The following is a 57,671-nucleotide window of genomic DNA, read 5'->3' on the forward strand; positions in this document are numbered from 1 at the left end:
ACTATGGTTAAGGAACTCGGCAAAATGCCCCCGTAACTTCGGGAGAAGGGGGCCATCACCGGTGATTGAATTTACTTCATGAGCTGGGGGTGGCCGCAGAGACCAGCGAGAAGCGACTGTTTACTAAAAACACAGGTCCGTGCGAAGCCGTAAGGCGATGTATACGGACTGACGCCTGCCCGGTGCTGGAACGTTAAGGGGACCGGTTAGTGCACTTTCGGGTGTGCGAAGCTGAGAACTTAAGCGCCAGTAAACGGCGGTGGTAACTATAACCATCCTAAGGTAGCGAAATTCCTTGTCGGGTAAGTTCCGACCTGCACGAATGGCGTAACGACTTCTCGACTGTCTCAACCATAGGCCCGGTGAAATTGCACTACGAGTAAAGATGCTCGTTTCGCGCAGCAGGACGGAAAGACCCCGGACCTTTACTACAGTTTGATATTGGTGTTCGGTTCGGCTTGTGTAGGATAGGTGGGAGACTTTGAACTCTGGACGCCAGTTCAGGGGGAGTCGTCGTTGAAATACCACTCTGGTCGTGCTGGATGTCTAACCTGGGTCCGTGATCCGGATCAGGGACAGTGTCTGATGGGTAGTTTAACTGGGGCGGTTGCCTCCTAAAGAGTAACGGAGGCGCCCAAAGGTTCCCTCAGCCTGGTTGGTAATCAGGTGTTGAGTGTAAGTGCACAAGGGAGCTTGACTGTGAGACCGACGGGTCGAGCAGGGACGAAAGTCGGGACTAGTGATCCGGCGGTGGCTTGTGGAAGCGCCGTCGCTCAACGGATAAAAGGTACCCCGGGGATAACAGGCTGATCTTCCCCAAGAGTCCATATCGACGGGATGGTTTGGCACCTCGATGTCGGCTCGTCGCATCCTGGGGCTGGAGTCGGTCCCAAGGGTTGGGCTGTTCGCCCATTAAAGCGGTACGCGAGCTGGGTTTAGAACGTCGTGAGACAGTTCGGTCCCTATCCGCTGTGCGCGTAGGAATATTGAGAAGGGCTGTCCCTAGTACGAGAGGACCGGGACGGACGAACCTCTGGTGTGCCAGTTGTCCTGCCAAGGGCATGGCTGGTTGGCTACGTTCGGAAAGGATAACCGCTGAAAGCATCTAAGCGGGAAGCCTGCTTCGAGATGAGTATTCCCACCCCCTTGAGGGGTTAAGGCTCCCAGTAGACGACTGGGTTGATAGGCCAGATCTGGAAGCCCGGTAACGGGTGGAGGTGACTGGTACTAATAGGCCGAGGGCTTGTCCTCAGTTGCTCGCGTCCACTGTGTTGGTTCTGAAACCACGAACAACCCCACGTTTGTCACAGAGCGTGGTGCGGTTGACAGTTTCATAGTGTTTCGGTGGTCATAGCGTGAGGGAAACGCCCGGTTACATTCCGAACCCGGAAGCTAAGCCTCACAGCGCCGATGGTACTGCAGGGGGGACCCTGTGGGAGAGTAGGACGCCGCCGAACTATTTTTGAAGAAAACCCCCGTAACGGATGAGAATCCTGTTACGGGGGTTTTCTGCGTTGTGTGCGAGTCTCAGGTCGGTCCCTTTTCAGGGACCGACCTTTTTTCGTGCATTCAGAGCCGGCCCGCTGCCTTCAAAGCGAGGTAGGCGTCCGCCAGTGCCGGCGCGAGGCCATTCGGGGTGGCGTCGACGACCGTGACTCCTCGGCGGATGAGCAATTCCGCCGTGCGGCGGCGTTCCGCTTGGGCCTGGGCCGCGGCGGCGGCGTCGTAGACCGCTTCGGTGTTTCCGCGGGAGCCGGCCATTTCCGCGATCGTCGGGTCCGCCACCGAAGCCACCAATACGGTGTGGCGTTTTGTGAGGCGGGAGAGGACCGGGAGGAGGCCCTCCTCCACCGGAGCCGCGTCGAGGCTCGTGAGGAGGACGACGAGTGAGCGGCGGGGTGCTGTGTGCAGGACCGCTGCCGTCAGGCCGCGGGTGTCCGTTTCGACGAGTTCCGGCTCCAGTGGGGCCATGGCGTTGACCAGGGCGGGCAGGAGTTCGCCTGCCGCGCGGCCCTGAACCAGGGCGCGGATGCGGCGGTCGTAGGCGAGCAGGTCGACCCGGTCGCCGGCCCTGGACGCCAGTGCGCCGAGGAGGAGCGCGGCGTCCATCGAGGCGTCGAGGCGGGGTGCGTCGCCGACGCGGCCGGCGGAGGTGCGGCCCGTGTCGAGGACCAGAAGGATGTGGCGGTCGCGTTCCGGGCGCCAGGTGCGGACCGCGAGCGTGGACTGGCGGGCGGTGGCGCGCCAGTCGATGGAGCGGGTGTCGTCCCCGGGAACGTACTCGCGCAAGCTGTCGAATTCGGTGCCCTCGCCGCGCGTCAGGACGCTGGTGCGGCCGTCGAGTTCGCGCAGGCGGGCCAGTTTCGAGGGCAGGTGCTTGCGGCTGTGGAACGGGGGGAGGACGCGGACCGTCCAGGGGACGTCGTGGCTGCCCTGGCGGGTGAAGAGGCCCAGCGGGCCGTACGAGCGGATCGTCACCCGGTCGGCCCTTCGGTCACCCCTACGGGTGGGGAGCAGACGGGTGGTGATGCGGCGGCGTTCGCCCGGGGGGATCGTCACGCGGTGGCGGGATGCCTCGACCTCGGTGCCGGGGAGCCAGCTGCTCGGTGGCCAGGCGTCGCGGAGCTGGGCGCGCAGGGGGCGGCGCGAGGGGTTGGTGACGGTGAGGGTGACGTCGGCCGGGTCGCCCAGGCGTACTGCGGTGTCACCCGAACGGGTAAGGCGCAGGCGTCGTACCGGGGCGGCCAGGGCGAAGTCGCAGGCGCAGGCCAGGGCCAGGGGGGTGTTCACGGCCAGGATGCCGGTCCAGCTGGGCTCCCAGATGCCTACGGGGAGGGAGCCCAGGGCGGCGAGCAGGGCGGTGCGTCCGGTGAGGGCCATGGGGTGCGGAGCCTTGCGTCAGCGGGGAACGGGGACGTGGGCCAGGATCGCGTTGATGACCGAGTCGGGCGTGACGCCCTCCATCTCGGCCTCGGGGCGGAGCTGGATCCGGTGGCGGAGCGTGGGCAGGGCGAGTGCCTTCACGTCGTCGGGGATGACGTAGTCGCGGCCCGTCAGCCAGGCCCAGGCGCGGGCCGTGGACAGGAGCGCCGTCGCGCCGCGCGGGGAGACGCCCAGGGTGAGGGACGGGGATTCGCGGGTGGCGCGGCAGATATCGACGACGTAAGCCGTGATCTCGGGGGAGATCGAGGTCTTCGCCACGGCTGCCCGGGCGGTTTCCAGGTCGGCGGCGGTGGCTACGGGGCGTACGCCCGCGGAGCGCAGGTCGCGCGGGTTGAAGCCCTGGGCGTGGCGGGTCAGGACGTCGATCTCGTCCTGGCGGGAGGGGAGGGGGACCGTGAGCTTGAGGAGGAAACGGTCCAGCTGGGCCTCGGGGAGGGGGTACGTGCCCTCGTACTCGACGGGGTTCTGCGTCGCTGCGACCAGGAAGGGGTCGGGGAGCGGGCGGGGGGTGCCGTCGACCGTGACCTGACGTTCCTCCATGGCTTCGAGGAGGGAGGACTGGGTCTTGGGCGGGGTGCGGTTGATCTCGTCCGCGAGGAGGAGGTTGGTGAAGACGGGGCCGGGCTGGAACGAGAACTCGGCGGTGCGGGCGTCGTAGACGAGGGAGCCCGTGACGTCGCTCGGCATCAGGTCCGGGGTGAACTGGACGCGCTTCGTGTCGAGTTCGAGGGAGGCGGCGAGGGCGCGTACGAGGAGGGTCTTGGCGACTCCGGGGACGCCTTCGAGGAGGACGTGGCCGCGGCAGAGGAGCGCCACGACGAGGCCCGTGACCGCGGGGTCCTGGCCGACGACGGCCTTGGCGATCTCCGCGCGCAGGGCCTCCAGAGACGCCCGTGAGCTGCGGGGATCTCCGGTGGGCCCGGCGTTGTCAGTGGTCGGGGCCATCATGAGTGGCGTACCTCTCTTTCGAGGGCGTCGAGTTGGTCGGCGAGGGCTATCAGGGCCGCGTCGTTGGCGGGCGGCGGGCCGAAGAGGAGGGGGCGTGGGTCCTGGCCGGGGGCGTGGAGTGCGGCGGTCAGGGCGGGGAGCAGGGTCTCGGGCGTGTGGGCCTGGGACGGGGGGACGCCGATGAGGGGGGCGAGGCGGGTGCGGGTGGCGGTGCGCAGAGCGGAGGCGGCGCGGTCGCGGGCGTTGGCCTTGCGGTAGAGGCGGGCGCGGCCTTCGACGGCTTCGGAGGCGCGGATCGGCACGGGGAGGCGTTCGGGGACCAGCCGGCCGAGGCGGCGGCCGCGCCAGAACGCGGCGAGGACGGCCGCGATGAAGAGTTGCAGGGTGCCCCAGAACCAGCCCGAGGGGAGCAGGTCGAAGAAGCTGCGGCGCTCGGAGTCGGTGGCCGCGGCGTCGTCGGAGAGGGAGGGGAGGTACCAGACCAAGTGGGGGCGGGAACCGAGGAGTTGCAGGGCGAGCGAGGCGTTGCCGTGCTTGTCGAGACGTTCGTTGAGGAAGATGTCGGGGGCGCCGATGAGGACAGTGTCGCCGCCCTTGGCCTCCGGCAGGCGCAGGAGGGTGGGGAGGCTTTCGCTGCGATAGCAGGTGTCGGCGTCCGTGGGGTACGTGGCGTAGCGGCGGCCGCCGGTCTCGGCGTCGCCGGCGCGGCGGGCGTCGGACAGGGAGCAGCCGGGGCGTGCGAGTGCGTCGAGGCTGGGGGCGGGGTCCGCGGTGACGTCGGGGGCGAGCGTGTCGAGCGAGGGGGCGGCGGGGGCGATCAGGACGGTGCGGCCGCCGGAGTCGGTGGTGGCGGCGTGCAGTTGGGCCTGCTGGCGGTCGGTGAGCAGGTCCGGGGACGCGACGAGGAGGGTGGTGTCGGGGCCTGCCGCGTCGCGGGCCTCGGCGGTGGTGGTGACCACGCGCGTGGAGACGCCCCGGGCGGCCAGGAGTTGGGCGACGGCGCGGCTGCCGGCCGGGTCGGCGGAGCGCGGGTCGAGGCGGCCGTGGGCGGCGCCGGAGCGGACGAGCGCGATGACGACGGCGGCGATCACCAGGATCACGGCGGCGATGAGCAGGCCGCGCGTGCGGGTCCAGAGCTGGCGTGGGGTGCGGGCCGTGGAGGTGGCCGAGGGCTGCTCGCCGGGGTTCGCCGGTGCGGCGGAGTCCTGTGCGTTCGGCGGGGTGGCGGCGGGGGCCGCGGGGTGCTGGGTGGTCACTCGGCGGCTCCTCGGGGGGAACTGCCGGTGAGCGTGGGCGTGGTGCGGTCCACCTCGGTGTCGAGCGTGGTGAGGCGCTCGTACGTCTGCGGGGTGGCGGTGCGGCCGCCGTATGTGACGTCGTCGAAGTCGCGGGCGGCGGTGCGCAGCCGGTCCGTGTGGGCGGGCAGGGTGCGGCCTGCTTCGGTGGCGGCCTCGTCGGCGGTGCGGCCGGGACGCGGGTCGAGGAGTGCGCGCTCCTCCAGGGAGCGGACGATGGCGCGCATCCGTTCCTGCACGGCCTGGGTCCAGTGGCCCTGGGCTGCGTGTGCCTCGGCGGCCGCGCGGTGTTCGGCGGCGCTGCGGGGGCGGTCGTCGAAGAGGGCGGCGGTGGAGTGGGATGAGCGGTGCGGGGTGCCCAGGCGCCACCACAGGGCGAATGCGAGGGCCACGACCGCGAGCACGATGACGAGCAGGCCGAATCCGCCGCCGGGGGTCGCCCCGGCGGCGGCGGAGAACAGCTTGTCGAGCCATTCCCAGAAGCGGTTGAGGCCCCGCTGGAGGAGGCTCGGGTCGTCCTGGTGGTACGCGGGCTCGGACAGTTCGCGCCGGGCCGCTTCCCGCGCGGGGTCGCGCGGGATGGTCACCGGTGGTTCGTCGCCGCCGGTGCGCGAGCGCAGCGCGGCAGCCCAGAGCACTCCCCCCGCCGGGCTCACCGCATCAGCTCCCCGGGGTGGGGCCGGTGGTGTCGCCGTAGCTCTGGAGGCCTGCCGCGCGGCCGAGTTCGAGGTCGAGGGCCTCGCGGCGGATGCGCTGGTCGATGTAGAGGAGCACAGTGACGCCCGCCGTGATCGGGAACGTGAGCATGGAGCCGATCACGGAGCCGACGCCGGTGACGATGAGGAACGTCCAGCCGAGGTCGCCGGTGCCGCCGTCGAGGAATCCGCTGACGCTTTCGCCGCCCATGGCATCGGCGAGGAAGGTGAACGGGATGACGATGATCGACGAGACGAGTCCGGCGATGATCCCGGCCAGCAACTGGATGCCGAAGACCCGCCACCAGGAGCCGCGGACCAGCTTGGCGGAGCGGTTCATGGACTTCAGGATGCTTTGCTTCTCCAGCATCAGGGCGGGCGAGGCGAGCGAGAAGCGGATCATCAGCCAGATCGCCAGGACGGCGCCGCCGAGGGCGCCGAGGGCGATGAGCGGGGCGCCGGCGTCCGAGGAGCCTATGACGGCGACGAGGATGCCCGGCAGCATGCAGACGAGCAGGACGGCGGCGGCGATGAGCGGCAGGAGGAGCGTCAGGCCGGCCAGCTTGAGGAGCTGGGGCTTGGCGTCCTTCCATGCCTCCCCGGTCGACACGGACTTGCCGAGTACGGCCCGGCTGGTCACGGTCGTGAGCAGGGCCGTGGCGACGATGGTGCCGAGCAGGTAGACGATCTGGACGACGCCCGAGCTGACCAGGGTGTCGCCGACGGCGCGCGTCAGTTCGCTCGCCGTGGCGCTCGGGTCGTCGAGGGCGTCCATGTTCGTCGAGTTGTTCAGGACGAGACCCTGGAGGAGGACGATCACGATCTCGATGAGTACGGCGACGGAGAGCGAGATCCCGAGGACGGTGCGCCAGTGCGCGCGCATCGTCGACACGGCGCCGTCCAGGATCTCGCCGACGCCGAGCGGGCGCAGCGGGATGACACCCGGCTTGGCGGCCGCGGGCCTGCCCTGCCAGGAGCCCCATCCGGCGCCGTAGCCACCGCCCGGGCCGCCGTAGCCGCCACCACCGCCGGGGCCCGCGGGGCCTCCGGGCGGTCCGCCGCCCCAACCCTGGGCGGGAGGCGACGGAGGGGGCGGGGCCTGGCCCTGGCCGGACGGGGCGGACCACTGCGCGGGCGGCGGCTGCTCCTTGGACCACTTCGGGTCGGGAGCGGCGTCCTTGCCGTCCTGGGCAGGCTGGTCGTCCTGGCCGTCGGAGGGGGCGGATCCGGGCGAGGCCCAGCCCGGAGTGTCGTTCATCGTCGCTCCTTCACGGTGCCCGGCCGCGGTCGCGGCGGCAGCTTGGCGCCCATCGTGCCACGGTGTGGCTCCGAGTTGACCGGGTGCCGTATGGGCTGCACACCTTCAATTGTCCGCCGGGTACGGGGCAGACTGGGCGGATGGCTGATCAGTACGCGCAAACCGGCGACGACAAGCGGCCCACCGACATACCCGTACTCCGATGGGAGGAGCCGGCCGAGGGGCCCGCGCTCGTCCTGCTCGACCAGACCAGGCTGCCCGTGGAGGAGGTCGAGCTGGTCTGCACCGACGCGCAGGGGCTCGTCCAGGCGATCAGGACGCTCGCCGTGCGGGGAGCGCCAGTCCTTGGCATCGCGGGGGCGTACGGCGTCGCCCTGGCCGCTGCACGGGGGTTCGACGTGGACGAGGCGGCGGTCGCGCTGGCCGGCGCGCGCCCCACAGCCGTTAATCTCGCGAAGGGGGTGCGCCGGGCCCATGAGGCGTACAGGGCCGGGCTCGGGGCCGAGGGGGACCGGGAGCGGGCCGCCCGGGACGCGCTCGCCGCCGCGCGGGCGCTGCACCGGGAGGACGCCGAGGCCAGCACCGCCATGGCCGGGCACGGCCTCGCACTGCTCGACGAGCTGATGCCGGGCGGACAGCACCGGATCCTCACGCACTGCAACACGGGGGCGCTGGTCTCCGGGGGCGAGGGCACCGCGTTCGCGGTGGCGCTCGCCGCGCACCGGGTGGGGCGGCTGACGCGGCTGTGGGTGGACGAGACGCGGCCGCTGCTCCAGGGTTCGCGGCTAACCGCGTACGAGGCGGCGCGGGCGGGGATGGCGTACACGCTGCTCACGGATAATGCGGCGGGGTCGCTGTTCGCGGCCGGTGAGGTGGACGCGGTGCTGGTCGGGGCCGACCGGATCGCGGCGGACGGTTCCGTCGCGAACAAGGTGGGGACCTATCCGCTCGCGGTTCTTGCCAAGTACCACCATGTGCCGTTCATCGTGGTGGCGCCGGGTACGACCGTGGACCCGGACACCCCCGACGGAGCGTCCGTCGAGGTGGAGCAGCGGGCCGGACATGAAGTGACGGAGGTCACGGCACCCCAGGTGCCGATGGCCGGGGTTGAGGCGGGATGCGTGTTTCCGGTGGCTCCACTGGGGACGCAGGCGTACAACCCCGCATTCGATGTGACGCCGCCCGAGTTGGTGACGGCGATCGTCACAGAGTGGGGAGTGGTTTCCCCTGTGACAGCTGAAGGACTGGGCGAGCTGTGTGCCAGGTCACGCCAGGTAACGATTAAGTAATGGGATGATGTGGCCTATGAAGGGACGAGTCCTTGTCGTCGACGACGACACCGCACTGGCCGAGATGCTCGGCATTGTGCTGCGTGGTGAAGGTTTTGAGCCGTCGTTCGTAGCTGACGGCGACAAGGCGCTGGCCGCTTTCCGTGAGGCCAAGCCGGATCTGGTCCTTCTGGACCTGATGCTTCCCGGCCGGGACGGCATCGAGGTGTGCCGCCTGATCAGGGCGGAGTCCGGGGTGCCGATCGTGATGCTGACCGCGAAGAGCGACACGGTGGACGTCGTGGTGGGCCTCGAGTCGGGCGCCGACGACTACATCGTGAAGCCGTTCAAGCCGAAGGAGCTCGTGGCCCGTATCCGGGCGCGGCTGCGGAGGTCCGAGGAGCCCGCGCCCGAGCAGCTCGCCATCGGCGATCTGGTCATCGACGTGGCCGGGCACTCCGTGAAGCGTGAGGGGCAGTCGATCGCGCTGACACCTCTGGAGTTCGACCTCCTGGTGGCGCTCGCCCGCAAGCCGTGGCAGGTGTTCACGCGCGAGGTCCTCCTCGAGCAGGTGTGGGGCTATCGGCACGCGGCCGACACCCGCCTGGTGAACGTGCATGTGCAGCGGCTGCGCTCGAAGGTCGAGAAGGACCCCGAGCGTCCGGAGATCGTGGTGACCGTCCGTGGCGTCGGTTACAAGGCCGGACCGAGCTGACGTGTCCCGCGACAGTGCCGCTCCGGCACCCGGGGGGCCGGGAATCCGCTCGGGGCGGCCTGTGGGACCGACGGCCGGGCGTGGCTCCGTGCTGCGCCGGGTCCTCGACGGCGGTCTGCTGCTCCAGGGCGGGATGAACGGCAGCCCCGTGCTGCGCCTGTTCACGCGCTGGGTGCGGCGGCCGCTGCTGCCCGCCAGGCGCCTGTGGCGGCGCAACATCCAGCTCAAGATCGTGGTCACGACGCTGCTGATGTCGCTCGGTGTCGTGCTGCTGCTCGGCATCGTCGTCATCGGCTCCGTGCGCAACGGCCTGCTCGACGCCAAGGTGAAGGCGTCGCAGAGCCAGGCCGAGGGCGGCTTCCGGGCCGCCAAGGACAAGGCCGACACGGCCGCGGCCGGGGCGCGCGACGGGGCGACGACGGACAGCCGCGCCCCCCTGACCCCGAACAACTGGATGAGCGAGCTGGTCACCCAGCTCTCCTCCGGCGGCCAGAGCGCCTTCGACGTCGTGACGCTCAGCCCGCCCGGGGCCGACAGCGGCGACAGCGTGCGCGGACCGCGGGCCTCCGGCGGCGTCCTCGACCCCAGCGTCCCCGACGACCTGCGCGAGCGGGTCGAGAAGATGACGGGCGCGTCCCAGGAGTACACGCGCATCGTCTACGAGGACGGCAAGGACTCGCAGCCCGGCCTCGTCATCGGCAAACAGATGACAGACCCGAAGGGCCACGCCTACCAGCTGTACTACCTCTTCCCGCTCACCCAGGAAGAGAAGTCGCTCGGCCTGGTCAAGGGCACGCTCGCCACGGCCGGACTGTTCGTCGTGGTGCTGCTCGGCGCCATCGCCTGGCTCGTCGTACGGCAGGTCGTCACGCCCGTACGGATGGCAGCCGGCGTCGCCGAAAGGCTCTCCGCGGGACGCCTCCAGGAACGTATGAAGGTCACCGGCGAGGACGACATCGCCCGGCTCGGTGAAGCCTTCAACAAGATGGCGCAGAACCTGCATACGAAGATCCAGCAGCTGGAGGATCTGTCGCGGATGCAGCGGCGCTTCGTGTCCGACGTGTCGCACGAGCTGCGGACACCGCTCACGACGGTGCGCATGGCGGCCGACGTGATCCATGACGCACGCGTGGACTTCGACCCGGTCACCGCGCGGTCGGCGGAACTGCTCGCCGATCAACTGGACCGGTTCGAGTCACTCCTGTCGGACCTCCTCGAGATCAGCCGCTTCGACGCGGGAGCGGCCGCCCTGGAGGCCGAGCCGATAGACCTGCGGGAAGTCGTACGGCGTGTGGTGGGCGGCGCCGAGCCGCTCGCCGAGCACAAGGGCACGCACGTGCGGATCGTCGGGGACCAGCAGCCCGTGGTCGCCGAGGCGGACGCGCGGCGCGTGGAGCGCGTCCTGCGCAACCTCGTCGTCAACGCCGTCGAGCACGGCGAGGGCAGGGACGTGGTCGTGCGGCTCGCCGCGGCCGGCGGCGCGGTCGCCGTCGCCGTACGCGACTACGGCGTGGGCCTGAAGCCCGGCGAGGCCACCCGCGTCTTCAGCCGCTTCTGGCGCGCCGACCCGGCACGCGCGCGTACCACCGGCGGCACGGGCCTCGGCCTGTCCATCGCCCTCGAGGACGCCCGGCTGCACGGCGGCTGGCTCCAGGCGTGGGGCGAGCCCGGCGGCGGATCGCAGTTCCGGCTGACACTGCCGCGGACGGCGGACGAACCCCTGCGCGGGTCCCCGATACCGCTGGAGCCGGAGGACTCGAGGCGCAACCGCGGCCTGAGCGAGGCAGGGCTACCGCTCGGCGGGGGCGCCGGCAAGCTGGCGACGGTCCCGGCGCAGGCAGTGGGCACGCCCCGCGTGCCGTCGCCCGTACCGGCGAAGGAACCGGCCGCGCCCCGGTACGCGGTCGACCCCGCGGCGCTGCCCGGGAACGGCTCGCGGGTCGTGGCCCGCGGTGACGCGGCCGCACCGGCGGCACGCAGTCAGGACACCGGGGGTCCGAAGGGACCCTGGGACGAGCAGGCCGGACCGGCCGAGGGGACCGGCGGCAGCGGCGAGGGAAGCGGGGGCGGGCGTGCGTGGTGAGCGGGGGCGGCCACAGTTGGCCGGACGGCGGCGCAGGCTGCGTACAGGTGTGCTGCTCGGCTGCGGCGCACTGGTGCTCAGCGGCTGCGCGTCCATGCCGGACAACGGCGGACTCCAGGCCGTGGAGGCGTCACAGCGGCCCGACTCGCAGGTGCGCGTCTTCGCGATGCCGCCCCGCGAGAACGCCGGGCCCGTCAGTATCGTCGAAGGCTTCCTCGAAGCGCTGACCAGCGACGATCCGCAGTACACGATGGCGCGCAAGTACCTCACGGAGAAGGCCGCCAAGGGCTGGCACCCGGAGGAGCGCACCACCGTCCTCACGGACGGACCGAGCACGGGACAGGCGAGCAGGCCGAGCGCCGGCGACGAGGGCCGTACGTTCAGACTGAGCGGCCATCAGGTCGCGTTCGTGGACCAGCAGCAGGCGTACCGGCCCGAAGGCACCTCGTACAGCAAGACGCTGCACCTCGTGCAGGAGAACAGTCCCAAGGGCAAGCAGTGGCGCATCGACGGGCTGCCGCAGGGCGTCGTCCTCGGGCAGTCCGACTTCCAGCGCATCTACCAGTCCGTCAACAAGTACTACTACGCGCTGGACGAGTCCCCCGGCGGCGCGGAGAGCGGTGGGGGATCGGGATCGGGTTCGACCAGCCGTCAGAAGAGGCTGGTCGCCGACCCCGTGTACGTACGCCAGTGGATAGACCCCCTCACGCAGACGGTGCGCGCCCTGCTTTCGGGGCCCACGCACTGGCTGAACCCGGTCGTGACCACGACGTTCCCCTCCGACACGCGGCTGCGCAAGGGCGTGAAATCGCTCGCGCCCGACGACGAGAACAATCTGAAGGTCCCGCTGAACGCAAAGGCCGACCACGTCGGGCAGGCCCGCTGCAAGGAGATGGCCGCCCAACTCCTGTTCTCCCTACGGGATGTGACGTCGGCGAACGTGTCACAGATCGAGCTCGAACGGTCGAACGGGTCGCAGTTGTGCGTCCTGAGCGAGAGCGGTGCCGAGGCCCTCGTGGAACCCCGCACCTCCGGGTCCGCCGACGACCAGTACTTCCTGGACGACAAGGGCAGGCTCGTGCAGATGTCGGGCGCATCCCGCACCACGAAGGACCCGGAGCGGGTGCCGGGGCCGCTCGGCGACGGCGAGCAGCGGATGCGCTCGGTCGCCGTCTCGCGCGACGAGACGCAGGCCGCGGCCGTGTCGAACAACGGGAGCGCCCTGTTCGTCGGGTCGTTCGTGTCGGGTGCTTCGCTCGGCGACGCGGTCGTACGCAGCAACGCCAAATCCGAGAAGGACCGGCTCACGACGCCCAGTTGGGACGGGCTCGGCGACCTGTGGGTGGCCGACCGCGACCCGAAGAAGCCGCGGCTGCTGATGTTCGGCCGGGGCATGGCGGACGAGATCCACGAAGTCGACGTCTCCGGGCTCGACGGCGGGCGGATCGAGGCCGTGAAGGTGTCGGCCGACGGGGTGCGGATCGCGCTGCTCGTGGCCGAGGAGGGCAGGACCACGCTGCGGATCGGACGGGTCGAACGAGACTCCGGGCCGGACGGCAAGCTGTCGGTCTCGGTCGACGAACTACGCGCCGCGGCACCCCAGATGGAGGAGGTCACGGCCATGTCGTGGGCCGGCGGAAGCCGTCTCGTCGTGGTCGGACGCGAGTCCGGGGGCGTGCAGCAGCTGAGTTACGTCCAGTGCGACGGCTCGGCGCCGACGGGGCAGGCGCTGCCCGGCCTGACGGGCGTGAAGGAGATCGCGGCGTCCGAGGACGACCGCCTGCCACTCGTCGCCCACTCGGACGACGGGATCGTCCGGCTGCCGCCGGGGCTGCCGTGGCAGACGGTGCTCAAGGACGGGACAGCGCCGGTCTATCCGGGGTAGGGGCTGGGGACGCGGCGGCCGTGAGACGCGCCGTGCTCCCCTCTCGCCGGACGGAGTTGAGTCCTCCGATTGCAACGAAGTGTGCACGTCCGGGAGTTGTCCACAGGCAGTTATCCACAGGGGTGGTCGCAGGGCGCCCCTGTTGGCACAGTGGTGGACATGCGGGGGTGGTTGCAGGACCTCGGAGATCTTGTGCTGCCGGCCGAGTGTGGAGGCTGCGGTCGGCCGCGTACGACGCTCTGCGCGCGCTGCGGGGACGCCCTGTGGGGCGGCGCGCCGGGCCGGGTGCGGCCGAACCCTGAGCCGCCCGGGCTGCCGGTGGTGCACGCGGCCGCTCCGTACCAGGACGCGGTGCGGGCCGTACTGCTCGCGCACAAGGAGCGGGGGGCGTTGGGGCTCGCGGAGCCCCTGGGCGCGGCCCTCGCGGGGGCGGTGCGGGCGGGACTTGGCGAAACGGGGGATGGGGGAGGGGGCGGGGGTGGGGGTGGGGGCCCCGTAGACAGGCGTACACGGGCAGCTGGGCGCACCCAGGCAGATGCGCATACGCCACGAGACATGCGCACACAGGCGGATGGCGTCCGCACCCCAGTGAGCGCGCGTACCCAAGAAGCCGTGCGCACCCAATCAACCGCCCGCACCCAATCAACCGCCCGCACTCGACCCGGTGCCCGCCCCCAACCCGGTGCCCGCCCCCAACCCGGTGCCCGCCCCCAACCCGGCCCCCGGCCCGAACCAACCGCCCGCTCCCAACCGCCCGCCCGCTCCCAACCGCCCGCCCGCCCCCAACCAACCCCGCCACCCCCTCCCTCCACCCCCGTCCTCCTGATCCCCGTCCCCTCCGCTCGGAAGGCTGTTCGGGCTCGGGGGCATGATCCTGCGCGGCGGATTGCGTATGCCGCGGCGGCTGAGCTGCGTCGGGTGGGGGTTCCCGCGAGGGTGTGCGCCGCGTTGCGTCAGCGGCGGGTCGTCGCCGATCAGGCCGGGCTCGACGCGCGACGGCGTCTGGCCAATCTCGCCGGTGCTCTGGAGGTGCCCGCGGGAGCGCGTGCGCTCCTCGCCTCGGGTGGCCGGATCGTGCTGGTCGACGACGTCATGACTACGGGCGCCTCATTGGCGGAGGCGGCCCGCGCAATACGTGCCGCAGTGGCCGGGACGGCAGAGGATGAGAGCGACGGGATCACGCCGGGATGGGTGGAAACTGCACGGGAATTGCCCGCGCGCAACTCGATCAGTGCGGCAGTGGTTGCAGCCTCTCCGGGTTCTTTCGAAATAAACCGGAACTGAGCGTAAACCTGCGTCGTTGCAGGTGGTGAGGGGGTCATTTCACCTGAATGGAGGTACGCGTCAGTAGAGGGTGACGGCATCCGTCCGGGCGAGATATGTTCGGTTGTGAGGAATGGCGGACGCCATCCCCAGCAATCAGGAATGCCAGTGTCGTGGGCGCTGCAGGTTTTTTCGGCAATCACCCGCGATGATGGGGTGTAGATCTTGTCCATGGGGGAGGAGGAGGTGGAAGTCGCCGAGTCAGAGACTTCGGAAGTGGCCGGAGTCTGGTGCAACAGGGAGATGCTCCGCCGATGGAGCGGGGCGATCCGGGAACGGAGTTCTGCGTGGACATCGTCGTCAAGGGCCGCAAGACCGAGGTGCCCGAGCGGTTCCGCAAGCACGTGGCCGAGAAGCTGAAGCTGGACAAGATCCAGAAGTTCGACGGCAAGGTGATCAGCCTCGACGTGGAGGTGTCCAAGGAGCCCAACCCTCGACAGGCCGACCGCTGCGACCGCGTAGAGATCACACTCCGCACGCGCGGCCCGGTCATCAGGGCGGAGGCGGCGGCCAGCGACCCGTATGCGGCGCTCGACCTGGCAACGGACAAGCTCGAGGCGCGCCTGCGCAAGGAACACAGCAAGCGGTCCACCCGCCGCGGGAGCGGCAGGCTCACTGCCGCGGAAGTCCCCGATGTCGTCGCCACGGCGACTCTGAACGGGGACGGCTCGGTGGTCAACAACGAGGAGCCCGGCGGAGTACCGACCACGAGGATCGGCTCCCTCGAGGTCCAGGGCGAAGGCCCGCTCATCGTTCGCGAGAAGACGCACGTCGCTGCGCCCATGTCACTCGACCAGGCGCTCTACGAGATGGAGCTGGTCGGGCACGACTTCTACCTCTTCGTCGACTCCGAGACCAAGGAGCCCAGCGTCGTCTACCGGCGCCACGCCTACGACTACGGCGTGATCCACCTCAACACCGACCCGATGGTCACCCAGGCGCAGTCGTCCGCAGCGGGCGGGGCGCTCGGCGGCTGAGGTCGGCGGAACCACGCGGCTGAGCCCGCGGGAGACAGCCGTGAAGGGTGCCCCTGGGAGCGCGTGCGCCCCCAGGGGCACCCTCGTGCTGCCGCTCTGTCACCGCACCGGCGCCAAGGCATGAAATCATGGCCGGGCCGGGTCAACCGGTGTGCCGCTGCCTCCGGTTGGCGTGGCACAGGAAGACGGGCCATGGCCTTCAGGGGGAGGAACGATGGCGGACAGCTTCGGACCGATGGGGGACGAGGGCGCCGGTACGGCCGGTGGCGGTGTCCAGGGCATGGGCCCGGACGAGAGCGCGCCGCGCAAGGAGCCGATCAGGGTCCTGGTGGTGGACGACCACGCGCTGTTCCGGCGCGGGCTCGAGATCGTTCTAGCGGCCGAGGAGGACATCCAGGTCGTCGGCGAGGCGGGTGACGGCGCGGAGGCCGTGGACAAGGCGGCCGACCTGCTGCCCGACATCATCCTGATGGATGTGCGGATGCCCAAGCGCGGCGGGATCGAGGCATGTACCTCCATCAAGGAGGTCGCCCCCAGCGCCAAGATCATCATGCTGACCATCAGTGACGAGGAAGCGGATCTCTACGACGCGATCAAAGCGGGCGCGACGGGCTATCTGCTCAAGGAGATCTCCACGGACGAGGTGGCCACGGCCATTCGCGCCGTCGCCGACGGGCAGTCGCAGATCAGCCCCTCGATGGCGTCGAAGCTCCTCACCGAATTCAAGTCGATGATCCAGCGAACGGACGAGCGGCGTCTCGTTCCGGCGCCGCGGCTGACCGACCGTGAGCTGGAAGTCCTGAAGCTGGTCGCCACGGGCATGAACAACCGCGATATCGCGAAGGAACTGTTCATCTCCGAGAACACCGTGAAGAACCATGTGCGCAACATCCTGGAGAAGCTCCAGCTGCACTCCAGGATGGAGGCCGTGGTGTACGCGATGCGGGAGAAGATCCTCGAGATCCGGTGACGGCCACCGGGTGACAGTGGTCGGGTGACAGCGGTCAGCCGAGGGCGGTGACCAGGGTCGGCTTGAGTTCCGGGGCGTCGACGCGCTCGATCCGGACCGCGTCGCAGCCCACCCACTCCGCCGCCTCCCGCAGCGCCTGCGCCACGGCCGGGACCGCCTTCGGGCCGTCCAGGGAGACCTGCCTGGCGACCAGCGTGCTCCCGTCGCGCGCGGGGTCGACGCGGCCCACCAGGTGCCCGCCCGCGAGGACCGGCATCGCGAAGTAGCCGTGTACCCGCTTCGGCTTGGGGACGTACGCCTCCAGGCGGTGCGTGAAGCCGAAGATCCGCTCCGTGCGGGGCCGCTCCCAGATCAGGGAGTCGAAGGGCGAGAGCAGCGTCGTACGGTGGCGGCCGCGGGGGGCGGTGTCGAGCGCCTCCGGATCCGCCCACGCCGGCTTTCCCCAGCCCTGCACGGTCACGGGAACCAGGCCCGCGTCCTCGACCACCGCGTCGAACTGCTCGTGCTTCAGGCGGTGGTAGTCCGCGATGTCGGAGCGCGTGCCGATGCCGAGGGACTGTCCGGCGAGGCGGACCAGGCGGCGCAGGCACTCCCGGTCGGCCAGGTCGTCATGGAGCAGCTCGGCCGGGACGGCGCGCTCCGCGAGGTCGTACACCCGCTTCCAGCTGCGGCGCTGTGTGCACACCACCTCGCCGTACATCAGGGCGCGCTCCACGGCGACCTTCGCCGCGGACCAGTCCCACCACTCGCCCTTGTTCTTCGCGCCGCCCAACTCCGTGGCCGTGAGCGGGCCTTCGGTGCGCAGCTGCTTGATGACCTGCTCGTACGCGCCGTCGGGCAGGTCGTGGTGCCAGTGCGGGCGGGTGCGGTAGGCGCGGCGGCGGAAGGCGAAGTGCGGCCACTCCTCGATGGGCAGGATGCACGCGGCGTGCGACCAGTACTCGAAGGCGTGCGGCGCGCCGGCCGTGCCCGGGGTCCAGTACGCGTCCTCGACCGTTCTGCGGCCGACCGCGCCCAGGCGCGCGTACGGGATGAGTTCGTGCGACCGGGCCAGCACCGAGATGGTGTCGAGCTGGACGGCTCCGAGGTGACGGAGCACGCCGCGGACCCCGCCCTTGCGGTCCGGCGCGCCGAGGAACCCTTGAGCCCGCAGCGCGATGCGGCGGGCCTCGTCGGCGGAGAGTTCGGCGGCGGGGCGCGGCGTGGTCGTCATGCCCCGAACGATAGGGCGCGGCACTGACAGTCGGGCCTGGCCGGCGGGCGGGGGCCGGCGCCGGAAAGCGTCACGCCGGCGCCGGGAGGTAGGGCAGCACTGCCGGGATGCCGAGGTCCGAGGGGAGGAGCGAGGCGACCCAACAGTCTCGCAGCACGCCCTTGTTGGGTAGGCCCGCCCGCATGACGCCCTCCACGGTGAAGCCGGCCTTCTCGGCGACGGTGCGCGAGCCGACGTTGCCGACCTCGGCGCGCCACTCCAGTCGCGTACAGGCCAGGTCGGTGAAGGCCCAGCGGGCCAGGGCGAGGACCGTCTCGGTCATGTAGCCGCGGCCGCGGTACTCCTTGCCGGTCCAGAAGCCGACCTCCCAGGCGCCCGCGCGCGGGTGGTGCAGGCTCGCGGCGGCGATCACGGGGCCGTCGTCCTGGAGCCGCACGGCGAAGGTGTACTCCGTGTCGGCCCGCCAGCCGTCCGGGACCATGCGGCCGACGAAGTGTTCGGCGTCCACGCGCGCGTAGGGCGACGGGACGGTGGTCCAGCGCTGGATGTCGGGGTCCTGGGCCGCGAGATACACCTCGTCGGTGTCCTCGGCGGTGAACGTGCGCAGCCGCAGGCGGTCGGTGGTGAGTGCGACGGGTTCCATCGGCCGATTCTGCTCGTAGGCCGACAATGGCGCCAGCAGATATCGCGGGGTGAGCGCGCTGTTACCTTTCGCAGTCGGGGTGCACAGCTTCGTGCGGCACCTTGAGCGGTCCTCGTGCGTTGTCCCTGTGGCTGTGGTTACGGCAGACCTCCCGGCGCGCCGGGGTCCTCGCATACGATGGCCGTTGCTCTATACCGTCACACCCGACCGTGCCAGGCCCGACCGGCAAGGAGACCAACCCCCGTGTCCGTCCTCTCGAAGATCATGCGTGCAGGCGAAGGCAAGATCCTGCGCAAGCTGCACCGCATCGCGGACCAGGTCAACTCCCTCGAAGAGGATTTCGTCAGCCTCTCCGACGCCGAGCTGCGGGCCCTCACCGACGAGTACAAGGAGAGGTTCGCCGACGGCGAGAGCCTCGACGACCTGCTCCCCGAGGCCTTCGCCACCGTCCGCGAGGCGGCCAGGCGCGTGCTCGGCCAGCGTCCCTACGATGTGCAGCTGATGGGTGGCGCCGCCCTCCACCTCGGCTACGTTGCCGAGATGAAGACCGGTGAGGGCAAGACCCTCGTCGGCACGCTCCCGACGTACTTGAACGCGCTGTCCGGCAAGGGCGTTCACCTGATCACGGTGAACGACTACCTGGCCGAGCGCGACTCCGAAATGATGGGCCGCGTCCACAAGTTCCTCGGCCTCAGCGTGGGCTGCATCCTGGCGAACATGACGCCGGCGCAGCGCCGCGAGCAGTACAACTGCGACATCACGTACGGCACGAACAACGAGTTCGGTTTCGACTACCTCCGCGACAACATGGCGTGGTCCCAGGACGAGCTCGTCCAGCGCGGCCACAACTTCGCGGTGGTCGACGAGGTCGACTCGATCCTCGTCGACGAGGCCCGTACGCCGCTGATCATCTCCGGCCCCGCCGACCAGGCCACCAAGTGGTACGGCGACTTCGCGAAGCTGGTCACCCGCCTGAAGAAGGGCGAGGCCGGCAATCCGCTGAAGGGCATCGAGGAGACCGGCGACTACGAGGTCGACGAGAAGAAGCGCACCGTCGCCATCCACGAGCCCGGCGTCGCCAAGGTCGAGGACTGGCTGGGCATCGACAACCTCTACGAGTCGGTGAACACCCCGCTCGTCGGCTATCTGAACAACGCCATCAAGGCGAAGGAACTGTTCAAGAAGGACAAGGACTACGTCGTCATCGACGGCGAAGTCATGATCGTCGACGAGCACACCGGCCGTATCCTCGCCGGCCGCCGCTACAACGAGGGCATGCACCAGGCGATCGAGGCGAAGGAAGGGGTGGACATCAAGGACGAGAACCAGACGCTCGCCACGATCACCCTGCAGAACTTCTTCCGCCTCTACGGCAAGCTCTCCGGCATGACCGGTACGGCCATGACCGAGGCCGCCGAGTTCCACCAGATCTACAAGCTGGGCGTCGTCCCGATCCCGACGAACAAGCCGATGGTCCGCAAGGACCAGGCCGACCTGATCTACCGCACCGAGGTCGCCAAGTTCGACGCGGTCGTCGACGACATCGCCGAGAAGCACGAGCAGGGTCAGCCGATCCTCGTCGGTACGACGTCCGTCGAGAAGTCGGAGTACCTCTCGCAGCAGCTGTCCAAGCGCGGTGTGCAGCACGAGGTGCTGAACGCGAAGCAGCACGACCGTGAGGCGACGATCGTCGCCCAGGCCGGCCGCAAGGGCGCCGTCACCGTCGCCACGAACATGGCCGGCCGAGGCACTGACATCAAGCTCGGCGGCAATCCGGACGACCTCGCCGAGGCGGAGCTGCGCCAGCGCGGCCTGGACCCGGTCGAGCATGTCGAGGAGTGGGCCGCGGCGCTGCCGGCCGCCCTGGAGCGGGCCGAGCAGGCGGTGAAGGCCGAGTTCGAGGAGGTCAAGGACCTCGGCGGGCTCTACGTCCTCGGCACGGAGCGGCACGAGTCGCGCCGTATCGACAACCAGCTGCGCGGCCGTTCCGGCCGTCAGGGAGACCCGGGCGAGTCCCGCTTCTACCTGTCGCTCGGTGACGACCTGATGCGTCTGTTCAAGGCCCAGATGGTCGAGCGCGTCATGTCGATGGCGAACGTCCCGGACGACGTGCCGATCGAGAACAAGATGGTCACGCGCGCCATCGCGTCGGCCCAGTCGCAGGTCGAGCAGCAGAACTTCGAGACCCGGAAGAACGTCCTCAAGTACGACGAGGTCCTCAACCGGCAGCGTGAGGTCATCTACGGCGAGCGGCGCCGCGTCCTGGAGGGCGAGGACCTGCACGAGCAGATCCAGCACTTCATGGACGACACGATCGACGAGTACATCGGCGCGGAGACCGCCGACGGCTTCGCCGAGGAGTGGGACCTGGACCGGCTGTGGGGCGCCTTCAAGCAGCTCTACCCGGTGAAGGTCACCGTCGACGAGCTGGAGGAGGCCGCGGGTGACCGCGCGGGTCTGACGGCCGAGTTCATCAGCGAGTCCGTCAAGGAGGACATCCACGCGCAGTACGCGGCGCGTGAGGAGCAGCTCGGCTCCGAGATCATGCGTGAGCTGGAGCGCCGCGTGGTTCTCTCCGTCCTGGACCGCAAGTGGCGTGAGCACCTCTACGAGATGGACTACCTCCAGGAGGGCATCGGCCTGCGCGCCATGGCGCAGAAGGACCCGCTGGTCGAGTACCAGCGCGAGGGCTTCGACATGTTCACCGCCATGATGGAGGGCATCAAGGAGGAGTCCGTCGGCTACCTGTTCAACCTGGAGGTCCAGGTCGAGCAGCAGGTCGAGGAGGTCCCCGTGCAGGACACGGCGCCGTCCCTGGACAAGCAGGACGCGGTGCCCGCCGGTGTCGGCCGTCCCGAGATCCGCGCCAAGGGCCTCGACGCCCCGCAGCGTCCGGACCGCCTGCACTTCCAGGCGCCGAACGCCGAGGGCGGCGTGGACGAGATGGACTACGTCACCGAGGACGGCCCGGCGCGCTCCGAGGCCGACGGCCTCACGCGCGCGGAGCGTCGTAAGCAGCAGAAGGGCGGGCGCCGCCGCAAGAAGTAGTGTGCGGCGCGCTGTGAACGAGCGTGTGTGAAGGGGCCGGGCACGGGATGCCCGGCCCCTTTCGTCGGTGTCGGGGCGGGACAGCAGGGGCGGCCGGAACGCCGACGGTCGGAACACCAGGGCCAACGGGTATGCGGGCATGACAGGCGTGACGACGCCGGACCGGGTTGAGGGCTGCGGGTGCGGTGGCGGTGCGGAGCGAGCACGCGGCGGCCAGGCGCCTCGCCGGGCGGGTTCTGCCTCGGGTGCCGGCGCGGGCCCGGGATCTGGTCGACGGGGAGTTCGGGGCGACGACGCCTTTCGGCGATCTCCCTGACGATGTACGGGAAGTGGAAATCGCGCGTACCCCGCCTCGCGGTGCAGGGCTTGCTCGCCCGGGCCGCGCGGACGGCGGGCCGAGGAGGGCGTGCCGCTGGACGCCGTCGTGCGGACGTATTTCGGGGGCGCCCCGCCCAGCCACTGGGCGCAGATCCTCGACCTGGCCGGCATCGGAGACCCGCGGGCCACCGTCAACCCGTACATCGCTCTGCTCGTTTCGGGTACGGCAGCGGCCGAGCCGGACGTGAAGCCGGCCGACTACCTCACGCCCCAGGGCATGAAGGTCCTCGGGGTGGCCCGCGACGGCGGTTGCCTCGCCGAGGTGTTCAAGGCCGGCGAGGGGCTACGCCGACTTCGTGTACGGGACGCCGCGCAACGGAGCGCCCGAACTCGCCGCGCTGCCGGCCCGCCACGCCGAGCCGTTTGTCACCCGCTACCGCGAGCTGGTGCTGATCGTGCAGGGCGCCGCGGATACGACGGTGCCGGCTGTCACCTCAAAACTCGCCGCGCTGCCGGCCCGCCATGCCGAGCCGTTCGTCATCCGCTACGGCGAGCTGGTGCTGATCGTGCAGGGCGCCGCGGATACGACGGTGCCGGACGTCACCTCAAAGGAGACCGCGGCGGCACTGGAGCGGGCCGGGACCCGGGTGACGTACACGTCGTACGAGGGCGTCGACCACCCCTCGCTGCCGGTGGCCGCGCTGGACGAGGTCGACGCGCTGACAGCGGCGGGGATCACGCCTCGCTGTCGCGGGGCGGGCGTCCGCTCATTTCGACGGCCGTGCAGAGCCAGCGGTGGTCGTCGCCCCGGTGCAGGCGGAAGGCGAGGGCGTGCAGCCGGGGGCCCGCGCTGATCCGGGCGAAGACTTCGTAGACGCCGGGTTCGGGCTCGTAGTGGCCGATGCCGCGGACGACGGGCCGGCGTCCCCGGTCGTTGAAGGGCTGGTTCTCGGCGAGCCGGATCAGGGCGTCGTAGAGGGATCCGGCGAAGTGGCGGGAGGCCCAGTGGACGGGGCGCTGGCCGCTGAGCATCAGCAGGAGGCGCTCGGTGAAGAGCTCGGCGGGGTGCGGCGGCAGCTGGGGCGGGACGCGTACGGGCCGCGCGCCGGGGCGCCTCGCGTCCTGCCTGCCGGGCGGTCGGCCGCCCGGGGGCCGGGTCGTCCTGGGGCGGCGGCGCGGCTGGTCCATCACCTTGCGCAGCGGCGGCTCATGGGCGGTGGGCTCGTGCATGTCTGGGTCCCCGTTCGGCGTCCGACCGGTGGATACCGATCGGTAACTTCGCTTGGGGATCTTGTACGTGTTCTGCGGCTCCGCCCACAAGGCCGCGGGGGCCCGGAGAGGGTGGTCGCGAGGATCACCTATCCGGGTGACCGGACGGCGGACGAGGCGTGCGCGGACGGGCCTCGGGAGGGTCATGCAGGGGCCCGGTGTGGACGTGCGCACAGGGGGCGACCGGCACCCCGAAGGGGGACCCCCGCACGTATCCTGAAGCCCCTCTCGCCGACGAAAGTGGCCAGCCATGCGCGTGTACGTCCCCCTGTCCCTGCCCCGTCTCGCCGAGGCGCACAAGGCGGGCGAACTGGGGCCCGGACCGCTCACCGCGTACGCCGTGACGCCCGCGCTGCGCGAGTGGTACGTCTCCGACGACATCGAGGAGCTGGAGTACGCGGCCCTCAGCCGCGCGGCGGCGGCGTCGCTGCGGCTGATCGCCGGGGAGCCGGACGCGCCCCGCAAGCGGGTCGTGGTCGCCCTCGACGTGCCGGACGGCGCCGCCGTGGCCGACCCGGACCGCGGGCTCGACCCGGGAGCGCTCGGCGAGGTGCGGATCGCGAACGCGGCCCCCCTGGCCAAGGCGGCGGCGGTGCACGTGGACTCGGCCGACGCCGAGAAGGACGTGACCGCGGCGGCCGCGGCGCTCGGGGCGGCGGACCAGGGCGACGACGACGCGCAGTTCGTCGTCGACGGCGCCGAGGACCACGAGCTCCTCTGGTTCGCCACGCAGGAGATCCCGAACCTGCTCGGCCTGAGCGGCTGACCTGCGCGAACGTACGATTGTCGGTCCCGGCGGGTACGTTCTTGGCATGGGGAAGCACGCAGCCGGAGCACACATCGTCTGGGACTGGAACGGGACGCTGTTCCACGACAACGACGCCGTCATCAGCGCGACGAACGCCGCCTTCGAGGAGGTCGGACTCGAGCCGATCACCCTGGAGCGGTACAGAGAGCTGTACTGCGTGCCGATCCCCCGCTTCTACCAGCGGCTGATGGGGCGGCTGCCCACCGAGGCCGAGTGGGAGCGCATGGACACCGCCTTCCAGCGGCACTACACGTTCCACCGCACGGCCTGCGGGCTCGCCGACGGGGCGGAGCTGCTCCTCGCCGGCTGGAGCTCGGCGGGCCGCAGCCAGTCGATCCTCAGCATGTACGGGCATGACGAACTCGTCCCGCTGGTACGGGAGTTCGGGATCGAGTCGCACTTCCTGCGGGTCGACGGGCGCACCGGCCCCTCCGGCGGCAGCAAGGCCGAGCACATGGTCCGCCACCTCGGAGCGCTGGTCGGCGCGGGGGTTGCGCCGGAGCGCACGGTGGTGATCGGGGACGCTGCCGACGACGCGGTGGCGGCGCTGCACGCGGGCGCGCGGGCCGTGCTCTACACCGGCGGATCGCACAGCAGGGCCAGTCTCGAAGGCGTGGGGGCGCCGGTCGTGGACACTCTCGCCGAGGCCGTCGGGGTGGCGGAACGCCTGGCGGAGTGAGCGAATGCGCTCACGCTCCGCTGCCGGCTGCGTACGCCGACATGCGTATACGGCTCCGCGCCGATACCGATGCCCGGGCGTTCCCGCGCACGTCAGGCCGGGGGTGTGCCGTTCCCCGGGTGGTCCGGCGCGGCGGAGCGCCGGGCAGCAATCCGGCCAACTCCCTCGGCTGTCGTGGCAACGGGGCTCCGTCGTGTCGTCCAGGAGCGCCATGCGTGGTGGCTGCCCTCGTCGGCGGGGCAGCCACCCACCGTCCCGTGAGGCCCCTCGGACCCTCAGGTCACCGGCGCCTTGGCCCGCAGCACCGTGAGGAACTCCCGCATCCACCCCGAGTGGTCCGGCCAGGCGCGCGACGACACCAGCGTCCCGTCGACGACCACTTCTGCGTCTCGGAAAGCCGCGCCCGCGGCCTGCATGTCGGGCTCAAGCGCCGGATACGCCGTGACGCGGCGCCCGCGCAGACCGTCGACCGCCGCCGTCAGCAGCGGACCGTGGCAGATCTGGGCCACGGGCTTGTCCGCGTCGAAAAAAGACTTCAGGATCTTGCGCAGCTCCGGGTCGTTGCGCAGATACTCGGGGGCGCGGCCGCCCGGGATCACGACAGCGACGTACTGTTCGGGCTCGACCTCGGCGAACGCGAGATCGGCGGGCCAGGTGTAGCCGGGCTTCTCCGTGTACGTGTCGAACCCCGGTTCGAAGTCGTGGACGACGAACTGCAGCTTCTTGCGCTCCGGGGCGGCGATGTGGACGTCGTAGCCCTCCTCGCGCAGGCGCTGGTAGGGGTACAGGACTTCCAGTGACTCGGCGGCGTCGCCGGTCACCAGGAGGATCTTGGGTGCCATGGCTGTGCGCTCCCCTCGGAGCCTTCGGGCCGGGGTGTCTCCTCCTCAACGTGGACCCGGCCGGACCGTAAGGCAACCCCCCGACGCATCCATCCGCGTTGCTGTCCCTGTGCAGAGTGTCAAAGTTCGACCGCTGTATTTGTACACATACGGCTCATGACGACTCCCGGGGGAGGGGCGATAGCCTTGACCCGTGATCAGCGCGATATCTCGCGGGGGCATCGTCGCCCCCTGCCCGCGCCGGGAGCACACGGAGATCTACATCCGTGCCCGGCGCTCCGCTGACCATTCCCTTCGGGACGGAACATGGATGCCGTCGCGACTCCGGGCAGGAAATACGCCAAAAATGGCGGATAACCGCCCGCTCATCTCTCATCCCGGCATACCGTCGACATCGACCGGAGACCCCGCGTCGTGGCGTTGTGCCGCATCACTTTCTTCAACGTCACGCAACGGCGCGCGACAGGAGCCAGAGGACAATGCAGACCAAGCTGGACGAAGCCAAGGCCGAGCTGCTCGCACGGGCTGCCCGGGTAGCTGAGAACAGCCCGGCTGGGGGCCATCTCCCGGCCGGGACGAATGGCGAGGGGGCTCCGGACCAGGAGTCCGTGCTCGCGTTCCTCCAGCGCTACTACCTGCACACCGCCCCCGAGGACCTGGCCGACCGCGACCCGGTCGACGCCTTCGGTGCAGCCGTCTCCCACTACCGGCTCGCGGAGGTCCGCCCGCAGGGCACCGCGAACGTCAAGGTCCACACGCCGACGGTCGAGGAGAACGGCTGGACCTGCAGCCACTCCGTCGTCGAGGTCGTCACCGACGACATGCCGTTCCTGGTCGACTCGGTCACCAACGAGCTGTCCCGCCAGGGCCGCGGCATCCACGTCGTGATCCACCCGCAGGTCACCGTGCGCCGCGACCTGACCGGCAAGCTCCTGGAGGTCCTGCCCGCGGGCAGCGCCACCGACGGCCACGACACGCTCACCGAGTCGTGGATCCACGTGGAGATCGACCGGGAGACGGACCGCGCCGACCTGAAGCAGATCACCTCCGACCTCCTGCGTGTCCTGTCCGACGTCCGTGAGGCCGTCGAGGACTGGGAGAAGATGCGGGACTCGGCGCTGCGTATCGCCGACGACCTGCCCAGCGAGCCCACCGCCGACGACCTGCGCGCCCAGGACGTCGAGGAGGCCCGCGAGCTGCTGCGCTGGCTGTCCACCGACCACTTCACCTTCCTCGGCTACCGCGAGTACGAGCTGCGCGAGGACGACTCGCTGTCCGCCGTGCCCGGCACCGGCCTCGGCATCCTGCGCTCCGACCCGCAGCACGGCGGCGACGACCACCACCCGGTGAGCCCGTCCTTCAGCCGGCTGCCCGCCGACGCGCGCGCCAAGGCCCGCGAGCACAAGATCCTCGTGCTGACCAAGGCCAACAGCCGCGCCACCGTGCACCGCCCGTCGTACCTGGACTACGTCGGCGTGAAGAAGTTCGACGCCGAGGGCAACGTCATCGGCGAGCGCCGCTTCCTCGGCCTCTTCTCGAGCGCCGCGTACACGGAGTCCGTCCGGCGCGTCCCGGTCGTGCGCCGCAAGGTGCAGGAAGTGCTGCGGGGCGCCGGATTCTCGCCCAACAGCCACGACGGCCGCGACCTGCTCCAGATCCTGGAGACGTACCCGCGCGACGAGCTGTTCCAGACCTCGGCCGACGAGCTGCGCGCCATCGTCACCAGCGTCCTCTACCTCCAGGAGCGCCGCCGGCTGCGGCTCTACCTGCGCCAGGACGAGTACGGCCGCTACTACTCGGCCCTCGTCTACCTGCCGCGCGACCGCTACACCACCGGTGTCCGCCTGCGGATCATCGACATCCTCAAGGAAGAGCTCAACGGCACCAGCGTCGACTTCACGGCCTGGAACACCGAGTCGATCCTGTCCCGGCTGCACTTCGTCATCCGCGTCGAGCCGGGCACCGAGCTGCCCGTGCTGACCGAGGCCGACACCGAGCGCATCGAGGCGCGGCTCGTCGACGCCGCCCGCTCGTGGGCCGACGGCTTCGGCGAGGCGCTCAACGCGGAGTGCGGCGAGGAGCGCGCGGCCGAGCTGGGCCGCCGCTACTCCGGCGCCTTCCCCGAGGGCTACAAGGCCGACCACTCGCCGCGCGCGGCGGTCGCCGACCTGGTCCACCTCGAAGCGCTCAAGCGCGGCGAGAAGGACTTCGCGCTCTCGCTGTACGAGCCCGTGGGCGCGGCCCCCGGCGAGCGCCGCTTCAAGATCTACCGCACCGGCGCGCCGGTCTCCCTGTCGTCCGTCCTGCCGGCCCTCAACCGGCTCGGCGTCGAGGTCATCGACGAGCGCCCCTACGAGCTGCGCTGCTCGGACCGGACCACGGCGTGGATCTACGACTTCGGCCTTCGCCTGCCGAAGTCGCTCAGCGGCAACGGCGACTTCCTCGGTGACGACGGCCGCGAGCGCTTCCAGGAGGCCTTCACGGCGACCTGGACCGGCGCCGCCGAGAACGACGGCTTCAACTCCCTCGTCCTGAGCGCCGGTCTGAACTGGCGGCAGGCGATGGTGCTGCGCGCGTACGCCAAGTACCTGCGCCAGGCCGGTGCGACGTTCAGCCAGGACTACATGGAGGACACCCTCCGTAACAACGTCCACACCACCCGCCTCCTGGTGAGCCTCTTCGAGGCGCGCATGTCGCCGGAGCGCCAGCGGGCCGGGACCGAGCTGATCGACGGGCTCCTGGAGGAGCTCGACGGTGCGCTCGACCAGGTCGCGAGCCTGGACGAGGACCGGATCCTGCGGTCCTTCCTGACCGTCATCAAGGCGACGCTGCGGACGAACTTCTTCCAGAAGCGCGACGACGGCACGCCGCACGAGTACGTCTCGATGAAGTTCGACCCGCAGGCCATCCCCGACCTGCCCGCGCCGCGCCCGGCCTACGAGATCTGGGTGTACTCGCCGCGGGTCGAGGGCGTGCACCTGCGCTTCGGCAAGGTCGCGCGCGGTGGTCTGCGCTGGTCCGACCGGCGTGAGGACTTCCGTACCGAGGTCCTCGGGCTGGTCAAGGCGCAGATGGTGAAGAACACCGTCATCGTGCCGGTCGGCGCCAAGGGCGGCTTCGTCGCGAAGAACCTGCCGGACCCGAGCGTCGACCGTGACGCGTGGCTGGCCGAGGGTGTCGCGTCGTACAAGACCTTCATCTCGGCGCTGCTCGACATCACCGACAACCTGGTGGCCGGCCAGGTCGTGCCCCCGGCGGACGTCGTGCGCCACGACGGGGACGACACGTACCTCGTGGTCGCGGCCGACAAGGGCACGGCGACGTTCTCCGACATCGCCAACGCGGTCGCCGAGTCGTACAACTTCTGGCTCGGTGACGCCTTCGCCTCCGGCGGCTCGGCGGGCTACGACCACAAGGGCATGGGCATCACCGCCCGTGGCGCCTGGGAGTCCGTGAAGCGGCACTTCCGGGAGCTGGGCACCGACACGCAGACCGAGGACTTCACGGTCGTCGGCGTCGGCGACATGTCCGGTGACGTGTTCGGCAACGGCATGCTGCTCTCCGAGCACATCCGCCTGGTCGCCGCGTTCGACCACCGGCACATCTTCATCGACCCGCGGCCCGACGCGGCCACCTCGTACGCCGAGCGCCGCCGCCTGTTCGACCTGCCGCGCTCCTCGTGGGCCGACTACAACAAGGAACTGATCTCCGCGGGCGGCGGGATCTTCCCGCGCTCCGCCAAGGCGATCCAGCTCAACGCGCACATCCGCGAGGCACTCGGCATCGAGTCGGGCGCCGCGAAGATGACGCCGGCCGACCTGATGAAGGCGATCCTGCACGCGCGGGTCGACCTGCTGTGGAACGGCGGCATCGGCACGTACGTGAAGTCGTCCGCCGAGTCGAACGCGGACGTCGGCGACAAGGCCAACGACGCGATCCGCGTGGACGGCCAGGACGTGCGGGCCAAGGTGATCGGCGAGGGCGGCAACCTCGGCGCGACCCAGCTGGGCCGTATCGAGTTCGCGCGCAGCGGCGGCAAGGTCAACACCGACGCCATCGACAACAGCGCGGGCGTGGACACCTCCGACCACGAGGTGAACATCAAGATCCTGCTCAACACGCTCGTCACCGACGGCGACATGACCGTCAAGCAGCGCAACAAGCTGCTCGCCGAGATGACCGACGAGGTCGGCGCCCTGGTCCTGCGCAACAACTACGCGCAGAACACGGCCCTGGCCAACGCGGTCGCCCAGGCGCCCGACCTGCTCCACGCCCACCAGCGCTTCATGCGCCGCCTGGTCCGTGAAGGGAGCCTCGACCGGGCCCTGGAGTTCCTGCCGACGGACCGGCAGGTCAAGGAGCTGCTGAACACCCGGCGCGGCCTGAGCCAGCCCGAGCTGGCCGTCCTCCTCGCGTACACGAAGATCACGGCCGCGCACGAGCTGATCCAGACGTCGCTGCCGGACGACCCGTACCTGCGCAGGCTCCTGCACGCCTACTTCCCGCAGGCGCTGCGCGAGCGGTTCACCGAGGCGGTCGACGGGCACGCGCTGCGCCGCGAGATCGTCACCACGGTGCTGGTCAACGACACGGTGAACTCCGGCGGTTCGACGTTCCTGCACCGGATGCGCGAGGAGACCGGCGCGTCCCTGGAGGAGATCGTGCGGGCGCAGCTCGCCGCGCGCGAGATCTTCGGCCTCGGCGAGGTCTGGGACTCGGTCGAGTCGCTCGACAATGTCGTCGCCGCGGACGTCCAGACCCGGATCAGGCTGCACTCGCGCCGCCTGGTCGAGCGCGGCACGCGCTGGCTGCTCAACAACCGGCCGCAGCCGCTCCAGCTCGCCGAGACCATCGACTTCTTCCGCGAGGGCGTCGCCCAGGTGTGGTCGGCCATGCCGAAGATGCTGCGCGGCGCGGACGCCGAGTGGTACCAGTCGATCCTGGACGAGCTGACCGCAGCGGGTGTGCCGGAGGAGCTGGCCCAGCGGGTCGCCGGGTTCTCCTCGGCCTTCCCGACGCTCGACATCGTGGCGATCGCCGACCGCACCGGCAAGGACCCCCTGGCCGTCGCCGAGGTGTACTACGACCTCGCGGACCGGCTGTCCATCGCGCAGCTGATGGACCGGATCATCGAGCTGCCGCGGACCGACCGCTGGCAGTCGATGGCCCGCGCCTCGATCCGTGAGGACCTGTACGCGGCGCACGCGGCCCTCACGGCCGATGTGCTGGCCGCCGGGAACGGCGTGTCGACTCCGGAGCAGCGCTTCGACGCGTGGCAGGAGAAGAACGCGCCGATCCTGGCCCGCGCGCGGACGACCCTGGAGGAGATCCAGAGCTCGGACGCCTTCGACCTGGCGAACCTGTCGGTCGCGATGCGCACGATGAGGACGCTGCTGCGCACGCACTCGTAGGGTCCGCTCGAAGCGGCGGGGGCGCCCCGCACCGGAACTCCGGTGCGGGGCGCCCCCGTTTCACTTTCCGGACTCTTTCCGTTTTCTTCCCCTTCTCCGGCCGGCCTCTTGACCGGTTCTGGCCTGATGGACCGCGCGCCCAATCGGTTGCTCCTGGGGGCGCGTCGGTCCCATGAGGTTCGTCATAAGCCATCAACTCGGGCATTACGTCTAAAGTGGACCCGATTGTCAGATCGGCGGCGCGCGGCGGAGAGGTCGGGAAGGGTCCATGACGGAAGCGATTCTGCTGGTCGGCGGGCTGGGCACCCGGCTGCGGCCGCTCACGGTCAACACCCCCAAGCCCATGGTGCGCGCGGCCGGAGTCCCCTTCCTGGCCCATCAGATCGCCCGGCTCGCCGGCGCGGGCGTGCGCCACATCGTCCTCGCCACCTGCTATCTCGCCGAGGTCTTCGAGCCGTACTTCGGCGACGGATCGGCGTTCGGGGTCCACCTCGAGTACTCCGTCGAGTACGAGGCGCTGGGGACCGGCGGCGCGATCCGGCACGCGGCACGCCGCCTGGTCTCCGCTCCCGAGGAACCCGTCCTCGTCTGCAACGGCGACATCCTCACCGGCCTCGACGCGCGCGCCCTCGTCAACCGGCACCGCGAGCGCGAAGCCGACGTCACCCTCCACCTCGCCCGGGTCGACGACCCCCGCGCCTTCGGGCTCGTACCGACCGACGCCGACGGCTGCGTGCTCGCCTTCACCGAGAAGCCGCAGACGCCCGAGGAGATCGTCACGGACCAGATCAACGCGGGCTCCTACGTGTTCCGCAGGTCCGTCATCGACCACATCCCCGCCGGGCGGGCCGTCTCCGTCGAGCGCGAGACGTTCCCTGGCCTGCTCGCCGCGGGTGCCTATCTGCACGGAATGGTCGAGGACTCCTACTGGCTCGACCTCGGCCGGCCCGAAGCCTTCGTGCAGGCCTCCGCCGACCTCGTGCGCGGGGTCATCCACTCACCCGCCGTGCCCGGTGTGCGCGGCGAGTCCCTCGTACTGCCCGGCGCCAAGGTCGCCGCCGACGCCTGGCTCGCCGAGGGCACCGTCGTCGGGGCGGGCGTCCGGGTAGGTTCGGGGGCCGTCGTCCACGGTTCCGTGCTGCATGACGGCGCGACCGTGGGCGCCGGTGCCTATGTCAGGAAGAGCCTGGTCGGCGCGGGTGCGCGGATCGGGCGGCGCTCCGTCCTGCACGGCAGCGTCATCGGTGACGGCGCCCACGTCGGCGCCCACAACGAACTGCGGAACGGAACCCGGGTGTGGTGCGAGGCCGTACTGCCCGACCGGGCCGTCCGCTTCTCCTCGCTCGCCGGAGAAGGGCTGACCGAACAGTGAACACGAACTCTCCCGACATCGGGGCCACACCGGCCGTCGCCAGGCCACTGCCCGACGACTGGGCCCGGACCCCCCTCACCGTCGTCATGCCGACGTACAACGAGGCGGGCAACCTGCCCGGCATGGCCGACGCCCTCATGGCGCTCCCCCTCCCGGGCCTGCGCCTCCTCGTCGTCGACGACTCCAGCCCCGACGGCACCGGCGACATCGCCGAGCGGTACGCCGAGCGGCACGGGCACGACCGGATGAGCGTCCTGCACCGCGCCGGCAAGGAGGGCCTCGGCCGGGCCTACGCGGCCGGCATGGCGCGGGCCGTCGCCGACGGCGCGCGCTACGTCCTCCAGATGGACGCCGACGGCAGCCACCCCACCGACAAGGTGCCCGCGCTCCTCGGCACCGCCCTCGCCACCGGCGCCGGAGTCACCATCGGCAGCCGCTACGTCCAGGGCGGCACGCTCTCCGAGGCGTGGGGCGTGCACCGCAGGCTCCTGTCCCGCTGGGCCAACACCTACGCGGGCACCATCCTCGGCACCCGCGTCCGCGACATCACCGGCGGCTTCAACCTGTGGCGCGAGGACGCGCTGCGCGCCATCGACCTGGCGTCCGTCGACAGCGCGGGCTACAGCTTCCAGGTCGAGATGAAGTACCGCGCGGTGCGCCGCGGCTTCGGCGTCATAGAGGTCCCCATCCACTTCGAGGACCGCACGGTCGGTGAGTCCAAGATGAACCTGATGGTGCAGCTCGAATCCGTCACCATGCCGTGGAAGCTGCGGGCGAGGGCGCGCCGATGACGGTCCAGACCGCGGCGCGCGAGGGGCCCGTTGCCGCTCCCGTCCGGGTCCGGGTGCGCCGCCTGTCCATGGAGGTCGCCAAGTTCGGCGTCGTCGGCGGCAGCGGCGTCGGCGTCAACTTCCTCGTCTTCAACCTCCTGCTGCACGGCATCGGCCGGGCCCCGATGACCGCGACGGTCCTGGCCAGCTGTGTCGCCATGGGCACCAACTACCTGGGCTTCCGCTTCTTCGCCTACCGGGACCGCGCCTCGCGCACCCGCCGCCAGATCACGCTATTCTTCGGCTTCAGCGCGCTGGGCGTCCTCATGGAGAGCGTCCTGTTCTACGCCGGATATCACGGCGCCTCGATGACGGGACCGCTCGCGTCGAACATCGCCAAGGCACTGTCCATCGTCCTCGCCTCGGCGTTCCGCTTCCTCGTCTACCGGACATGGGTCTTCCAGCACGATGCGCGCCGCGAGTAACGCGGCCCTCAGGGCCGCGGCCCCGCTGGTCCTCCTGCTGGTGGTCGCTCTGCTCGTGGCCGTCGCGATCCGGCTGCCCTGGGCGGGCGACCTCGGCATCCACGCGGCCACCGTCGAACGCCTGCGCCACGATCTCCTCGACCCGGGCAACCCGCTGGTCGACGAAAAGACGCCGAGCCCGTACTACTCACCGTGGACGGTGTTCCTCGGCGTCGTCGCCGACGTCACCGGCCTCGGCACCTTCACCGTCCTGCGCATCGCCGCGCTGATCTCGCTGACGCTGCTCGTGACCGGCGTGTGGCGGTTCACCGGCACGTTCACCGAAGCGTCCGCGAGCCGCACGCGGCGCACGGCGATCACCGCGCTCGTCCTCCTGTGCCTGCTTCTCCTGTGGGGCACGAGCCTGTTCAACTGGAGCGGCTTCCTCGGCCTCAATTCCCTTTCCCTGACCCTCTCCTACCCCAGCACCTTCGCGCTCGGGCTGTCCTTCCATCTCTGGGCGCTGCTGCGCGGGGCGCTCGCGCGCGGCTCGGGCATGCCCGGGTTCCTCGGCCTCGGACTGCTGTGGTCCGTGATCCTGCTGAGCCATCAGTTCTCGGGCGTCGTCGCGTCGTTCGGCGCCCTCGCGATGGTGGCCGGGGCGCGGCCCTGGCCGGCACGCGCGGTGTGGGCGCGGCTCGTGGCCGGGCTCGCCCTCGGCGCGGTCGTGCTCGCCGCATGGCCGTACTACTCGTTCTTCGGCCTCTTCCACGCGCAGAGCCTGGAGGAGATCCACCAGGCCCTGTACCGGAACCTGCCCGGCCGGTACTGGCTCCTGCTTGCCGGCGTGTTCGCGCTCGCTCTGCGGTGGCGCAGGGACCGGCGCGATCCGCTCGTGGTCTTCTTCGCGCTCGGGGTGCTGATGTTCGCGGCGGGCCGGGTGAGCGGGCACTACTCGTGGGGCCGGGCCCTGCCGGCCGCCGTGATCCCGGCGCAGGTCGCGGCGGGCCTGGAGGTGTTCGGGGCAGAGCGCAGGGCGGTACGCACGGCGTTCGCGGCGGTGCTCGGTGCGGCGCTCCTCGCGGGCGCGTGGACCCAGTCGGGCGTACTCGGCTACGTCGTCCCGCGAGACGTCCTGCCCAAGCCGCTCGCCGACCGCTACAAGCCACCGTGGCGCGGCTACCACTGGGTGACTCCCTGGGTGAAGTACGGGGACGTGGTCCTCGCCACGGACTTCCCCGCGCGCCAGATCCCCGCGTACGGGCCCTACACCGTGGCCCCCGGCTACCCGGACTTCTTCCTGCCCGACGAGGCGGCCCGCACCAGCGCCGTCGGGACCTACTTCGCCCCCGGCACCGAGCGGGCCGCGCGCCTCGACGTCCTGCGCCGCTACGAGGTGCGGTGGATCGTGAGCCACCGCGACGACGCGGGCCTCGCCGCCACCGACCCCGCACTGCACAAGGTCACGACGGGCCCGGGCGGCCAGACCCTGTACGAGGTCGTCGGCGACCCGGGCTAGGGGGTGTCTTCAGATTCCCGCCTGCCCCGCGGGCGGACGACGGGAATCTGAAGACAGGCCCTAGCGCAGCGCGCTCCTCACCAGGCGTACGGCGTTCCGTACGCGCCCGTCCGAAGCAGTGGCCAGCCTGCGCGCCACCGGGTGCGTCACCAGGGCCGTGAGCCCCGCCGGCTCCCAGCGGATCTGGAGACGCCCGCCGCCCCTGCCCTCCGGCTCCAGCGTCACCCGGTGCGGGGCCGCCCCCGAGTGGTACCCGACACGCGCGGTGAGCGCGGGGAAGACCAGCGGCGCGAGCAGCACCGCGGTGTTGCGCAGGCCGTGGTCCTGGAGCTGGAGCAACGGATGCCGCACGCCGTCGAAGCCGTGCACCGGGAGCGGGGCCGCCGCCAGGTCGAGCCGCACCCGGCCCTCGAAGACGCCGGGCCGCACCGGGTCGAGCCGCAGCCGCGTCGTCATACGGCGCCGCCCCGGCGCCACGACCAGCGAGGCGACGTGCGGGCCGACGGCGAGGCGCAGACCGGGATCGTACGTGCGCACCGACAGGTCGACGCCGGCGCCGGGGCCGCGCTCGATCCGCGTGATCTCGTGCCGGAACTGGGCGCCGGGGAACGGACGCGAGTACAACTCCTGGTCGGACAGGTCGAGTTCAGCACGCGCCTCGTCCGACGACGGGACCACTGCCCCCCAGTAGACGGCACCGGACGCGTCCGTGGCCGTCTCGCGCGGGGCCACCACATGGCTGAGCCCGCGCGCCGCGAGCCGGGCGTCGGAGAGGCGGCCGTCGCGCACCAGTTGCAGGACGACCCGCTCGGGGCGCGGCAGCCGGGCGTACGCGCCCGGGGACAGCGTCGCCAGATACGGGTTCACGATCTCGGCGAACCCGGCCAGCCACGCGTCGTCCCGGTAGGGGAGATCGCCCGCGTACATCCGGAAGTCGTGCTTGAGGAACTTGTAGTCCTTGTCCTCGCGCACCCCCGTGTGACCGCCCGCCGCGAGGAAATCGTCGATCAGTTCCTGCACGTGGACGCGGTCGCGGACGTTGGTCAGCTTGTGCCGCTGGTTGGAGATCGACGCGGAGTCCGCCTCGGCGAACGGGGCGATGTACCAGCGGTAGACCGGCTCGGGGATGACGGTGAAGGACTTCGCGAGGCAGTACGCCTGCGCCGAGAACAGCTGGTCCTCGTAGTGGATGCCCTCGGGGAAGCGCAGCTGGTTGCGGTCGAGGAACTCCCGCTTGTACATCTTGCTCGTCGACAAGTGCTCGAAGAACAGGCCGGGTTCGGCGTCGATCCCGTCGACCGTGCGGCGCTCCGCGACCAGGTGCGGCATCCACGTCGACGTGCGGCCCGTGTCGACGCGGATCCGTTCGACCGCGCCCATCGCGAAGTCGATCTCCCGCTCCCGGTGCGCCGCGAGCAGCAGCTCCACCGATTCCGGGGGGAGTTCGTCGTCGCTGTCGAGGAACATCAGATACGGGGCGCGGGCGATGTCGAGCGCGCGGTTGCGGGGCGCGCTGCACCCGCCGCTGTTCTCCGGCAGACGCAGGTAGCGCACCCGCGGGTCCGCCGCGGCGAGGCGGCGCGCCACCTCGGGGGTGGCGTCCGTCGAGTGGTCGTCGCTGATGACGACCTCGATGTTGCCGTGCGTCTGGGCCAGGACCGAGGCGACGGCGCGCGGCAGCCGCCCGGCGTCGTTGTAGACGATGACGGTGACCGTGACGTCGGGCGTGATCGTCCTCGTGGGCGTGGTCATCGGCGGGCTGCCTCCTCGGGGGTGGGCGCGGGGATGCGCTCGTCGACGGGGATCACCGGGGGCAGTGCCGCCTCGCTCTCGCCGAGGAAGACCCGGCGTACGACCCGCTCGGCGGCGTGACCGTCGTCGAACTCGCAGAACCGGCGCCGGAACGCGGCCCGCGCCTTCCCCGACGCCTCGTCGCGCCACGCGCCCGAGGCGAGGATGTCCGTCAGCTCGTCCTGCGTACGGGCGACGGGCCCGGGCGCCTCGGCGATCAGGTCGAAGTAGATCCCGCGGGTCTTCGCGTACATCTCCCAGTCGTCCGCGTAGATCAGGATCGGGCGGTCCAGATTGGCGTAGTCGAACATGATCGACGAGTAGTCCGTGACAAGGGCGTCCGCGGCGAGGCAGAGGTCCTCGACCGGGTCGTACGTGGACACGTCGATGACCCGCCCGCTGCGGCGCAGGTCCGCGAGCGGCGAGCCCGCCCCGTCGTAGAAGTAGTGGCCGCGCACGAGGAGGACGGTGTCGTCGCCGAGTCGGTCGGCGAGCGCGGCGAGGTCCAGGCGCGGGGTCCAGGAGCCCTCGTAGTCGCGGTGCGTCGGTGCGTACAGGACGGCCCGCCGGCCCGGCGCGATGCCGAGGCGGTCACGGACGGCGCGGATGTCGGCGGCCGTCGCGCTGTAGAAGACGTCGTTGCGCGGATAGCCGTACTCCAGCGGGACGTAGTGCGTGGGGTAGGCGCGCTCCCAGATCCGCGTGGAGTGGCTGTTCGACGTGACGCTGTAGTCCCACTTGTCGACGCGGGCCAGGAGCTGGCGGAAGTTGAGGCCCTTGGACGCGGTCGGGTACTCGATCTGGTCGAGGCCCATGCGCTTGAGGGGCGTGCCGTGGTGGGTCATGACGTGGACGGCTTCGGGGCGCTTGACCACGGCGTTCGCGAAGTTGACGTTGTTGACGAGGTACTTGGCGCGGGCCAGGACCTCCCAGTAGCGGCGGGAGCCGGGCACGACGTGGTCGGTGCCGGGGGGCAGGAGCGGCGCGTCGGCCGCGCGGACCACCCACACCTGGTGGACGCGCGGCGCGAGTTCGGCGAGCTTCGCGGCGATCGCGCCCGGATTGCAGGCGACCCCGCGGTCCCAGTACGCGGAGAACACGGCCAGCTCCGGGTCCACGGGCCGGCGCAGCTCACGCCGGTAGCGGTGGTCGCGGACCTTCGCGCCGATCCGCCGCTTGCGCTCCCGGGCCGCGGACTTCAGGGCGCGCCGCTTGTGGTTGACGCTCTGGAAGGCGCGGTACCGGGAGTACGCGTCCTCTTCGAGCAGACGGCGCCGGATGCCTTCGAGCCCCGCGGGCCTGCGGTAGCCATCCGGCCGCCACGCGACGGCCGCGCGCGAGGCCCGGCGGAAGAACTCGCGGCCCACCGGCTCCGGCATCCCGGCGCGGGCCACGATCCGCATGCACTCGGTCGCCATCACGTCGTAGAGGACCGCGCGGGGACCGGTCGGCGTGCCGAGGCCGGCCATCAGGCGCTGGAGGTCCTCGTACAGGCCGACGGTCGCGTAGTACTTCTCCGGGGTGAGCGGCGGCAGGCTCGTGGGGCGCAGCCTGCGCTCGTCGAGGACCACGTGCGGGAGCGCGGTGACGCGGTCGGCGAGGACGAGGGCGGCGCGGGCCGCGAACCGCTCGTCGGTGGCGGCCAGTCGGCCGCGGTGGTCCCGCCAGAACGCGGCGCGCAGGGCACGGTTCCCGAGCAGCGGGGTGACCCGCAGCAGGTCGGGGCAGTCCGCGAGAGGCAGATCGCGGCCGCCCGCCCTGGCGAGCAGACGGGCGTCGGGGCCCGGGACGCCGGAGGTGCGCCAGTTCGAGTGCACATGGTCGGTGAGTACGACGTCCACGCGGTCGGCGCCGTCCGGGAGACCCGCGACCCGGTCCCGCAGCGCCCGCAGCGCGCCCGGGGGCACGCGGTCCTTGGCGTGCACGAACAGCAGCCACTCGCCCGAGGCCCGCTCGCCGCCGGCCGCGCGGGCCTCCTCGTCGGAAGTGCCGCCGGGCAGGGCCAGAACGGTGACGCTGCCCGGCACGTCGGTGGTCGGCGCCGGATCGTCCACGGCGGCGACGACGAGCTCCGCCCCCTCGGGCAACTGGCCCGTCACGCTGTCCAGGCAGTCGGCGAGATGCCCCTGCACGTCCCGGCCGTACACGATGACGCTGAGTTCCTGCACGGTCTCCGTCCCTTCTCCTCCTGGCGCACCATAGTGTCACCAATCGGATAAAAGGGATAAAGGGAGTGGGCCGCCCGCATCGGCCTCAGGCGGAAACGGCGACCTTGGCCTTCTTCGGTTCCGCCTTGCCGTCGTTCGGATTGGTGAACGCCTCGTACGCCTTGAGGACCTCGTCCGTCGGACCGTCCATGCGCAGCTCGCCGCGCTCCAGCCACAGGACCCGGTCGCAGGTGTCGCGGATCGACTTGTTGTTGTGACTGACGAGGAAGACCGTGCCGGCCTCCTTGCGCAGCTCGCGGATGCGGGACTCCGAGCGCTTCTGGAAGGACCGGTCGCCGGTGGCCAGGGCCTCGTCGATCAGCAGCACGTCGTGGTCCTTGGCGGCGGCGATGGAGAACCGGAGCCGGGCGGCCATGCCGGAGGAGTAGGTCCGCATGGGCAGCGTGATGAAGTCGCCCTTCTCGTTGATGCCGGAGAAGCCGACGATGTCGTCGTAGCGCTCGCGCACCTCCTCGCGGCTCATGCCCATGGCGAGGCCGCCGAGATGGACGTTGCGCTCGCCCGTGAGGTCGTTCATCAGCGCCGCGTTCACGCCGAGCAGGGACGGCTGGCCATGTGTGAAGATCCGGCCGTTCTCCGTCGGCAGCAGCCCCGCCACCGCCTTGAGCAGCGTCGACTTGCCCGACCCGTTCGTGCCGATCAGGCCGATCGCCTCGCCCTTGTAGGCGGTGAACGACACCTTCTTCACCGCGTGCACCTTGCGCACGCCGGCCCGCGCCTCGGCCTTCTTCCGCCCGCCGATGATGCGGCCGAGCGCGGCGGTCGCGGTGCCGCGGCCCGCTCCCGTGCCGTTCACGCGGTACACGATGTCGACGTTGTCGACGATGACGGTGGGGATCCGCTCCCCGGAGGTGTCAGCCACGGCCGTACGTCTCCTCTGCCTTCCAGAAGTAGATGAACCCGCCGACGCCCGCGACCAGCGCCCACCCGGCCGCGATCGCCCACACGTGGTGCGGCAGATGACCGCGGTGGAAACTGTCGATCAGGGCGAAGCGCATCAGGTCGATGTAGACGGCGGCCGGGTTCGCGGACAGCAGTACGTGCACGACGTGCGGCAGGTGCTGGTTCTTGAGCACCTTGTCGATGCTCCACATCACGCCGGACGTGTACATCCATGTACGCAGCAGGAACGGCATCAGCTGCGCGATGTCCGGCGTGCGCGCGCCCATCCTCGCCATGACGAGGGCCACGCCGGTGTTGAAGACGAACTGCAGCAGCAGAACCGGCAGGACCAGGAACCAGGAGAGGGCCGGCGGAACGCCGAAGCAGAGCAGGATCACCACCAGCGCGCACATCGAGAACAGCAGCTGCTGGAGCTGCTGGAGCGCGAACGACACCGGCAGCGCCGCGCGCGGGAAGTGCAGCGCCCGTACGAGACCGAGGTTGCCGGAGATCGCGCGGGTGCCCGCCATGATCGAGCTCTGTGTGAACGTCCACACGAACACGCCGGTGACCAGGAACGGCACGTAGTCCGGCACGTTGTGCTTCGTGCCCATCAGTACGCCGAAGATGAAGTAGTAGACCGCCGCGTTCAGGAGCGGGGTCGCCACCTGCCACACCTGGCCGAGCTTCGCCTGGCTGTACTGCGCCGTGAGCTTGGCCGTCGCGAACGCGGTGATGAAGTGGCGCCGCTGCCAGAGCTGGCCCACGTACTCCGCGAGGGTCGGGCGCGCGCCGCTGACCGAGAGGCCGTACCGCGCGGCCAGCTGCGCGGGATCTTCCACCGGGGCGGTGGCCGCCGGCGGGGGAGGTGTGTCGACTGCCTGACTCACATCCGCTGCTTTCGCTCAAAGGGTCGGAGACGTCGGAACGGGCCCGTATCGTCGTGACGCGAGCGTAGGGCGTCGCGACGTCGGAACGCAACCGTTTCGTCGTAACGCCGTAAGCTGTTCACCATGACGACCAACGCCGACTCCTCCCCCGAGCTCTCGGCTTCGCTCGAGCAGGGGGGACCCCCATCGCCAGCGCGTCGCCGGGCCCCCGCAGGGGCAGCAGTCCTCCGTGAGGATGTGACCGACGCCATCAGGGCAGCCGTCTTCGAAGAGCTCGCCGCCGTGGGCTACGCCCGTATGTCCATCGAGGGGATCGCGCGCCGCGCGGGCGTCGGCAAGACAGCCGTCTACCGCCGCTGGCGCTCCAAGCTGCACCTGGTCCTGGACCTGGTCTCCGCCATAGCGGTACAGGGCCTGCCGGCCCCGGACACGGGCTCCCTGGAGGGAGACCTGCGCCTCCTGTACGAGGTGACGTCCCGGGCCCTGAGGCATCCGGTCGCCGGCCAGATCATCCCCGACCTCCAGGCCGAGGCCGCCCGCAACCCGGAAATCGCCGAGGCCATGCAGAAGGCACTGCGCGAGGGGCAGCACGGGGTGGCGAACGGCATCGTCCGCAGCGCCGCCGCACGCGGGGAGGTCAGGGCGGACCTTGACGAGGACCTCGCCCTCGACCTGATCTCGGGCCCGCTGTACTGGCGCGCGGTGGTGGTACGGACGCCGTTGCCCAAGGGGTACCTGGGGAAGCTGGCTTCGGCTACGGCGGCGGGGTTGAGGGTGCTGTAGCTGTAGCTAGCGCTGGGCTGCGTAGGTGATGAAGGCGGTCCAAGTGGTGGGGGTGGCGGTGAGGCGGGGGCCGTCGGGGTTCTTGGAGTCGCGGATGTGGATGGTGGTGGGGGTGGGGGCTACTTCGATGCAGTCGGCCTCGCTGCTGTTGCTGCTGTAGCTGCTCTTGCGCCAGTCGAGGGCGACCTCGACGCAGTCACCGTCGTTGCCACTGCTGCTGTAGCTGCTCTTGAACCAAGACAGCCCGGAAGCATCTTGCGCGGAAGCCTTGCGGATCATGTTTCTCCCAGCAGTTGCTCGATGAAGGCCAACGTCTCCCGAGGGGTGAGAGCCTCGGCCCGGATGATGCCATACCGCATTTCAAGGATGCGGAGTTGCTTCATGTCGGTCACGGGGCGGCCGCTGAACGCTCCCTCGGAGCGCCCCGTCGCTGTGCCGTCGTTGAACTTCGGCAGCTCCGGGGGATTGGCAGATCTGGGCCACCATTCGCCGAAAAGCCCGCACATTCCCAATTCCGCCGGCATCAGCCGCGGCGGCGCCCTGGCCACAGCAGATGCCCGGTTTGGATCACCTGTCCGGGTCACGTCCGGACGTCCCCCGAGCGAGAGACGCCCGGTGGGGGTAGGTCGTTTCGCGCAAGGCGACCTTGGGATCCATGAGGAGATCAGCTATGTACGCAGTGATTCGGCGTTACGAAGGCGTGACTGACTCTGCCGAGGCAGGACGCCGAGTGGACGAGGGATTCGTGCCTCTCCTCCGCCGAGCCCCCGGTTTCGTGGCCTACTACTGGGTGGACGCCGGGAACGGAGTGATGGTCTCCACCAGCATCTTTGAAGACCAGTCCGGGGCCGAAGGGTCGATCGACCTGGCGGCGGACTTCGTACGGGACAACCTCTCGTCGCTGCTCCCCAACCGTCCTCAGGTCACGGCCGGCCCGGTTGTGGCTGCTGGGTAGCGACCTGCGAAGTCACGGAACTCCGGCCAGAGCCTTGGAATGCCCGGCTCGACCGGGCCCCGGCGGCCGTCGGCTCGTCGGCGTCGGCGGGGCGGTGACGAGCGCGGCACCGGGCATGACGCCTGGGCCGGACCGGGAACCTCTCCCCCCGGATCCTGCGTGCCCCTTCATGTGCTGTCGGGCGAACGGAGGGGACCGGATGAGAGCCCGGACGATGGTGAGCATGGCGGTGACGGCCTGCGTTGCGCTGATGGCGTGCGTCGCGTGCGGTCCGGAGAATTCCAAGGAGGACGCGGACGCCAAGCCTTCGCAGTCGTCCGCGTCCACGCGGGCAGGAGAGCCGTCGGTCACGCCGTCCGCCTCCGCTCGGACCGAGGAGCCGTCGGCCACCCCGACAGGCGACCAGCCAGCGCCCAGGACGAAGGCGGGCGCGATCAAGCGGTACGAGCAGTACCTCCACGCCCTGGGTCATGAGGACATCGACACGGTCTGCGAAGTGGCCGGGCCCGCCGCGAAGAAGGCACAGGACCAGGGGCTCGGCCCGTGCAAGTCGACGTACGCCACCGTGTTCCAGATGATCTCGCCCGCGCAGAAGAAGGCGCTGCGGACGGCGACGGTCGACCCGCAGCGCGTCGTGGTGCGTAAGCCGGACAAGATGGAGATGCCGGTCGCAGCGGTCAGGTCGTCAGCCACCTTCTCCGAGAGCGACCTCGGCAACTACACCCTGGAGTACCTCAAGACCGACTGGTACATCACCGACTGAACCGATCGCTCTTCGTATCGCCGGGTGGCCGCGCTCGACGGGACGACGGAGGTGTCGAGCCCCGTCGGGGGGGCGACCGTGATCGGGAGCCGGCACCCGGCTTCTACGGCTGGTTCAGCCCGTGACCACGCTGAGCGCCGGGTAGGTCTTCGGCTTCATTGGGGCCCGCGCCGAACGGGACTCACCTCACTGCGGTCCCGTGCACCCGGACCCAGCCCTGCCACGCCGACTCGACCATGTCGCGTACGTCGCGCTTCGCCGTCCAGCCGAGCTCCGTCGCGATGCGGTCCGCGGAGGCGACGACGCGGGCCGGGTCGCCGGGGCGGCGCGGGGTGACGACGGGGTCGGTGCCGTGGCCCGTCGTCGCGTTGATCAGCTCGACCATCTCCAGGACCGAGACGCCTTCGCCGCGGCCGATGTTGAGGGTGAGGTCCGTGCCGGGGGCCTCGCCGGAGAGGCGGCGGGCGGCGGCCACGTGGGCCTCGGCGAGGTCGACGACGTGGATGTAGTCGCGTACGCAGGTCCCGTCCGGTGTCGGGTAGTCCGCGCCGAAGATCCGCGGGGCCTCGCCGTCGGTGAGCCTCTCGAAGACCATCGGTACGAGGTTGAAGACGCCGGTGTCGGCCAGTTCGGGGATGGCCGCACCCGCCACGTTGAAGTAGCGCAGGGAGGCCGTGGCGAGGCCGTGCGCCCGGCCCGTCGCGCGGACCAGCCACTCGCCGGCGAGCTTCGTCTCGCCGTACGGGCTCATCGGCAGGCACGGGGTGTCCTCGGTGACGAGGTCGACGTCGGGCATGCCGTACACCGCGGCGGACGAGGAGAAGACGAAGGACGGGACGCCGCCCGCCGTGACCGCCTCCAGGAGGACGCGCAGGCCCTCGACGTTCTCGCGGTAGTAGTGCAGCGGCAGCTCCACCGACTCGCCGACCTGCTTCTTCGCGGCGAGGTGGACGACGCCGGTGATGCCGTGCCCGGCGATGGTGCGCGCCACGGCGTCCGCGTCCAGGGTCGAGGCGACTACGAGGGGTACGCCGTCCGGGACGCGCTCGGCGACGCCGGTGGACAGATCGTCGTAGACCACGGTCCGCTCGCCCGCCTCCTGCATGGCGCGGACGACGTGCGCCCCGATGTATCCGGCACCGCCGGTGATCAGCCAGGTCATGTCGGTACAGGGTCCCCTCGGTCGAGTCGGAACGTTCGCGTGCGGTCGGCGCTCTAGTGAACCAGTCGGTTGAGGCGGCCGCGCGCTACCGCCAGGGCTCCGCGTACGCCCGGTGCGAGGCGTACGGCGAGGGCGCCGGAGTGGGTCGCGTACGGATGGGCGAGCAGCACGCCGTGGCGCAGGCTCGGCAGGGCGGTGCGGCGCAGGAGGCCGGGGCCGGTGACGGCGTGGGCGCTCGCGTCGCGGCTCGTGCCGTCCGCGAAGTTCACGTGGAGACGCAGGTCCCAGGTGCCGGCGGCGAGCGCGGACAGGTCGAGGGACGTCTCGGCCTCCCAGGTACCGGCGTCGCGCCCGGGTACGAGGGTCACGGTGCGGCGCCTGGCGGGGCGGTGGCGCCGGCGGTCGATGACCTCGATGCCGACGGTGGCGGGGCCCGCCTCGGCGACGCGCCCGTACAGGTCGTGCAGGCGCAGCCGCAGCCGTGAGCCACGCGCGCGTGGCCGCAGTTCCGCCTCTATGGCGATGGGGAGGAGGCCCATGGGGCGTACGAGGAGGTGCTCCAGGGTCACCTGGGGGAGGTCGTCGGACCAGATCGGCGTGCCGTCCGCGGCGCGTGCGTAGGGCGGGCGCAGCCGGGCGGGGCGGGCCGCGACCTCCTTGAGGCGGGGCAGGTCGCGCGGGTGGTCGGAGGCGAGGATGACGCGGGCGACGACGCGGCCGGGGGCAGGCGCCGCGTCGATGTCGGCCGTGTCGAACGTGGCGAGGTAGGCGCGGGTGCGGTCCCACCACTCGGCGCGGTACTCGGGGCTGCGCAGGTCGAGCTCGCGGGCGTACATGCGCAGGCTGTGGTCGAGGAAACGGGTGCGGGCCGCGCGTGCCAGGCGCTTGTGCGAGGCGGTCAGGAGGATGTCGACGGACTGGCGGTGCGCCTCGATGCGGCCGGTCCAGTTGTCGAGTCCGGCCCGGTCGAGGGAGAGCGACAGGCGGTCGGCGTCGCGGCGCACGTTCCAGATGTAGACCGTGTCGGGGACGAGCGCGATGCGCGGTCCGGCGGCGAGCACGCGCGCGGTGAACACGAAGTCCTCGTAGACGAAGCGGCCGTCGGGGAAGCGGATCCCGTGCTCGCGCAGGAAGCCCGTGCGGTAGAGCTTGCTGACGCAGAGGGTGTCGTGGACGAGGCGGGGGCGGCGCTCCGGGTGGGGGACCACGGCCGGCTTGGCGTACAGGTCCGGCTGCCACGGGATGTCGCGGCCCGAGGGGAGTTCGCGGCGCACGCACAGGCCGGCGGCGACCTCGGTGCCGTGGGCGAGCGCCGCGCCGAGCAGGGCGTCGACGGCGCCGGGCGGCAGCACGTCGTCGCTGTCCAGGAACATGACGTACGGGGCCGAGGCAGTGTCGATGCCGTCGTTGCGCGGGGTGCCGCAGCCGCCGCTGTTCGCGGCGCGGCGCACCACCTTCAGACGTGGCTCGTCCTCCGCCATGTGCCGGAGCAGCTCGCCGCTGCCGTCCGTCGAACAGTCGTCGACGGCGATCACCTCGCGGACCGCGGGGCCCTGGGAGAGGGCGGAGCGTACGGCGTCGGGGACCCGTGCGGCGTCGTTGTAGCCGATGACGACGACGGAAACCTGTGACTGCGGGGGCGACGGCTGCTGGGGCTGGGGCTGCACTGCTTCCACAGAAGGAAATCCTAGGCGTTTGCGGTAATTGTCCGGTAAGTAAAGTTCCTATGCCTCTGATCCCTTCCAGAGGGAACGGAACGAGACGACGGCAGCTCCGAGGAGCAGGCCGTTGCGCGCCAGCATCAGCAGCGAGCCCGTCCAGCTGGCGGCCTCGACGTCGCGGTACAGCACCGGGTACGCGAGCGCGCTCAGGCCGGCCGCTGCCACGACGAGTGCGGCGACGAGGCGCTGGGTGGTGTGGCGCGAGGTGAGGCAGACCGCGGCGAGCCCGAGCAGCCAGATCAGGTACTGCGGGCTGATCACGCGGCTGGTGACGGTGAAGAGCAGGACGGCGCAGAGGGCCGCGTCGAACGGCGTCGCGGGGCTCCAGCTCACCGCCCGCAGCCGCCAGAACATCAGCAGCACCGCCGCGACGGCGGTGAGTACCAGGGAGGCCGAGGCCACCGCGCCCACGTGTGGGCCGACGTACTCCATCGCCCCGAACTGGTAGCGGATGTGTCCGGACCAGCCCGCCCGCCGCGCGAACGACAGGACCGTGCCGCCCAGCGACTCGATCTGCACACCCCGCTCGCCCTGGTGGCGCAGGAACGAGAACGGCGAGCGGAACGCGACCGTGAGGGCCAGCAGGATCGCGACGCCGGAGGTGAGCGCCGCCGTCCACGCCTCCCGGCTGGTACGTCCCCGGGGCGTGCCGAGCAGAGTGAGCGCCGGCCACACCTTCACCAGCGCGCCGCACGCCGCGAGCACGCCGCCCGTGCGCGGGAACCGCCCCATGAACAGCAGCGCGAACACGGCGAGCGCGGTGACCTCGATGTCGTAGCGGGCCAGCGGGATGTGGAGCAGGAGCGGCAGCCCGGCCACCCACAGCCAGGCGCCGCCCGTACTGCGTCTCGGCCGCGCGCCGGTCCGGGCGAGGGTGAGCGTGACCAGGGCGTCCGTGGCGAGCGTGAGTGCGACGAAGGCCTGGAAGTACGTGAGGCCGGGGATCAGGCCGGGTGCCAGGAGGACGGGGCCCGCGCCGGGCGGGTACTGCCACATCGAGTCACCGGCGGGGAAGGAGCCGGCGGCGAGGGGGGCGTACCAGCGGGCGTACAGGGTGTGCACCTCGTGCGCGACGCCTCCGACGCCGAGCGGGGCGCGCTCGTCCGTGACGAGCAGGGCGAGCATCGCGGCGCGGGTGGCCAGCCAGGTCAGGGGGAGGGCCGCCCGTGCGAGGGGTCCTGGGCGGACCCAGGTCGCGTGGACGGGCGCTGCGGTGGTGGGCGGCTGAGTCTGCGTCACCTGCGCGAGCGTACGAGCGAATGCCCGCATATCCGGTGATAATCACCATAATGCGGCTTTCGTGTCGGGCCGGAGCGGTGCCGCATCCGGCGCCGGTGGCCCGCTATGCGTCCAGTACCGCCCCGTCCAGCGCCGTCGTCAGGCGGTCCAGGCGGGCGCGCATGTCCTCGATCTCCGCCAGGTCGAACCCCGTCGCGGCCGCGATCCGGCGCGGCACCAGCGCCGCGCGCTCCCGCAGCTCGGTGCCCGCGCCGGTCGGCCGGACGTTCACCGAGCGCTCGTCGCGCGCGCTGCGCTCCCGCTGGACGAGGCCGGCCGCCTCCAGTCGCTTGAGCAGCGGCGACAGCGTGCCCGAGTCGAGCCGCAGCCGCTCCCCGAGCCGCTTCACGGGCAGCTCGCCGTCCTCCCAGAGCACGAGCATGACCAGGTACTGGGGGTAGGTCAGGCCCAGATCCTTGAGGAGCGTGCGGTAGACGCCGCCGAACGCGCGCGACGCGGCGTTCAGGGAGAAGCAGATCTGGCGGTCGAGCCGCAGGAATTCCTCGTCGCCGGGCGTCTCGGTCGTCTCGGTGGTCATGGGTCCAGGGTAACCGGGATACCTCGGTGCACAACTTGGTTGTGCACAACTGAATTGCGTGCTCTACTTGTATCCGTCAGCGCAGCACGTACTCCACCGCGGACGTCACCGCGGCCCCACCGCAGGAGGATGTTTTTCATGGAAGCGATCTACACCGCCGTAGCCACCGCCACCCACGGCCGTGACGGCCGTGCCGTCAGCTCCGACGGCCGCCTCGACCTTCAGCTGGCCATCCCCACGGAGATGGGCGGCGCCGGCGGTCAGGGCACCAACCCCGAGCAGCTCTTCGCCGCCGGGTACTCCGCCTGTTTCGCCAGCGCGCTCGGCCTGGTCGGCCGCGCCGCGAAGGTCGACGTCAGCGACGCCGCGGTGACCGCCGAGGTCGGCATCGGCAAGCAGGGCGAGGGCTTCGGGCTCGCGGTGACGCTGCGCGTGGAGCTGCCGGAGACGGTCGACGCCGAGACCGGCCGCAAGCTCGTCGAGCAGGCCCACCAGGTCTGCCCGTACTCGAACGCGACCCGCGGCAACATCGACGTCGACCTCGTCGTCGAGTAGGTCGCGCAGGTCGAGTAGCCGGCGGGAGCGCAGGGCCGGTCGGCAGGAGCGTGCGGCGGTGACGCGCCGGCCCCGCTCCCGTTCGTCGGGAACGGGGCCGCCGGGTCCGGTCCGGTCGCTCCGGTCGGCAACTGCGCCTTCGCCCACCCGATCGGGTGATGCGAGGTCTTCGACGGTCGGGCGGCGCGCCTCACTGTCGCCAGGCGTTATGTCCCGTTTACTCGCCACCATCCCGCGCCGCACGCATGATCCATGACGGCAAGGCTGCGTCACAAATCGGATCATTTGGGACAGGATCGGCGGGTGCGCATCTCTTCGGACGGTCCGCGCGGCCGCACTCCCAGGGCCCTTCCCGCCGCCGCACCCGCCGTGACCGCGGTCTTGCTGCCGGGCCTGGTGATGGTGGGCCTCGGACTCTGGGGGCTCGATCGCGGCACGATCTGGCGGGACGAGGCCGCGACGATGCTCGTCGCCACCCGCACCCTGCCCCAGATCCACCATCTCCTCGGCAACATCGACGCCGTCCACGGCCTCTACTACGTACTGATCCACTTCGTGCTCGGCGGGCAGACCGACGCCTACCTGATACGACTGCCGTCCGTCTTCGGCGCGGCCGCGGCGGCCTGCCTCGTCGCCGCGCTCGGGATCCGCCTGGCCCGGCCCCGCGTGGGCCTGTGGGCCGGACTCCTGTACGCCGCCTCGCCGTTCACCGGCTACTACGCGCAGGAGGGCCGCTCGTACGCGATCGTCGCGGCGGGCGCCGCCGCGGCGACGCTCATACTCGTCCACTGCGTACGGCATCCGTCGTGGCCCGCCTGGGCCGGGTACGCCGCGCTCGTGACGGTGACCGCGTGGCTCCACGAGTTCGCCGTGCTCCTCCTCGCCGCGCACGCCGTCACCCTCCTCGTCTCACGCGCCGCCCCCGTGCTGTGGCGGGGCTGGGCGCCCGCCGCCGCTGCCGCCGTCCTGCTCGTCCTGCCCCTCGCCGACGAGGCGCGGGGGCAGAGCTTCCAGGTGGCGTGGATCCGCAGGCCGGGTTGGGGGGACGCGGAGGCGTTGCTGCGGCTCGCCGCAGGGCACCCCGGTGCCGTCTTCAACACCACGCTGGTGCTCGCTGCCGCCGCGGTGCTCGCCCCCTCGGTCCGCCGGGGGGCGTGCGGACTCGTGGCGGTCGCGCTGCCGCTGGCCGTGGTGCCGCCCGCGCTGCTGCTGACCGTCTCGCAGTGGCAGCCGCTGTACGCGCCGCGCTACACGTTCTTCGCGTTCGCCGGGCTGCCCCTGCTGGTGGCGGCCGGCGGGGACGCGGTCCTGCGGCGCCTGCCGCACCGGGTGCGCCCGTCCCGGTACGTCCAGGTGACCGCCGGGGCCGCACTGGTCGCGGTGGCGTTCTGGATGCAGTTCCCGGCGCAGCTGCGCGAGCGGTCGCCCGAGAGCCGCAGGGACGACTTCGGGTCGGTGGCGCGGATGGCGGAGCGGGACCTGCGGCCCGGTGACGCGCTGCTCTACCTGCCGAAAACCGGCCGGCGCCTGACGGAGACGTATCCGCGCGCCGTGGCCGGCGTGCGCGACGTGGCCCTGAAGTCGACGGGCGCCCGCTCCGGAACCCTGTACGGCGTGGACGCGAGCCCGGCCGAACTGCGCGCCCGGATGGCGTGCCTGACCCGCGTCTGGGTCCTCTTCGACGCGGAGGCGGGCCGCCCCGGCTGGCGCACCGACAACGCGATCGAACTCACCAAACTCACGCTCCTGGAACGGGACTTCACCCCCCTCGCCGAGTCGAGACGCCGCAGCGGGGTGCTGCGCCTGTACGAGCGTGTGGGCGGCCCGGCGCCCACGTGCGCGACCTCTGCGGGGCCGCCTGCCGGGGCGACCGCCGCGCCCACCGAGCCCACGCTGGAGTCACCGTGAACGCCATGCTCCTCGCCCTCCTCGACAACCGCCGCCCCGGCCGGGCGCGGACCGTGCCCGCCGCACGCGCCTCGCCCGCGTCCGGCATGCGCCGGTGGGCCGACCCCGCCGCCGTCCTCGCCGCGACGGCGCTGATCGCGGTCAGGGCCGCGGGACTCGGGCGCTGGATCGTCGACGACGCCGCCGTCACCTTCGCGTACGCGCGCAGCATCGACGAGGGCCTCGGCCCGGTCCAACTCCCGGGCGCCGCACCCGTGGAGGGCTACTCCAACCCGTCCTGGCTCGCCCTGATGGCCCTCGGCCGCAGACTCGGACTCTTCGACCACGGCGCGTTCCTGGGCGTCAGCGACCTCGTGCTCTACCCGAAAGCACTCGCGCTGCTGTGCACGGCCGGCACGCTCGCGTGCATCGCGTGGACGGCCCGCGCCGTGCTCCCCGGCCGCGCGTGGGCGGTAACGCTCCTGGCGGGCACGGCCCTCGCCACGAACCTGTCCTACGTGGCCTGGTCCTTCTCGGGCCTGGAGAATCCGCTGTACGGGCTGAGCGCCGCCGCGATGGCCGCGCTCCTCGTCCGGGGCGTCACCCGCGGCGACCTCACCGCCCCCCGCACCGCGGTTGCCGCCGCCACGATCGCCCTGCTCGCCGCGCTGACCCGCCCCGACGGTGCCGTACTCGCGGGCGCCTACCCCCTCGTCCTGGCCCTGTTCGTGCGCCGGCGTGAGCTGCCCCGCTCGGTCCGCGCGCTGGCCCTGCACGCAGGTGTCGTCGCCGTGCCCTATGGAGCGTTCCTGCTGTGGCGGCACGCCGTCTTCGGTCTGTGGGTGCCGAACACCGCGGTCGCCAAGGCGCAGCAGACCCCGCGACTCGCCCAACTCGCCCAGACCGGCGACCTGTTGACGTACGCCGGCTGGGCCTTCGCGCTGATCGGCGCGCTGTGCGCCGGTGCCGTCCTCGCGCGGCCCGGCAAGGGGCGGCGGGCCCTGGTGGCGCTGCTCGCGCCGCTGCTCCTGTCGCTCCTCGCGTACGGGGTGCTCGGCCGGGACTGGATGGCCCTGTACCGGTTCGCGACGCCGGTGTGGGTGCTCGCGGCGGCCGTCGCCGCACTGTCGGCCGTAGTGCTGTGGGAGGGGGAGGGGACACGCGGCCGGGCCGTCCTCGCCGCGGCGCTGACCGGCGCGCTGGTCCTCGCCCACGCCGGACAGGCCGAGCGCGAGGCCTCGTTCAGGGCTCACCCGACGCTCTCCATGTGCTTCGTCGCGGAACGCTACGGCCAGGTGTTCAACACGTACGCCGAGCGCCTCGGCCTGCGCCACGCCACCGTCGCCCTGCCCGACCTCGGCGGCACGCTGCTCACCACGCGGCTGCGCGTACTGGACCTGGCCGGCCTGACGGACCGCCGCATCGCGAACGCGTACGCCTCCGGCGACACGAGCGCCCTGCGTGACCATGTCCTTCGCGCCGAGCGCCCCGAACTCCTGCACGTCCACGCGGCCTGGGTGGACAAGCCGGGCCTGACCCTCGCACGCCTGGCGGACGCCGGGTACGTCCCGCTGTACCGGCAGCAGAACGGCGGTGACTTCGTCCGGGCCGGCGCCGTCCCGGACCCGGCCCGGATCACCGCCGTACGCGCCTGGGCCAAACCCCGCCTCGACCACTTGATCGCAGACCAGGACCACACCGGCGCCTGCGGCGCCACCCTCACCCCGGGCCAGGGGGCTGCCCTGTGACGATCACGCAGCTTCCCGCGCCCGCCCAGGCAGAGCCCTGCCTCGACCACCGGCGCCACAACTCTCACCCCGGGCCAGGGAGCCGCCCCGTGACGGACACGGTTCCTCCCGTGCCTGCGCGGGCCGGCCACATCAACGCCTGCCGCGCTCCCCTCACCCCCGCGCAGGGAGCCGCCCTGTGACCGCCACTCTTCTCCCTGCTGCTCCAGCCCGCCCCCGCAGCGCGGATGCGCGCGCGCCGCGGCTCGATTCGCTGACCGGGATGCGCTTCGTCGCGGCCCTCGCCGTCTTCGTTCACCACACCACCGGACTCGCCCCGGGCAGCGGTCTCGCGCAGGCGCCCGTGCTCTTCCCGTACTCGACCATGGGTGTCAACGGCGTCGGGTTCTTCTTCGTGCTGTCCGGGTTCCTGCTGGCCTGGGGGCACCGCCCCGGCACGCGTCGCGGTCTCTTCTACTGGCGTCGCGCCGGCCGCATCTGGCCCGCGCATCTCGCCGCCACGATCCCGTGCATCTGGGTGTTCCATCTCTGGGGCGGCGTGCCCACGGACGCGTTCAGCTTCGTCACGTCGCTGCTGCTCGTGCAGACCTGGTTCCCCGGCGTCGTGCCGATGTTCCCGGGCAACGGCGTGGCCTGGACGCTCAGTGTCGAGGTGTTCTTCTACCTCCTGTTCCCGTGGGTGATCGGCCCCGCGCTGCGCCTGCGCACCCGCACCCTCGCGCTCCTCGCGGCGTCCGGTCTCGCCGCCATGTGGGCCGTCAACTGGTGGGCCGCCGCGCACCTTTCGCCCTTCGCCCGCGAATGGGTCATGCGCCACCCGGTGACGCGCCTTCCCGAGTTCGCGGTCGGCCTCGTGTGCGCGATCGCCCTGCGCCGCGGCCACCGGATCGCCCTGCGCCCGGCCGCACTGCTCGCCGCCTCCGCCGCGTACACGGCCGTGTACTGCCACCGGACCGGCTGGTTCTCGCCGGACACGGTGGGCCAACTGGAATGGACTGTGCGGCCGCTCGTCGCCGTGTTCTCGGCGCTCTTCATCGTCGTGTACGCCCAGCGTGAGCTGTCCGGGCGCCGCGGAGCGCTCTCTTCGCGCCCCATGGTGCTGCTCGGCGCGTGGTCGTACGCGTTCTATCTGCTGCACCAGACGCTGAACCGGTACGTGCAGGACACCTGGGGCCGGATGCGGCCCGACAACTCCGCCCTGTTCACGCTGTGCGGACTCGCCGTCGCGGTGATCGCTCTGTCCTGGGCACTGTTCACGTACGTCGAGGAACCGGCCAGAAAGTGGTGGTCCCGGCACACGCCGCGCCGTCTCGCACGGTGACCCCACGCGGACATGCGCGTTGAAAAGCCATCAAGTCACCCCAACCCCCTTGATGGAGGCCGCCATGCACCAGTCCGCGTACGAACAGATGGAGCTCTGTGTCCGGAGCTACCTGCCGCGCGGGCGGCGGCTGCGGGTGGTCGACCTCGGCGCGCGGGTCTCGGACGGGCAGGTGCGCACCCACAAGTCGCTCTTGGAGGGGTACGACACCGAGTACGTCGGCGTCGACGTGCTGGAGGGGCGCAATGTGGACGCGGTGATGGCGAAGCCGTACCGCATCCCGGTTCGCTCCAACAGTGCCGACTTCCTCATCTCCGGCCAGGCCTTCGAGCACATCCCCTTCTTCTGGGCCTCGATGCTGGAGATCGCCCGGGTCCTCAAGCCGGAAGGCACCGCGTTCATCACGGCCCCCTCGCGCGGCCATGTGCACGACGCGCAGGACTGCTGGCGCTACTACCCGGACGGGATGCGCGCCCTCGCCGCGTACACGCGTCTCGAACTGCGCGAGGCGTACACCGACTTCCCGCCGATGAAGGGCATCCGGCACGCCTACGGCAGCATCGACGTCAAGCACGCCTACTGGGGCGACACCGTCGGCGTCTTCCGCAAGCCGGCCAAGTACCCGCGTCTGACCATGGCGTTCGTGCGCTCGACGACGCGCTGGTGGGCCAATCGCGTCGGCGGTGTCGACGGAGTGCCGCTGCCGACGCCGCTCGCGGGACGGGAGCGGTGCGGCCGGCCGCTGGCCTTTCCCAAGCCGACCGGCGCATCAAATGGTGAGAAACGCCTTCGGGTTGACGAAAAGTGACATGCGGAACAACGCGGACGTAAGGTGCCGCGCATGGCATGGCGAAGCGCAGTGAATGGCGTCATCAAGCAGCTCACCGGGTACCAGCTGACCCGCGTACCGGTGCCCGCTCCCCGGCAGGCCGCCCGCGCGTTTGAGCCTGCTCCGGCGGCGCAGGCGCCCAAGCCGACGCCGAAACCCAAGGGCCTGGTCCTCCCCGAGGACTACGACGACGAGGCGAAGACCATCATCCGTGCGGTCAAGCCGTACACGATGACCTCACCGGAGCGGCTCAACGCCTTCATCCTCGCCACCCGTCACATCGTCAGGCACAACATTCCCGGCGACATCGTCGAGTGCGGCGTGTGGCGCGGCGGTTCGATGCAGGCCTGCGCCAAGACCCTCCTCTCGCAGGGCGACACGGAGCGCGGCCTCTACCTCTTCGACACGTACGAGGGCATGACGCCGCCCACCGAGAAGGACCTCAGGCGCGACGGCAGATCCGCCGAGGAACTGCTCGCCGCCCAGGGCAAGGACCGCCCGATCTGGGCCGTCGCCACCCTCGACGACGTCAAGTCCGGTTTCCAGGGCGTTCCTTACCCCGCCGACCGGCTCCACTTCGTACAGGGCAGGGTCGAGGACACCGTCCCCCAGCAGGCCCCGGAGCAGATCTCGATCCTGCGCCTCGACACCGACTGGTACGCCTCCACCAAGCACGAACTCGACCATCTCTACGACCGGTTGGTGCCCGGCGGCGTCCTCCTCATCGACGACTACGGCTACTGGCAGGGCTCGCGGCAGGCCGTCGACGAGTTCCTGGAGAAGACCGGCGAGCGGCTGCTGCTCCTGCGCATGGACGAGGGGCGCATCGCCGTCAAGCCCTGACCCCGGCCCGTACCCCCGTGCCCCCGCACCCCCGACCCGACCGATCCCGCGCAGCGCGGCCGCCCGCCGGCCCGCTGCGCGGGATCGCTCGCGTGATCACCCGAACGGCTCAGGCGTGGTGACCCGGATCCACACGGCCGGTTGTTAACCAGTAGGTCCTCGCGGGTCGCGCAGCCGTGCCCGTCAGTTCTCCGGAAGGAATGTGCGCAGCGCATGACACCACGACTGACCGTCGTCGTCCCCATCTACAACGTCGAGGCGTACCTCGATGCCTGCCTGGAGTCGCTGGCCGCACAGACCATGCCCGACCTCGAAGTCGTGATGGTCGACGACGGCTCCACCGACGGGAGTCCGCTGATCGCCCGCGCCATGGCCGGGCGCGACCGGCGCTTCCGTTACGTCGGGCAGGGGAACGCGGGCCTCGGTGCGGCGCGCAACGCGGGTGCGGCCCTGGCCACGGGCGCGCATCTCGCCTTCGTGGACAGCGACGACGTGGTGCCGCACGACGCGTACGAGCGCATGCTCGACGCCCTGGAGCAGTCGGGCTCCGACTTCGCCACCGGCAACGTGCACCGGCTGCGCGTCGACGGGACGACCGAGCAGTCGGCCATGTTCCGCAAGGTGATGGGCTCCGACCGCTCCGCCACCCACGTCACCCGGTACTGGGGCCTGCTCGGGGACCGCATCGCCTGCAACAAGGTGTTCCGCAAGGACTTCTGGGACCGCCACGCGTTCGCGTTCCCCGTGGGCGTGCTCTTCGAGGACACCCCGGTCATGGTCCCTGCGCACTTCCTCGCCCGCAGCGTCGACGTCCTGTCCGGGCCCGTCTATCTGTGGCGCGACCGGGACGGCTCCATCACCAACCGGCGGGCGAGGCCGCGCGCCGTCGTCGACCGCACCGCCGCCGTCCGCTCGGCCAGCGGCTTCCTCGGGGACAAGGCGCGCGAGACGGCCGGCACTCCGGAGGCCGCGGGCTGGCTGGAGGGCAAGCGGCGTTACGACGCGACGGTGCTCGCCGGGGACCTGTGGCTGTTCATGGAGGCGCTGCCGCTCGGCGACGCCGCGTACCACGAGGCCTTCCTCGACTACGCCAACTCCTTCGCGGACACCGTCGACCCGGCCGTCCTCGCCGGGCTTCCGCTGGCCCTGCGCGTCAAGTGGCAGCTCATCCGGGAGCGCCGCCTGACCGAGCTGCTCGCGTTCATGACGTACGAGAAGAGCAACGGCACGACGTTCGTGGCGCGCGGGCCGCGCCGGCGCCGGGCGCAGTTCCCGCCCGTCACCGGGCCCCTGCCGCGCGGCGTGACCGCGCTCCGCAAGACCGATCTCCCGCTGAAGTCGCACATCACCGAGGCGTCCTGGGACGAGGACGGACGGCTGCGGCTCAAGGGCTTCGCCTATGTACGGAACCTGCCGGCGGGCCGGGTCGAGGCGCGCGCCAAGTTCGCGTGGCTTCGGGCGGGCAAGCGGCGTGCGGTGCCCCTGAAGGTCCGTACCGTCCGCTCCCGCGAGGCGACGTACCGCTCCAAGCAGGGGCTGCACAGCTACGACCGGTCCGGGTTCGAGACGGTCATCGACCCGGCGCGGCTCGTCACCAAGCGGCCGAGCACCGTCTGGAACCTCGAGATGGCCGCGTTCGGAGGCGGCCTGCTGCGCACCGGACCCGTGCGGATGGGCGGGCTCGCCGAGCTGCCCGTGCGCTACCTGGACGACTTCCTGCGGATCACTCCCCGGCTCAGCGCGGGCCGGCTCCGGCTGCGGGCCGAGCGCGTGAAGGCCCGGCTCGTGCGCCACGAGGAGTCCGGCGGCACCCTCAGGCTGGAGGGGGAGCTGGCCCCGGGAGCGCCCGCCGACCTCAAGGCGCTGCGCGTCGAGAACTGGCACACCAAGGAGGCGTACGACCTCCCCGTGGAGCGCTCGGGTCGCGCCTTCACCGCCGAGCTGCGCCTCGACCTGATCGCGGATACCGGGACCGACGACTCCGGCGCGCCCCGCAAGACCGATCCGTGGGGCGTCGGCCTGGTGCGCGGGGACGACGAGTGGCAGGCCCTCGCGGTCCGCCCGGACACCCCGGCGGGCCGGCACCCGCTCGGCGCCGGGCGCGAACTCCTCGTGCTCGCCAACGCCGCGGGGAACGTCGAGCTGCGGAATCAGACCGTACGGCCGCTCGTCGACACCCTGAGCTGGGGCGAGGACGGGCGGCTCACCGTCGGGGGCAGCTTCCCCGAGGAGTCCGGGACGGCGTGGGAGCTGCTGCTCCAGCACAGTGGCCACGACGAGGAGGCCGTCCTTCCGGTCGAGGTGTCCGGCGGGCGGTTCGACGCGGCGCTGTGTCCGGACGCGGTCGCGGGCCCCGCCGGAGTCCTGCCGCTCGCCGAGGGCCGCTGGTACCTGTTCCTGCGCGAGCCGGGCGAGACCGACTCCGGCCGGTACCGCCAGGTCCATGTCGCGCCCGCCCGGCACGAGAGCCTGCCCCTCGTACGGTCCCTGGGCGGCCGGGACTTCAGCGTCGGGCGCCGCTACTACGACCGCCTCGTCATCGGGTCGGGATCCGGCCTCGCCGTCACGGAGCGCGGCGGCGCCCAGCAGGGCGCGCTGCGCACCCGCTACGCGTCCCTGCGCGTCGAGCCCCGCACCGACACGGTCCTGTACTCCAGCTTCGACGGCCGTCAGTACTCGGACTCGCCGCGCGCCGTGCACGAGGAGCTCGTCGCCCGCGGCGAACCCCTTGAGCATCTCTGGGTCGTGCGCGACCAGCAGGTCACGGTGCCCGCGAGCTGC

44 protein-coding genes, 2 rRNA genes and 1 pseudogene (2 of these 47 cut by a window edge) are annotated in these 57,671 nt (G+C 71.1%); 28 read left to right on the forward strand and 19 right to left on the reverse strand.

Features of this window, described 5'->3' with window-relative positions:
- Both OG698_RS27815 and rrf read left to right on the forward strand, forming a co-directional pair.
- A 23S ribosomal RNA gene (locus tag OG698_RS27815) occupies positions 1–1,251 on the forward strand; it begins 1,871 nt to the left of the window's first position.
- An 89-nt stretch (positions 1,252–1,340) separates the two neighbouring features.
- A 5S ribosomal RNA gene (rrf, locus tag OG698_RS27820) occupies positions 1,341–1,457 on the forward strand.
- 112 nt (positions 1,458–1,569) lie between these two features.
- On the opposite strand, the gene OG698_RS27825 is transcribed toward rrf, so the two are convergent.
- Genes OG698_RS27825 through OG698_RS27845 form a run of 5 tightly spaced genes read right to left on the reverse strand, consistent with a single transcriptional unit; the run spans position 1,570 to position 7,139 of the window.
- Positions 1,570–2,880, reverse strand: a complete 1,311-nt coding sequence (locus OG698_RS27825; protein WP_406106159.1) for a DUF58 domain-containing protein — start codon at positions 2,878–2,880, stop codon at positions 1,570–1,572.
- A gap of 18 nt (positions 2,881–2,898) precedes the next feature.
- On the reverse strand, positions 2,899–3,891 hold the full coding sequence (locus OG698_RS27830; RefSeq protein WP_199842108.1) for a MoxR family ATPase: 993 nt from the start codon (positions 3,889–3,891) through the stop codon (positions 2,899–2,901).
- The gene (locus OG698_RS27835; RefSeq protein ID WP_406106161.1) at positions 3,888–5,147 is read right to left on the reverse strand and encodes a DUF4350 domain-containing protein; all 1,260 of its coding nucleotides are present in this window, start codon (positions 5,145–5,147) and stop codon (positions 3,888–3,890) included. The genes OG698_RS27830 and OG698_RS27835 overlap by 4 nt, the downstream gene beginning before the upstream one ends.
- A complete protein-coding gene (locus OG698_RS27840) occupies positions 5,144–5,842 on the reverse strand; it encodes a DUF4129 domain-containing protein (protein WP_406106162.1) in 699 nt (232 codons plus the stop codon). The genes OG698_RS27835 and OG698_RS27840 overlap by 4 nt, the downstream gene beginning before the upstream one ends.
- Before the next feature lie 4 nt (positions 5,843–5,846).
- Positions 5,847–7,139 (reverse strand): glycerophosphoryl diester phosphodiesterase membrane domain-containing protein, encoded by a 1,293-nt coding sequence (locus OG698_RS27845; RefSeq protein WP_399984034.1) that lies wholly within the window; start codon positions 7,137–7,139, stop codon positions 5,847–5,849.
- Positions 7,140–7,279: 140 nt separating this feature from the next.
- Between OG698_RS27845 and mtnA the strand changes: the two genes are divergently transcribed.
- From mtnA to OG698_RS27880, 7 genes are all read left to right on the forward strand, one after another.
- Complete coding sequence (gene mtnA / locus OG698_RS27850) at positions 7,280–8,428, forward strand: S-methyl-5-thioribose-1-phosphate isomerase (protein ID WP_406106163.1); 1,149 nt, start codon at positions 7,280–7,282, stop codon at positions 8,426–8,428.
- A gap of 4 nt (positions 8,429–8,432) precedes the next feature.
- Entirely contained in the window at positions 8,433–9,122 is a 690-nt protein-coding gene (gene mtrA / locus OG698_RS27855; RefSeq protein ID WP_382625012.1) for a two-component system response regulator MtrA, read from the forward strand.
- 1 nt (position 9,123) lies between these two features.
- Positions 9,124–11,205, forward strand: coding sequence for an MtrAB system histidine kinase MtrB (mtrB, locus tag OG698_RS27860; RefSeq protein WP_406106165.1), 2,082 nt, complete (start codon positions 9,124–9,126; stop codon positions 11,203–11,205).
- 94 nt (positions 11,206–11,299) lie between these two features.
- Positions 11,300–13,090, forward strand: a complete 1,791-nt coding sequence (locus OG698_RS27865) for an LpqB family beta-propeller domain-containing protein (RefSeq protein ID WP_406111322.1) — start codon at positions 11,300–11,302, stop codon at positions 13,088–13,090.
- A gap of 159 nt (positions 13,091–13,249) precedes the next feature.
- A complete protein-coding gene (locus OG698_RS27870; protein WP_406106167.1) occupies positions 13,250–14,374 on the forward strand; it encodes a ComF family protein in 1,125 nt (374 codons plus the stop codon).
- Positions 14,375–14,700: 326 nt separating this feature from the next.
- Positions 14,701–15,390 (forward strand): ribosome hibernation-promoting factor, HPF/YfiA family, encoded by a 690-nt coding sequence (gene hpf, locus OG698_RS27875; protein WP_399984082.1) that lies wholly within the window; start codon positions 14,701–14,703, stop codon positions 15,388–15,390.
- A gap of 214 nt (positions 15,391–15,604) precedes the next feature.
- Positions 15,605–16,360, forward strand: coding sequence for a response regulator (locus OG698_RS27880; RefSeq protein ID WP_406106169.1), 756 nt, complete (start codon positions 15,605–15,607; stop codon positions 16,358–16,360).
- A gap of 34 nt (positions 16,361–16,394) precedes the next feature.
- Here the strand turns inward: OG698_RS27880 and OG698_RS27885 are convergent, their stop codons facing one another.
- Both OG698_RS27885 and OG698_RS27890 read right to left on the reverse strand, forming a co-directional pair.
- A complete protein-coding gene (locus tag OG698_RS27885; RefSeq protein WP_406106171.1) occupies positions 16,395–17,573 on the reverse strand; it encodes a winged helix-turn-helix domain-containing protein in 1,179 nt (392 codons plus the stop codon).
- A gap of 70 nt (positions 17,574–17,643) precedes the next feature.
- Positions 17,644–18,216 (reverse strand): GNAT family N-acetyltransferase, encoded by a 573-nt coding sequence (locus OG698_RS27890; RefSeq protein WP_399984050.1) that lies wholly within the window; start codon positions 18,214–18,216, stop codon positions 17,644–17,646.
- A 243-nt stretch (positions 18,217–18,459) separates the two neighbouring features.
- On the opposite strand from OG698_RS27890, the gene secA reads away from it, so the two are divergent.
- Both secA and OG698_RS27900 read left to right on the forward strand, forming a co-directional pair.
- Complete coding sequence (secA, locus tag OG698_RS27895) at positions 18,460–21,264, forward strand: preprotein translocase subunit SecA (RefSeq protein ID WP_406106173.1); 2,805 nt, start codon at positions 18,460–18,462, stop codon at positions 21,262–21,264.
- A 674-nt stretch (positions 21,265–21,938) separates the two neighbouring features.
- The gene (locus tag OG698_RS27900) at positions 21,939–22,436 is read left to right on the forward strand and encodes an alpha/beta hydrolase family protein (protein ID WP_406106174.1); all 498 of its coding nucleotides are present in this window, start codon (positions 21,939–21,941) and stop codon (positions 22,434–22,436) included.
- Here OG698_RS27900 and OG698_RS27905 read toward each other — a convergent pair.
- Positions 22,318–22,812 carry an Rv3235 family protein gene (locus OG698_RS27905; protein ID WP_399984055.1) on the reverse strand — a complete coding sequence of 165 codons (495 nt, stop codon included), beginning with the start codon at positions 22,810–22,812 and terminating at the stop codon, positions 22,318–22,320. The two genes, OG698_RS27900 and OG698_RS27905, sit on opposite strands and share 119 nt — an antisense overlap.
- A 289-nt stretch (positions 22,813–23,101) precedes the next feature.
- On the opposite strand from OG698_RS27905, the gene OG698_RS27910 reads away from it, so the two are divergent.
- Together OG698_RS27910 and OG698_RS27915 are read left to right on the forward strand one after the other, a co-directional pair.
- Positions 23,102–23,617, forward strand: coding sequence for a DUF6912 family protein (locus tag OG698_RS27910; protein ID WP_399984058.1), 516 nt, complete (start codon positions 23,102–23,104; stop codon positions 23,615–23,617).
- Positions 23,618–23,663: 46 nt separating this feature from the next.
- Positions 23,664–24,338 (forward strand): HAD family hydrolase, encoded by a 675-nt coding sequence (locus OG698_RS27915; protein WP_406106176.1) that lies wholly within the window; start codon positions 23,664–23,666, stop codon positions 24,336–24,338.
- Between the two features lie 275 nt (positions 24,339–24,613).
- On the opposite strand, the gene OG698_RS27920 is transcribed toward OG698_RS27915, so the two are convergent.
- Positions 24,614–25,180: a DJ-1/PfpI family protein gene (locus OG698_RS27920; RefSeq protein ID WP_100598907.1), complete on the reverse strand. Its 567-nt coding sequence runs from the start codon at positions 25,178–25,180 to the stop codon at positions 24,614–24,616.
- Positions 25,181–25,659: 479 nt separating this feature from the next.
- Between OG698_RS27920 and OG698_RS27925 the strand changes: the two genes are divergently transcribed.
- The 5 genes from OG698_RS27925 (at position 25,660) to OG698_RS27945 (ending at position 34,716) form a co-directional block, all read left to right on the forward strand.
- Entirely contained in the window at positions 25,660–30,591 is a 4,932-nt protein-coding gene (locus OG698_RS27925; RefSeq protein WP_406106178.1) for an NAD-glutamate dehydrogenase, read from the forward strand.
- A gap of 268 nt (positions 30,592–30,859) precedes the next feature.
- The gene (locus OG698_RS27930; protein WP_406106179.1) at positions 30,860–31,963 is read left to right on the forward strand and encodes a sugar phosphate nucleotidyltransferase; all 1,104 of its coding nucleotides are present in this window, start codon (positions 30,860–30,862) and stop codon (positions 31,961–31,963) included.
- Between the two features lie 86 nt (positions 31,964–32,049).
- On the forward strand, positions 32,050–32,754 hold the full coding sequence (locus OG698_RS27935) for a polyprenol monophosphomannose synthase (RefSeq protein ID WP_329581915.1): 705 nt from the start codon (positions 32,050–32,052) through the stop codon (positions 32,752–32,754).
- Entirely contained in the window at positions 32,751–33,218 is a 468-nt protein-coding gene (locus tag OG698_RS27940) for a GtrA family protein (RefSeq protein ID WP_406106180.1), read from the forward strand. Before OG698_RS27935 ends, OG698_RS27940 begins: the two co-directional genes overlap by 4 nt.
- On the forward strand, positions 33,202–34,716 hold the full coding sequence (locus OG698_RS27945; RefSeq protein ID WP_406106181.1) for a hypothetical protein: 1,515 nt from the start codon (positions 33,202–33,204) through the stop codon (positions 34,714–34,716). Before OG698_RS27940 ends, OG698_RS27945 begins: the two co-directional genes overlap by 17 nt.
- A gap of 60 nt (positions 34,717–34,776) precedes the next feature.
- Here the strand turns inward: OG698_RS27945 and OG698_RS27950 are convergent, their stop codons facing one another.
- From OG698_RS27950 to OG698_RS27965, 4 genes are all read right to left on the reverse strand, one after another.
- Positions 34,777–36,468: a glycosyltransferase family 2 protein gene (locus tag OG698_RS27950; RefSeq protein ID WP_406106183.1), complete on the reverse strand. Its 1,692-nt coding sequence runs from the start codon at positions 36,466–36,468 to the stop codon at positions 34,777–34,779.
- Complete coding sequence (locus OG698_RS27955; protein WP_406106185.1) at positions 36,465–38,675, reverse strand: CDP-glycerol glycerophosphotransferase family protein; 2,211 nt, start codon at positions 38,673–38,675, stop codon at positions 36,465–36,467. The genes OG698_RS27950 and OG698_RS27955 overlap by 4 nt, the downstream gene beginning before the upstream one ends.
- An 85-nt stretch (positions 38,676–38,760) precedes the next feature.
- Positions 38,761–39,597: an ABC transporter ATP-binding protein gene (locus tag OG698_RS27960; protein ID WP_329573112.1), complete on the reverse strand. Its 837-nt coding sequence runs from the start codon at positions 39,595–39,597 to the stop codon at positions 38,761–38,763.
- Positions 39,590–40,507, reverse strand: a complete 918-nt coding sequence (locus tag OG698_RS27965; RefSeq protein WP_406106187.1) for an ABC transporter permease — start codon at positions 40,505–40,507, stop codon at positions 39,590–39,592. The genes OG698_RS27960 and OG698_RS27965 overlap by 8 nt, the downstream gene beginning before the upstream one ends.
- A gap of 123 nt (positions 40,508–40,630) precedes the next feature.
- On the opposite strand from OG698_RS27965, the gene OG698_RS27970 reads away from it, so the two are divergent.
- Positions 40,631–41,290, forward strand: a complete 660-nt coding sequence (locus OG698_RS27970; protein ID WP_406106189.1) for a TetR/AcrR family transcriptional regulator — start codon at positions 40,631–40,633, stop codon at positions 41,288–41,290.
- Positions 41,291–41,296: 6 nt separating this feature from the next.
- On the opposite strand, the gene OG698_RS27975 is transcribed toward OG698_RS27970, so the two are convergent.
- Positions 41,297–41,569, reverse strand: coding sequence for a DUF397 domain-containing protein (locus OG698_RS27975; protein WP_406106191.1), 273 nt, complete (start codon positions 41,567–41,569; stop codon positions 41,297–41,299).
- Positions 41,566–41,748, reverse strand: a pseudogene (locus tag OG698_RS27980) (transcriptional regulator); the annotation flags it as partial. The pseudogene OG698_RS27980 and the gene OG698_RS27975, both read right to left, overlap by 4 nt.
- Positions 41,749–42,035: 287 nt before the next feature.
- On the opposite strand from OG698_RS27980, the gene OG698_RS27985 reads away from it, so the two are divergent.
- Together OG698_RS27985 and OG698_RS27990 are read left to right on the forward strand one after the other, a co-directional pair.
- Positions 42,036–42,245 (forward strand): hypothetical protein, encoded by a 210-nt coding sequence (locus OG698_RS27985; protein ID WP_406106192.1) that lies wholly within the window; start codon positions 42,036–42,038, stop codon positions 42,243–42,245.
- Between the two features lie 199 nt (positions 42,246–42,444).
- Positions 42,445–43,008 carry a hypothetical protein gene (locus OG698_RS27990; protein WP_406106194.1) on the forward strand — a complete coding sequence of 188 codons (564 nt, stop codon included), beginning with the start codon at positions 42,445–42,447 and terminating at the stop codon, positions 43,006–43,008.
- 181 nt (positions 43,009–43,189) lie between these two features.
- Here the strand turns inward: OG698_RS27990 and galE are convergent, their stop codons facing one another.
- The 4 genes from galE to OG698_RS28010 all read right to left on the reverse strand — a co-directional run bounded on the left by galE (position 43,190) and on the right by OG698_RS28010 (position 47,707).
- The gene (galE, locus tag OG698_RS27995; RefSeq protein ID WP_406106195.1) at positions 43,190–44,170 is read right to left on the reverse strand and encodes a UDP-glucose 4-epimerase GalE; all 981 of its coding nucleotides are present in this window, start codon (positions 44,168–44,170) and stop codon (positions 43,190–43,192) included.
- Between the two features lie 53 nt (positions 44,171–44,223).
- The gene (locus OG698_RS28000) at positions 44,224–45,846 is read right to left on the reverse strand and encodes a glycosyltransferase family 2 protein (RefSeq protein ID WP_406106197.1); all 1,623 of its coding nucleotides are present in this window, start codon (positions 45,844–45,846) and stop codon (positions 44,224–44,226) included.
- A 48-nt stretch (positions 45,847–45,894) separates the two neighbouring features.
- A complete protein-coding gene (locus OG698_RS28005) occupies positions 45,895–47,130 on the reverse strand; it encodes a glycosyltransferase 87 family protein (RefSeq protein ID WP_406106199.1) in 1,236 nt (411 codons plus the stop codon).
- 103 nt (positions 47,131–47,233) lie between these two features.
- On the reverse strand, positions 47,234–47,707 hold the full coding sequence (locus OG698_RS28010) for a MarR family winged helix-turn-helix transcriptional regulator (protein WP_406106201.1): 474 nt from the start codon (positions 47,705–47,707) through the stop codon (positions 47,234–47,236).
- Positions 47,708–47,845: 138 nt separating this feature from the next.
- Between OG698_RS28010 and OG698_RS28015 the strand changes: the two genes are divergently transcribed.
- The 7 genes from OG698_RS28015 to OG698_RS28045 all read left to right on the forward strand — a co-directional run.
- Positions 47,846–48,262 carry an organic hydroperoxide resistance protein gene (locus OG698_RS28015; RefSeq protein ID WP_356281091.1) on the forward strand — a complete coding sequence of 139 codons (417 nt, stop codon included), beginning with the start codon at positions 47,846–47,848 and terminating at the stop codon, positions 48,260–48,262.
- 303 nt (positions 48,263–48,565) lie between these two features.
- The gene (locus tag OG698_RS28020; protein WP_406106203.1) at positions 48,566–50,170 is read left to right on the forward strand and encodes a hypothetical protein; all 1,605 of its coding nucleotides are present in this window, start codon (positions 48,566–48,568) and stop codon (positions 50,168–50,170) included.
- The gene (locus tag OG698_RS28025; RefSeq protein ID WP_406106205.1) at positions 50,167–51,897 is read left to right on the forward strand and encodes a hypothetical protein; all 1,731 of its coding nucleotides are present in this window, start codon (positions 50,167–50,169) and stop codon (positions 51,895–51,897) included. The genes OG698_RS28020 and OG698_RS28025 overlap by 4 nt, the downstream gene beginning before the upstream one ends.
- Positions 51,898–52,075: 178 nt before the next feature.
- Positions 52,076–53,218, forward strand: a complete 1,143-nt coding sequence (locus tag OG698_RS28030; RefSeq protein WP_406106206.1) for an acyltransferase family protein — start codon at positions 52,076–52,078, stop codon at positions 53,216–53,218.
- A gap of 64 nt (positions 53,219–53,282) precedes the next feature.
- On the forward strand, positions 53,283–54,026 hold the full coding sequence (locus tag OG698_RS28035) for a methyltransferase domain-containing protein (protein ID WP_406106208.1): 744 nt from the start codon (positions 53,283–53,285) through the stop codon (positions 54,024–54,026).
- Positions 54,027–54,059: 33 nt separating this feature from the next.
- A complete protein-coding gene (locus OG698_RS28040) occupies positions 54,060–54,890 on the forward strand; it encodes a TylF/MycF/NovP-related O-methyltransferase (protein WP_406106210.1) in 831 nt (276 codons plus the stop codon).
- A gap of 213 nt (positions 54,891–55,103) precedes the next feature.
- Positions 55,104–57,671 carry the 5' portion of a CDP-glycerol glycerophosphotransferase family protein gene (locus tag OG698_RS28045; protein WP_406106212.1) on the forward strand. It continues 942 nt past the right edge of the window, so only the first 2,568 of its 3,510 coding nucleotides appear in the window; the start codon lies at positions 55,104–55,106; its stop codon lies off the right edge, out of view.

Origin of the sequence: Streptomyces sp. NBC_01003, from assembly GCF_045162695.1 — a bacterium.
Taxonomy (GTDB): domain Bacteria; phylum Actinomycetota; class Actinomycetes; order Streptomycetales; family Streptomycetaceae; genus Streptomyces.

Coding starts and splice junctions, on each gene's coding strand:
- OG698_RS27885 (WP_406106171.1), bottom strand. CDS start 17,573: ATGACGACCACGCCGCGCCCCGCCGCCGAACTCTCCGCCGACGAGGCC.
- galE (WP_406106195.1), bottom strand. CDS start 44,170: ATGACCTGGCTGATCACCGGCGGTGCCGGATACATCGGGGCGCACGTC.
- OG698_RS27910 (WP_399984058.1), top strand. CDS start 23,102: ATGCGCGTGTACGTCCCCCTGTCCCTGCCCCGTCTCGCCGAGGCGCAC.
- OG698_RS27940 (WP_406106180.1), top strand. CDS start 32,751: ATGACGGTCCAGACCGCGGCGCGCGAGGGGCCCGTTGCCGCTCCCGTC.
- OG698_RS27870 (WP_406106167.1), top strand. CDS start 13,250: ATGCGGGGGTGGTTGCAGGACCTCGGAGATCTTGTGCTGCCGGCCGAG.
- OG698_RS27945 (WP_406106181.1), top strand. CDS start 33,202: ATGCGCGCCGCGAGTAACGCGGCCCTCAGGGCCGCGGCCCCGCTGGTC.
- OG698_RS28035 (WP_406106208.1), top strand. CDS start 53,283: ATGCACCAGTCCGCGTACGAACAGATGGAGCTCTGTGTCCGGAGCTAC.
- OG698_RS27865 (WP_406111322.1), top strand. CDS start 11,300: ATGCCGGACAACGGCGGACTCCAGGCCGTGGAGGCGTCACAGCGGCCC.
- OG698_RS27890 (WP_399984050.1), bottom strand. CDS start 18,216: ATGGAACCCGTCGCACTCACCACCGACCGCCTGCGGCTGCGCACGTTC.
- OG698_RS27930 (WP_406106179.1), top strand. CDS start 30,860: ATGACGGAAGCGATTCTGCTGGTCGGCGGGCTGGGCACCCGGCTGCGG.
- OG698_RS27950 (WP_406106183.1), bottom strand. CDS start 36,468: ATGACCACGCCCACGAGGACGATCACGCCCGACGTCACGGTCACCGTC.
- OG698_RS28015 (WP_356281091.1), top strand. CDS start 47,846: ATGGAAGCGATCTACACCGCCGTAGCCACCGCCACCCACGGCCGTGAC.
- OG698_RS27990 (WP_406106194.1), top strand. CDS start 42,445: ATGAGAGCCCGGACGATGGTGAGCATGGCGGTGACGGCCTGCGTTGCG.
- OG698_RS27825 (WP_406106159.1), bottom strand. CDS start 2,880: ATGGCCCTCACCGGACGCACCGCCCTGCTCGCCGCCCTGGGCTCCCTC.
- OG698_RS27845 (WP_399984034.1), bottom strand. CDS start 7,139: ATGAACGACACTCCGGGCTGGGCCTCGCCCGGATCCGCCCCCTCCGAC.
- OG698_RS27905 (WP_399984055.1), bottom strand. CDS start 22,812: ATGCACGAGCCCACCGCCCATGAGCCGCCGCTGCGCAAGGTGATGGAC.
- OG698_RS27970 (WP_406106189.1), top strand. CDS start 40,631: ATGACGACCAACGCCGACTCCTCCCCCGAGCTCTCGGCTTCGCTCGAG.
- OG698_RS28040 (WP_406106210.1), top strand. CDS start 54,060: ATGGCATGGCGAAGCGCAGTGAATGGCGTCATCAAGCAGCTCACCGGG.
- OG698_RS27915 (WP_406106176.1), top strand. CDS start 23,664: ATGGGGAAGCACGCAGCCGGAGCACACATCGTCTGGGACTGGAACGGG.
- OG698_RS27975 (WP_406106191.1), bottom strand. CDS start 41,569: ATGATCCGCAAGGCTTCCGCGCAAGATGCTTCCGGGCTGTCTTGGTTC.
- OG698_RS28010 (WP_406106201.1), bottom strand. CDS start 47,707: ATGACCACCGAGACGACCGAGACGCCCGGCGACGAGGAATTCCTGCGG.
- OG698_RS27925 (WP_406106178.1), top strand. CDS start 25,660: ATGCAGACCAAGCTGGACGAAGCCAAGGCCGAGCTGCTCGCACGGGCT.
- OG698_RS27830 (WP_199842108.1), bottom strand. CDS start 3,891: ATGATGGCCCCGACCACTGACAACGCCGGGCCCACCGGAGATCCCCGC.
- mtnA (WP_406106163.1), top strand. CDS start 7,280: ATGGCTGATCAGTACGCGCAAACCGGCGACGACAAGCGGCCCACCGAC.
- mtrA (WP_382625012.1), top strand. CDS start 8,433: ATGATGTGGCCTATGAAGGGACGAGTCCTTGTCGTCGACGACGACACC.
- OG698_RS27935 (WP_329581915.1), top strand. CDS start 32,050: ATGCCGACGTACAACGAGGCGGGCAACCTGCCCGGCATGGCCGACGCC.
- OG698_RS27880 (WP_406106169.1), top strand. CDS start 15,605: ATGGCGGACAGCTTCGGACCGATGGGGGACGAGGGCGCCGGTACGGCC.
- OG698_RS27920 (WP_100598907.1), bottom strand. CDS start 25,180: ATGGCACCCAAGATCCTCCTGGTGACCGGCGACGCCGCCGAGTCACTG.